This window comes from Streptosporangium sp. CA-115845 (assembly GCF_050943795.1).
GTDB lineage: Bacteria > Actinomycetota > Actinomycetes > Streptosporangiales > Streptosporangiaceae > Streptosporangium.
This window is the reverse complement of sequence record NZ_CP191988.1, coordinates 5,762,048-5,817,898: the sequence shown is the minus strand read 5'-3', so window position 1 is coordinate 5,817,898 and position 55,851 is coordinate 5,762,048. Positions and strand designations below refer to the sequence as shown.

The 55,851-nt window shown below is 70.0% G+C and carries 56 protein-coding genes (2 of these 56 only partly in view); 25 read left to right on the top strand and 31 right to left on the bottom strand.

The features are described from left to right. Positions 1-1,161, bottom strand: partial view of an isocitrate lyase gene (gene aceA / locus ACQP0P_RS28465; RefSeq protein WP_433359927.1) — the 5' portion only. It extends 132 nt beyond the left edge of the window; the window shows 1,161 of its 1,293 coding nt (coding positions 1-1,161); it begins with the start codon at positions 1,159-1,161; its stop codon lies off the left edge, out of view. Between the two features lie 459 nt (positions 1,162-1,620). Here aceA and ACQP0P_RS28460 point away from each other — a divergent pair, with 459 nt between their 5' ends. After that, entirely contained in the window at positions 1,621-3,090 is a 1,470-nt protein-coding gene (locus ACQP0P_RS28460) for a helix-turn-helix domain-containing protein (protein ID WP_433359925.1), read from the top strand. 20 nt (positions 3,091-3,110) lie between these two features. Here the strand turns inward: ACQP0P_RS28460 and ACQP0P_RS28455 are convergent, their stop codons facing one another. Then, complete coding sequence (locus ACQP0P_RS28455) at positions 3,111-4,904, bottom strand: hypothetical protein (protein WP_433359922.1); 1,794 nt, start codon at positions 4,902-4,904, stop codon at positions 3,111-3,113. Between the two features lie 131 nt (positions 4,905-5,035). On the opposite strand from ACQP0P_RS28455, the gene ACQP0P_RS28450 reads away from it, so the two are divergent. The 3 genes from ACQP0P_RS28450 (at position 5,036) to ACQP0P_RS28440 (ending at position 7,151) form a co-directional block, all read left to right on the top strand. Beyond that, positions 5,036-5,986 (top strand): glucosyl-3-phosphoglycerate synthase, encoded by a 951-nt coding sequence (locus ACQP0P_RS28450; RefSeq protein ID WP_433359920.1) that lies wholly within the window; start codon positions 5,036-5,038, stop codon positions 5,984-5,986. Positions 5,987-6,217: 231 nt separating this feature from the next. Continuing rightward, positions 6,218-6,661 carry a hypothetical protein gene (locus ACQP0P_RS28445; RefSeq protein WP_433359917.1) on the top strand — a complete coding sequence of 148 codons (444 nt, stop codon included), beginning with the start codon at positions 6,218-6,220 and terminating at the stop codon, positions 6,659-6,661. Next, positions 6,621-7,151 (top strand): helix-turn-helix transcriptional regulator, encoded by a 531-nt coding sequence (locus ACQP0P_RS28440; protein WP_433359914.1) that lies wholly within the window; start codon positions 6,621-6,623, stop codon positions 7,149-7,151. Before ACQP0P_RS28445 ends, ACQP0P_RS28440 begins: the two co-directional genes overlap by 41 nt. Before the next feature lie 83 nt (positions 7,152-7,234). On the opposite strand, the gene ACQP0P_RS28435 is transcribed toward ACQP0P_RS28440, so the two are convergent. From ACQP0P_RS28435 to ACQP0P_RS28415, 5 genes are all read right to left on the bottom strand, one after another. Next, entirely contained in the window at positions 7,235-7,372 is a 138-nt protein-coding gene (locus tag ACQP0P_RS28435; protein WP_433359911.1) for a hypothetical protein, read from the bottom strand. Further along, positions 7,369-7,815 (bottom strand): hypothetical protein, encoded by a 447-nt coding sequence (locus ACQP0P_RS28430; protein ID WP_433359909.1) that lies wholly within the window; start codon positions 7,813-7,815, stop codon positions 7,369-7,371. The genes ACQP0P_RS28435 and ACQP0P_RS28430 overlap by 4 nt, the downstream gene beginning before the upstream one ends. Before the next feature lie 277 nt (positions 7,816-8,092). Beyond that, positions 8,093-8,425 carry a hypothetical protein gene (locus ACQP0P_RS28425; RefSeq protein WP_433359906.1) on the bottom strand — a complete coding sequence of 111 codons (333 nt, stop codon included), beginning with the start codon at positions 8,423-8,425 and terminating at the stop codon, positions 8,093-8,095. 58 nt (positions 8,426-8,483) lie between these two features. After that, on the bottom strand, positions 8,484-8,834 hold the full coding sequence (locus tag ACQP0P_RS28420; protein ID WP_433359904.1) for a hypothetical protein: 351 nt from the start codon (positions 8,832-8,834) through the stop codon (positions 8,484-8,486). Continuing rightward, the gene (locus tag ACQP0P_RS28415) at positions 8,831-9,745 is read right to left on the bottom strand and encodes a hypothetical protein (RefSeq protein WP_433359901.1); all 915 of its coding nucleotides are present in this window, start codon (positions 9,743-9,745) and stop codon (positions 8,831-8,833) included. Before ACQP0P_RS28415 ends, ACQP0P_RS28420 begins: the two co-directional genes overlap by 4 nt. 289 nt (positions 9,746-10,034) lie before the next feature. Between ACQP0P_RS28415 and ACQP0P_RS28410 the strand changes: the two genes are divergently transcribed. Continuing rightward, positions 10,035-11,249 (top strand): acyl-CoA dehydrogenase family protein, encoded by a 1,215-nt coding sequence (locus ACQP0P_RS28410; protein ID WP_355618450.1) that lies wholly within the window; start codon positions 10,035-10,037, stop codon positions 11,247-11,249. A 517-nt stretch (positions 11,250-11,766) separates the two neighbouring features. Here the strand turns inward: ACQP0P_RS28410 and ACQP0P_RS28405 are convergent. Next, a complete protein-coding gene (locus tag ACQP0P_RS28405; protein WP_433359898.1) occupies positions 11,767-12,453 on the bottom strand; it encodes a class I SAM-dependent methyltransferase in 687 nt (228 codons plus the stop codon). 294 nt (positions 12,454-12,747) lie between these two features. On the opposite strand from ACQP0P_RS28405, the gene ACQP0P_RS28400 reads away from it, so the two are divergent. Next, positions 12,748-13,380 carry a GntR family transcriptional regulator gene (locus tag ACQP0P_RS28400; protein ID WP_433359895.1) on the top strand — a complete coding sequence of 211 codons (633 nt, stop codon included), beginning with the start codon at positions 12,748-12,750 and terminating at the stop codon, positions 13,378-13,380. Further along, a complete protein-coding gene (locus tag ACQP0P_RS28395; protein WP_433359892.1) occupies positions 13,377-14,573 on the top strand; it encodes a CaiB/BaiF CoA transferase family protein in 1,197 nt (398 codons plus the stop codon). Before ACQP0P_RS28400 ends, ACQP0P_RS28395 begins: the two co-directional genes overlap by 4 nt. On the opposite strand, the gene ACQP0P_RS28390 is transcribed toward ACQP0P_RS28395, so the two are convergent. The 8 genes from ACQP0P_RS28390 to ACQP0P_RS28355 all read right to left on the bottom strand — a co-directional run bounded on the left by ACQP0P_RS28390 (position 14,566) and on the right by ACQP0P_RS28355 (position 20,568). Next, on the bottom strand, positions 14,566-14,922 hold the full coding sequence (locus tag ACQP0P_RS28390) for a hypothetical protein (RefSeq protein ID WP_433359889.1): 357 nt from the start codon (positions 14,920-14,922) through the stop codon (positions 14,566-14,568). The genes ACQP0P_RS28395 and ACQP0P_RS28390 overlap by 8 nt on opposite strands. A gap of 3 nt (positions 14,923-14,925) precedes the next feature. Beyond that, positions 14,926-15,159 (bottom strand): hypothetical protein, encoded by a 234-nt coding sequence (locus ACQP0P_RS28385; protein ID WP_433359886.1) that lies wholly within the window; start codon positions 15,157-15,159, stop codon positions 14,926-14,928. Positions 15,160-15,236: 77 nt separating this feature from the next. Beyond that, positions 15,237-16,325 carry an LLM class F420-dependent oxidoreductase gene (locus ACQP0P_RS28380; protein ID WP_433359883.1) on the bottom strand — a complete coding sequence of 363 codons (1,089 nt, stop codon included), beginning with the start codon at positions 16,323-16,325 and terminating at the stop codon, positions 15,237-15,239. 1 nt (position 16,326) lies between these two features. Continuing rightward, a complete protein-coding gene (locus tag ACQP0P_RS28375) occupies positions 16,327-17,517 on the bottom strand; it encodes a flavin reductase (protein WP_433359880.1) in 1,191 nt (396 codons plus the stop codon). Then, the gene (locus tag ACQP0P_RS28370) at positions 17,514-17,840 is read right to left on the bottom strand and encodes a hypothetical protein (protein ID WP_433359877.1); all 327 of its coding nucleotides are present in this window, start codon (positions 17,838-17,840) and stop codon (positions 17,514-17,516) included. Before ACQP0P_RS28370 ends, ACQP0P_RS28375 begins: the two co-directional genes overlap by 4 nt. Before the next feature lie 18 nt (positions 17,841-17,858). After that, a complete protein-coding gene (locus ACQP0P_RS28365; protein WP_433359874.1) occupies positions 17,859-18,311 on the bottom strand; it encodes a MaoC family dehydratase in 453 nt (150 codons plus the stop codon). Beyond that, complete coding sequence (locus ACQP0P_RS28360; RefSeq protein ID WP_433359871.1) at positions 18,308-19,459, bottom strand: thiolase family protein; 1,152 nt, start codon at positions 19,457-19,459, stop codon at positions 18,308-18,310. Before ACQP0P_RS28360 ends, ACQP0P_RS28365 begins: the two co-directional genes overlap by 4 nt. A 71-nt stretch (positions 19,460-19,530) precedes the next feature. Then, positions 19,531-20,568, bottom strand: coding sequence for an LLM class flavin-dependent oxidoreductase (locus ACQP0P_RS28355; RefSeq protein WP_433359869.1), 1,038 nt, complete (start codon positions 20,566-20,568; stop codon positions 19,531-19,533). 286 nt (positions 20,569-20,854) lie between these two features. Here ACQP0P_RS28355 and ACQP0P_RS28350 point away from each other — a divergent pair, with 286 nt between their 5' ends. Next, a complete protein-coding gene (locus ACQP0P_RS28350; RefSeq protein ID WP_433382156.1) occupies positions 20,855-21,763 on the top strand; it encodes a hydroxymethylglutaryl-CoA lyase in 909 nt (302 codons plus the stop codon). Between the two features lie 23 nt (positions 21,764-21,786). Here the strand turns inward: ACQP0P_RS28350 and ACQP0P_RS28345 are convergent, their stop codons facing one another. The 5 genes from ACQP0P_RS28345 to ACQP0P_RS28325 form a co-directional block, all read right to left on the bottom strand. Further along, a complete protein-coding gene (locus tag ACQP0P_RS28345; RefSeq protein ID WP_433359866.1) occupies positions 21,787-22,482 on the bottom strand; it encodes a TetR/AcrR family transcriptional regulator in 696 nt (231 codons plus the stop codon). 68 nt (positions 22,483-22,550) lie between these two features. Beyond that, positions 22,551-23,297: an enoyl-CoA hydratase-related protein gene (locus ACQP0P_RS28340; RefSeq protein WP_433359863.1), complete on the bottom strand. Its 747-nt coding sequence runs from the start codon at positions 23,295-23,297 to the stop codon at positions 22,551-22,553. Then, a complete protein-coding gene (locus ACQP0P_RS28335; protein ID WP_433359860.1) occupies positions 23,294-24,052 on the bottom strand; it encodes an SDR family NAD(P)-dependent oxidoreductase in 759 nt (252 codons plus the stop codon). The genes ACQP0P_RS28340 and ACQP0P_RS28335 overlap by 4 nt, the downstream gene beginning before the upstream one ends. Beyond that, positions 24,049-24,789: an SDR family oxidoreductase gene (locus ACQP0P_RS28330; protein ID WP_433359857.1), complete on the bottom strand. Its 741-nt coding sequence runs from the start codon at positions 24,787-24,789 to the stop codon at positions 24,049-24,051. Before ACQP0P_RS28330 ends, ACQP0P_RS28335 begins: the two co-directional genes overlap by 4 nt. Continuing rightward, entirely contained in the window at positions 24,786-27,143 is a 2,358-nt protein-coding gene (locus ACQP0P_RS28325; RefSeq protein WP_433359854.1) for an acyl-CoA dehydrogenase, read from the bottom strand. The genes ACQP0P_RS28330 and ACQP0P_RS28325 overlap by 4 nt, the downstream gene beginning before the upstream one ends. Positions 27,144-27,247: 104 nt before the next feature. Between ACQP0P_RS28325 and ACQP0P_RS28320 the strand changes: the two genes are divergently transcribed. Both ACQP0P_RS28320 and ACQP0P_RS28315 read left to right on the top strand, forming a co-directional pair. Further along, positions 27,248-28,027 (top strand): SDR family NAD(P)-dependent oxidoreductase, encoded by a 780-nt coding sequence (locus tag ACQP0P_RS28320; RefSeq protein WP_433359851.1) that lies wholly within the window; start codon positions 27,248-27,250, stop codon positions 28,025-28,027. 59 nt (positions 28,028-28,086) lie between these two features. Continuing rightward, positions 28,087-28,278 carry a ferredoxin gene (locus ACQP0P_RS28315; protein WP_433359848.1) on the top strand — a complete coding sequence of 64 codons (192 nt, stop codon included), beginning with the start codon at positions 28,087-28,089 and terminating at the stop codon, positions 28,276-28,278. Positions 28,279-28,347: 69 nt separating this feature from the next. Here the strand turns inward: ACQP0P_RS28315 and ACQP0P_RS28310 are convergent, their stop codons facing one another. From ACQP0P_RS28310 to ACQP0P_RS28285, 6 genes are all read right to left on the bottom strand, one after another. Continuing rightward, positions 28,348-30,303, bottom strand: coding sequence for an FAD-dependent oxidoreductase (locus ACQP0P_RS28310; RefSeq protein WP_433359846.1), 1,956 nt, complete (start codon positions 30,301-30,303; stop codon positions 28,348-28,350). A 26-nt stretch (positions 30,304-30,329) separates the two neighbouring features. Then, a complete protein-coding gene (locus tag ACQP0P_RS28305) occupies positions 30,330-31,244 on the bottom strand; it encodes an LLM class F420-dependent oxidoreductase (RefSeq protein ID WP_433359843.1) in 915 nt (304 codons plus the stop codon). 80 nt (positions 31,245-31,324) lie between these two features. Next, the gene (locus ACQP0P_RS28300; RefSeq protein WP_433382153.1) at positions 31,325-33,334 is read right to left on the bottom strand and encodes an FAD-dependent oxidoreductase; all 2,010 of its coding nucleotides are present in this window, start codon (positions 33,332-33,334) and stop codon (positions 31,325-31,327) included. Positions 33,335-33,570: 236 nt separating this feature from the next. Further along, positions 33,571-34,344: an enoyl-CoA hydratase-related protein gene (locus tag ACQP0P_RS28295; RefSeq protein ID WP_433359840.1), complete on the bottom strand. Its 774-nt coding sequence runs from the start codon at positions 34,342-34,344 to the stop codon at positions 33,571-33,573. An 88-nt stretch (positions 34,345-34,432) separates the two neighbouring features. Further along, the gene (locus ACQP0P_RS28290; protein ID WP_433359838.1) at positions 34,433-35,971 is read right to left on the bottom strand and encodes an AMP-binding protein; all 1,539 of its coding nucleotides are present in this window, start codon (positions 35,969-35,971) and stop codon (positions 34,433-34,435) included. A gap of 112 nt (positions 35,972-36,083) precedes the next feature. After that, positions 36,084-36,980, bottom strand: coding sequence for an alpha/beta fold hydrolase (locus tag ACQP0P_RS28285; RefSeq protein WP_433359835.1), 897 nt, complete (start codon positions 36,978-36,980; stop codon positions 36,084-36,086). A 173-nt stretch (positions 36,981-37,153) separates the two neighbouring features. On the opposite strand from ACQP0P_RS28285, the gene ACQP0P_RS28280 reads away from it, so the two are divergent. The 3 genes from ACQP0P_RS28280 (at position 37,154) to ACQP0P_RS28270 (ending at position 40,180) form a co-directional block, all read left to right on the top strand. Further along, positions 37,154-37,600, top strand: a complete 447-nt coding sequence (locus ACQP0P_RS28280; protein WP_433359832.1) for a TIGR03618 family F420-dependent PPOX class oxidoreductase — start codon at positions 37,154-37,156, stop codon at positions 37,598-37,600. Positions 37,601-37,732: 132 nt separating this feature from the next. Then, a complete protein-coding gene (locus ACQP0P_RS28275; protein WP_433359829.1) occupies positions 37,733-38,983 on the top strand; it encodes a cytochrome P450 in 1,251 nt (416 codons plus the stop codon). A gap of 3 nt (positions 38,984-38,986) precedes the next feature. Further along, positions 38,987-40,180, top strand: a complete 1,194-nt coding sequence (locus ACQP0P_RS28270) for a CaiB/BaiF CoA transferase family protein (RefSeq protein WP_433359826.1) — start codon at positions 38,987-38,989, stop codon at positions 40,178-40,180. Positions 40,181-40,230: 50 nt separating this feature from the next. Here the strand turns inward: ACQP0P_RS28270 and ACQP0P_RS28265 are convergent, their stop codons facing one another. Further along, complete coding sequence (locus ACQP0P_RS28265; RefSeq protein ID WP_433359823.1) at positions 40,231-41,331, bottom strand: CaiB/BaiF CoA transferase family protein; 1,101 nt, start codon at positions 41,329-41,331, stop codon at positions 40,231-40,233. A 298-nt stretch (positions 41,332-41,629) separates the two neighbouring features. Here ACQP0P_RS28265 and ACQP0P_RS28260 point away from each other — a divergent pair, with 298 nt between their 5' ends. Beyond that, positions 41,630-42,436: an SDR family NAD(P)-dependent oxidoreductase gene (locus ACQP0P_RS28260; RefSeq protein WP_433359820.1), complete on the top strand. Its 807-nt coding sequence runs from the start codon at positions 41,630-41,632 to the stop codon at positions 42,434-42,436. 34 nt (positions 42,437-42,470) lie between these two features. Continuing rightward, positions 42,471-43,118 (top strand): NAD(P)-dependent oxidoreductase, encoded by a 648-nt coding sequence (locus ACQP0P_RS28255; RefSeq protein ID WP_433359818.1) that lies wholly within the window; start codon positions 42,471-42,473, stop codon positions 43,116-43,118. Between the two features lie 150 nt (positions 43,119-43,268). Here the strand turns inward: ACQP0P_RS28255 and ACQP0P_RS28250 are convergent, their stop codons facing one another. Together ACQP0P_RS28250 and ACQP0P_RS28245 are read right to left on the bottom strand one after the other, a co-directional pair. After that, complete coding sequence (locus tag ACQP0P_RS28250) at positions 43,269-43,718, bottom strand: nuclear transport factor 2 family protein (protein ID WP_433359815.1); 450 nt, start codon at positions 43,716-43,718, stop codon at positions 43,269-43,271. 30 nt (positions 43,719-43,748) lie between these two features. Then, complete coding sequence (locus ACQP0P_RS28245; protein ID WP_433359812.1) at positions 43,749-44,198, bottom strand: SRPBCC family protein; 450 nt, start codon at positions 44,196-44,198, stop codon at positions 43,749-43,751. A gap of 162 nt (positions 44,199-44,360) precedes the next feature. Between ACQP0P_RS28245 and ACQP0P_RS28240 the strand changes: the two genes are divergently transcribed. The 7 genes from ACQP0P_RS28240 (at position 44,361) to ACQP0P_RS28210 (ending at position 52,733) form a co-directional block, all read left to right on the top strand. After that, on the top strand, positions 44,361-45,551 hold the full coding sequence (locus ACQP0P_RS28240) for an alpha/beta hydrolase (RefSeq protein WP_433359809.1): 1,191 nt from the start codon (positions 44,361-44,363) through the stop codon (positions 45,549-45,551). A 352-nt stretch (positions 45,552-45,903) separates the two neighbouring features. Beyond that, a complete protein-coding gene (locus ACQP0P_RS28235) occupies positions 45,904-47,091 on the top strand; it encodes a cytochrome P450 (RefSeq protein WP_433359806.1) in 1,188 nt (395 codons plus the stop codon). Between the two features lie 213 nt (positions 47,092-47,304). Then, positions 47,305-48,390 carry an ABC transporter substrate-binding protein gene (locus tag ACQP0P_RS28230; protein ID WP_433359803.1) on the top strand — a complete coding sequence of 362 codons (1,086 nt, stop codon included), beginning with the start codon at positions 47,305-47,307 and terminating at the stop codon, positions 48,388-48,390. Further along, positions 48,387-49,364: an acyl-CoA thioesterase gene (locus ACQP0P_RS28225; protein ID WP_433359800.1), complete on the top strand. Its 978-nt coding sequence runs from the start codon at positions 48,387-48,389 to the stop codon at positions 49,362-49,364. The genes ACQP0P_RS28230 and ACQP0P_RS28225 overlap by 4 nt, the downstream gene beginning before the upstream one ends. Beyond that, positions 49,361-50,905 carry an AMP-binding protein gene (locus tag ACQP0P_RS28220; protein WP_433359797.1) on the top strand — a complete coding sequence of 515 codons (1,545 nt, stop codon included), beginning with the start codon at positions 49,361-49,363 and terminating at the stop codon, positions 50,903-50,905. The genes ACQP0P_RS28225 and ACQP0P_RS28220 overlap by 4 nt, the downstream gene beginning before the upstream one ends. Continuing rightward, positions 50,902-52,086, top strand: a complete 1,185-nt coding sequence (locus ACQP0P_RS28215; RefSeq protein WP_433359794.1) for a CaiB/BaiF CoA transferase family protein — start codon at positions 50,902-50,904, stop codon at positions 52,084-52,086. The genes ACQP0P_RS28220 and ACQP0P_RS28215 overlap by 4 nt, the downstream gene beginning before the upstream one ends. Then, positions 52,083-52,733 (top strand): PaaI family thioesterase, encoded by a 651-nt coding sequence (locus ACQP0P_RS28210; RefSeq protein WP_433359791.1) that lies wholly within the window; start codon positions 52,083-52,085, stop codon positions 52,731-52,733. Before ACQP0P_RS28215 ends, ACQP0P_RS28210 begins: the two co-directional genes overlap by 4 nt. A 76-nt stretch (positions 52,734-52,809) precedes the next feature. On the opposite strand, the gene ACQP0P_RS28205 is transcribed toward ACQP0P_RS28210, so the two are convergent. Continuing rightward, the gene (locus ACQP0P_RS28205; protein WP_433359788.1) at positions 52,810-54,003 is read right to left on the bottom strand and encodes an ABC transporter substrate-binding protein; all 1,194 of its coding nucleotides are present in this window, start codon (positions 54,001-54,003) and stop codon (positions 52,810-52,812) included. Positions 54,004-54,424: 421 nt separating this feature from the next. On the opposite strand from ACQP0P_RS28205, the gene ACQP0P_RS28200 reads away from it, so the two are divergent. From ACQP0P_RS28200 to ACQP0P_RS28190, 3 genes are all read left to right on the top strand, one after another. After that, positions 54,425-54,565: an SDR family oxidoreductase gene (locus ACQP0P_RS28200; RefSeq protein ID WP_433359785.1), complete on the top strand. Its 141-nt coding sequence runs from the start codon at positions 54,425-54,427 to the stop codon at positions 54,563-54,565. A gap of 84 nt (positions 54,566-54,649) precedes the next feature. Next, a complete protein-coding gene (locus ACQP0P_RS28195) occupies positions 54,650-55,381 on the top strand; it encodes an ABC transporter ATP-binding protein (RefSeq protein WP_433359782.1) in 732 nt (243 codons plus the stop codon). Between the two features lie 103 nt (positions 55,382-55,484). Beyond that, positions 55,485-55,851, top strand: partial view of an ABC transporter permease subunit gene (locus tag ACQP0P_RS28190; protein WP_433359779.1) — the start only. 2,411 nt of this gene lie beyond the right edge of the window; only the first 367 of its 2,778 coding nucleotides appear in the window; the start codon lies at positions 55,485-55,487; the stop codon falls past the right edge of the window.

The window sequence follows — 55,851 nt, the reverse complement described above, 5'->3', positions numbered from 1 at the left end:
GTAGCCGCGTGCCTCGGCGGCGAACTCGGCCTCCTGGAGCTGGACGTAGGAGGTCATGCCGTCCTCGGCGTAGCCCCTGGCGAGGTCGAACATCGAGTGGTTCAGCGAGTGGAAGCCCGCCAGCGTGATGAACTGGAACTTGTAGCCCATGTGGCCGAGCTCGCGCTGGAACTTGGCGATGGTGGAGTCGTCCAGGTGCTTCTTCCAGTTGAACGAGGGCGAGCAGTTGTAGGACAGCATCTGGTCGGGGTATTCGGCCTTGATGGCCTCGGCGAACTCGCGGGCCACGTCCAGGTCCGGGGTGGAGGTCTCCATCCAGAGCAGGTCGGAGTGGGGCGCGTAGGCCAGGCCGCGGGCGATGCAGGCGTCCACGCCGTTGCGGACCCGGTAGAAGCCCTCCGCGGTGCGGTCGCCGGTGGTGAACGCCTGGTCACGGGGGTCGACGTCGGTGGTCAGGAGCGTCGCGGCCTGGGCGTCGGTCCGCGCGATGACCAGGGTCGGCACACCCAGCACGTCCGCGGCCAGGCGGGCGGCGCTGAGGGTCTTGATGTGCTGGCCGGTGGGGATGAGCACCTTGCCGCCCAGGTGGCCGCACTTCTTCTCCGAGGCGAGCTGGTCCTCCCAGTGCACGCCTGCGGCACCCGCGGCGATCATGCCCTTCATCAGCTCGAAGGCGTTCAGCACGCCGCCGAAGCCGGCCTCCGCGTCGGCCACGATCGGCGCCAGCCAGTGCGGCGCGTCCTGGTCGCCCTCCGACCAGGTGATCTGGTCGGCGCGGAGCAGCGCGTTGTTGATCCGGCGAACCACGGCCGGAACCGAGTTGGCCGGGTAGAGGCTCTGGTCGGGGTAGGTCTGCGCGCCGAGGTTGGCGTCGGCGGCGACCTGCCAGCCTGACAGGTAGATCGCCCTCAGGCCGGCCTTGACCTGCTGCACGGCCTGGTTGCCGGTCAGTGCGCCAAGGGCGTGCACGTAGTCCCCGGTGTTCAGCAGGTCCCACAGCCGCTCGGCGCCGAGCCGGGCGAGAGTGTGCTCCTCCTGGACGGACCCCCTGAGTCGAACCACGTCCTCGGCCGTGTACGTCCGCTCGGTGCCCTTCCAGCGAGGGTTGGTCTCCCACTCGCGCCGCAGCTCGTCTGCGGCTCCCTTGAGGCGATCACTCATGGTGTAACTCCTTTTCGTCCCCTGGGTGCCTTACCTCGAGTGTGTGCCTCGACAAAACGGGCGAACAAGGCCGATTCCAACGAAAGAATGAAGATTCTTCCCCTGTCGTCAATACTCATCGGTATTCAGATGGGAAGAACTTCATAGTTTTCGCTATGGACTAGACCAATTCCGGTAGCGCGCTTTGCGGCTTGCCGGTCATGGGTCGTCGGAGGCCATCGCCCGGGGATTTCGCCCCGCGGTCACCGCCACACCGTCGCCACCGCCACCGCCACCGCCACCGCCACCGCCACCGCCGGCACCGCGGTGCCACTCTCCGCGGTGCCCTGGAGGTCGCGGCACCCCGCCCCCTCCGTCCCGCAGGGCCGGCCGGAATTTCCGGCGCGGGTGTGGTGGCGTTCTCCCGGGTGGCGTGCGTGGCTGTGAAATTTCCTAGGAAATTTCGTTTAGCATCGTGCTATGGCATCTTTGGTGGGTGAAGAACCGCTTTCCTTGACACAGGAGCTCGATCTCATCGCGTTCGGCCAGCGTCTCCGGCACCTGCGCAAGCAGCGTGGCCTCACCCTGTCCGACCTGGGGGAACGTGTGAACCGCGCGCCCAGCCAGCTCTCCCTGCTGGAGAACGGCAAGCGCGAGCCGAAGTTGTCGCTGCTGAAGTCCCTGGCCGCCGCGCTCGGCGTGCCGATCGAGGAACTACTGCGCAGGCAGGCCCCCAACCGGCGGGCGCAGCTGGAGATGGCCCTGGAGGAGGCGCAGCGCGACCCCCTGTACGCCGGGCTCGGCCTGGCCAGGCTGAAGGTCTCCGCGCGCGTCCCCAACGACGTGCTCGAACACATCCTCGGCCTCTACGGGGAGTTGCGCTCACGCCAGGCCAAGGGCACCGCCACCCCCGAGGAGGCCCGTGCGGCGAACGCCGAGCTCCGCCGCAAGCAGCGTGAGCAGGGCAACTACTTCGCGGAGATCGAGCGGGCCGCCGCCGAGGCGCTCGCCGCGGTCGGCTACCGTTCCGGAGCGCTGTCGCAGAGCACGGTGCAGGCGCTGGTCGGCCACTTCGGCTACACCGTGCAGACGGTCCAGGACCTGCCGCGCACCGTGCGCTCCATCTCCGACCTGCGCAACCGGCGCATCTACGTCAAGCACGAGCAGGTCGGCATGCACACCCCCCGCACGATCCTGCTGCAGACCCTCGGCCACCTCTCCCTCGGGCACCACAAGCCCCGCGACTTCGCGGACTTCCTGCGCCAGCGGACCGAGGCCAACTACTTCGCCGCCGCGGTCCTGGTGCCCGAGGCGGCCGCCGTGCCGTACCTGAGGGAGGCCAAGAAGGACCGGGCGCTGAGCGTGGAGGACCTGCGCGACGTGTTCGCCGTCTCCTACGAGATGGCCGCGCACCGCTTCACCAACCTGGCCACCCACTTCCTCGACCTGAGCTGCCACTTCGTCCGCAACAACGCCGGCGGGATCATCTACAAGGCCTACGAGAACGACGGCATCGTCTTCCCCGCCGACGAGCAGGGGGCGATCGAGGGCCAGCGCATGTGCCTGCAGTGGTCCGGGCGCCAGGTCTTCCTGTCGCCCGACCGCTTCTCCGTCTACTACCAGTACTCGGACTCGCCCACCGGCACCTACTTCTGCGTCGCCCACGTCGACCCGTCGCGCGAGCGTGACTTCGCCATCACCCTCGGTGTCCCCTACCGGGAGTCGCGCTGGTTTCGCGGGCGCGAGACCACCAGTCGCACCAAGTCCGACTGCCCCACCGGCGACTGCTGTCGCCGCCCGCCCGCCGAGCTGACCCAGCGCTGGGAGGGATACGCCTGGCCCTCGGCCCGGGGCAACTCCCACATCCTGGCCGCGCTGCCGCCCGGATCCTTCCCCGGCGTCGACGAGGCCGACGTCTACACCTTCCTGGAGCGCCACGCCGTCCGCTGAGCACGCGATCCGGGTACGGGTCACTTCGAGGGCGGGGGCGTCCGGCGCAGCGTCAGGGACGGGTGGCCGTGGAACCGGTAGGCGCCCGCGCCGTCGGGGGCCTGCCCGCGCATGGACCGCAGCACCTCGGCCGGAGGCTCACCGGTGAAGCAGCGCCGGTAGAACTCCCGGGCCAGGCCCCCGCCGACCGGCCAGAGCGGTTCGACGACCCCGCTCGCGCCCGCGAGCAGGAACGCCTGGGCGTCCCCCGGTTCCTCCAGGAAGACGAACGGGGCGCCGGCCAGGTCACGGCCCAGCGCCTCGGCCACGGATCCGCCGGCTGTGAGGTGGACGATGTCCGGCCCCTGGCCGAGCACGCCCAGGACGTCGCCGAGCGCGGAGGAGACCTGCGTGGCGCCGTACTCGGTCACCAGCGGGTGCGCCTGCGCCTCGTCGTACACCACCGCGACGTGATCCGCCCGCGCGCTCACCGGGGGCGGCAGCTCGGGGCGCCGGCCACCGAGGGGCCAGCGGCCGGTCACCGTCTGGCAGTTCAGATAGCGGGGGAGCGACGGATCGTAGGGATGCTCCAGCACGGCCAGCTCCCAGGGCACGTGCGGCTCCTGGGAGAGGATCAGCACGCTCGGGCGGCGCGGTGCCACCCGGCCGGCCACCGCGTTCAGAAGTTCCCAGAAACCCCGGGGCACGCGCGAGCCGACCTTCCGTCCCAGTTCCTCGGAGAGGCGGCCCTGCCCGGTCAGTTGCCGGCCGAACTCCGAGGCTCGCATGCCGAGGTCGCAGAGCTCGGCCCGGTCGGGGGTGACGAAGTGCGGCGACCGGTAGGTCCACCACAGCCGTCCCGGCTCGTCACCGTGGACGATGGCCACCGTGACGTCCGCCGGCTCGCCCACGAGGGCCGGACGGATCCGGGTGCCGGAGACCGGCTCGGGCGGCTCCTCCCGGCCGAGCCTGCCGGGCGAGCCGTGCAGCGTGATCGAGCGCAGGCCGAACCCGACCACCTGGCTGCGCACCGAACAGATCGCCTGGATCTGCCGGGCGACCTCGGGCTCCCGCTGCGCGAGGGCGACAAGGTCGACCACCGCGCGGGGGTAGGGCGACGCCGCGTCGACGCGCAGCCGTACCTGCCACCCGCCCGGTGCGTCGAAGCCCTCGGCGATGAGCTGGATGTCCAGCTCGACCGGCTCGCGCGGTGCCGCGACGCCGTCCTGCCCCTGGGCCGGGGCGACGCCGATCGACACCTCCGTGCCCCAGCCCGAGACCGACTCGGTGGGCGCCTCGATCAGCGGGATCCCCTCCCACTCGGACTCGGGCGCCGGGGCGGGCGCATCCCCGCGCCGCCTGCGAAAGGCCCCGGTCAGCCGGTCGAGCATCGAGGAACCCCGGCCCCCGGCGGGCGGCGTCGGCGGTGCCTGCGGTGACGGCGCCTGCGGTGACGGCGCCTGCGGTGCGGCGGGGCCCGCCTGGTCGGGGCGCATCCAGTCGACGCTCATGGCGCCGGTGGGGGGCAGGTTGTCGTATCCGCCGTCGTACGCGGCCCCGGAATCCTGCGGGCCCGGGTCGGCGAGCATGGGGACCACCTGCTCGGCGGCGAGGCCGTGGTCCAGGTTCAGCAGCGCGGAGAGCCGGTTCCAGGCCGGGCCGTACTGGGCGATCAGCATGATGATCGCGTCGGCCAGTCGCCCCGGAGGCCGGCTGCCGGCCTCGGCCAGCAGCGGATCCAGCCGGTCGCGAAGTTCCGCGGAGGCACCACCCATCAAGCTGTCGAGTTCGTCGCGGACGGCGCGTGCCGCCCGCAGCACGGCTACCGGGTCCATGCCTTCCCTCCTCGTACCGGACTGGACTGATCTTCCCACCTGCGCGGTGAGGACGGGAGCCGGTACTTGTGCGGAATCAGCGCCACATAAGGTGATACCCGTAAGTACCGAGGTGATGGGAAGGGTGGGCTGTGCTGCCTGAGGTCGAGGCATGGCTACGCGAGCGCACCTCATCCTCGGGCGACTGGTCGCTGCCGGAGCTGCTGAGAGCCAAGGGTGAGACGACGATCAGCGTCGTGTTGCCCGCGCGCGATGAGGAGGAGACGGTCGGGGAGATCGTCACCGCGATCCGCCACGACCTGATGGAGGCCGTGCCGCTCGTCGACGAACTCGTGGTCATCGACTCCCGCTCCGTCGACGACACCGCGGTACGCGCCGCGCGCGCGGGGGCGACGGTGATCGCGCAGGACGAGGTCCTGCCCGACCTCAAACCGCTGGACGGCAAGGGCGAGGCGCTCTGGAAGTCCCTCGCCGCGACCTCCGGCGACCTGCTCGTGTTCATCGACGCCGACCTGCGCGAGTTCCGCACCTCCTTCGTGACCGGGCTGCTCGGCCCGCTGCTCGCCGACGAGGCGGTGGTCTACGTCAAGGGCTGCTACGACCGGCCCCTGCAGAACGTGCAGAGCGGTGGCGGCCGGGTCACCGAGCTCGTCGCGCGCCCCCTGCTCAACCTGCACTGGCCGCTGCTGGCCGGATTCGTGCAACCTCTCGCCGGGGAGTACGCCGGGCGCAGGTCCGTGCTGGAGAGCGTGCCCTTCGTCACCGGTTACGGTGTGGAGCTCGGCCTGTTGATCGACCTGCTCGACCTCGCCGGGCTCGACGCCCTGGCCCAGGTGGACCTGGGCCGCCGGGTCCACTCCCACCAGTCGACGGAGGCGCTCGGCGGGATGGCCGCCCAGATCCTGCAGACCTCCTGGTCGCGCCTGGAGCGCCAGAACATGATGGTCTCCCTGCACAGCCCCTCTCCCCGCCTGGCCCAGTTCCGCCGGGGCGAGAGCGGTCACCAGGTGAGCGTCCGGGACGTCGCCGTCGCCGAACGCCCGCCGATGATCACTGTTCCCGGCTACCGCTCCGCTCGCTGACGCTCTTTGTCGCGGCATAGGCCGTGTCTCGTTGGCGAAGTGTCCAGGTTGGGCAGGTTGCTGCATCAATTCGGTGGCATCCAGCGCCGCAGGATCTTGTACCGATTCCGGCCCCCTTTGCGTGATGCATATCACCAGGCCAAAGCGGTAGCCAGTCAAGATCGCCTGAGAGTGTACGCGCTATGCAAGGGCCTTCGAGTCAATGTGCACGGTGAGCTTGTCCAGGAACCGATGGAAGCCGGGGTCGAATCTGCCGTCAGCGAAGGCGTTGACGCCGTCGGTCTCGGCCAGCGGATGGTGCGTACGTTTCTGACCAACTGTGACACCGTGGGCGGAGGTGTGTTCGTCGCATTGCTGCGTAGCGTTACCGGCCACGAGCAGGCCGGCCGCGGGCTGCACGACTTCATGATCAAGCACATCGTGGTACGGGTGTTGCGTTCGGTTGAGGTGGATCAGCCGGAGTTTCGGGCGACGCTGGTGGCCGCGCAAATGGCCGGGCTGGGCGTGATCCGTTACGTCACCCGGTATGAACCGATGGTGTCGGCTGAGATCGACAAGATCGCAGCGCTACCTCACCGGCGACATCGCCTGAGCTTCGGGCAGGCAGAAGGAGGCAGCCGCACTCCTGGAGCGGGTGCTGGACCAGATGGGCTTCACCCCCGGCCCCCGGCTTGAGCAACTCGCGGCCCGGGCGCGTGGCCTGCTCGCCGACCCCGCCGACGCCGAGGTCCACTTCGTCGCCGGGTTGTCGGACCCAGCGGGGGTTCGCTGGCCTTTCGAGCGGGCCCGGTTCCAGCTCGACTACGGGGAGTGGTTACGGCGGCAGCGGCGGATCAACGACGCCAAGCCGTTCTTCGTGGCGGCGCTCGACACCCTCGTCCTGCTGGGCGCGGCTCCTTGGGTACGGCGGGCCGAGGGCGAACTACGTGCGTGCGGTGTCAGCGTCCACACCCCGTCCGCCGCGCCCGGGGTTCTCGCCCGGCTCACCGCCCAGCAGCGTGAGATCGTCACCCTCGCCGCCCGCGGCCTGACCAACGCGGAGATCGCCGACCGCCTGTTCCTGTCGCCCCGCACGGTCACCGCCCACCTCTACCGCTCCTTTCCGAAGCTCGGCATCTCCAACCGCAACCAACTCCGTGACCTGATCGACGACTCCCCGCCCTAACGACATCATCCGCGGCCCACCCCCGCCTGACCACTCCGGGCCCCGGGACGCGACGTCCGCTAGGCACATCCGGCCGGATGCGCCTAGCGGACGTCGGCCTCCGCCGCCAGCGCCTTGACGTCGTATCGCCGGCCAGGCGGCGGGTCGCCGGAGAGCAGCCGGTCCATGGCGGCACGGATCCACGCCTCGGTGATCCGGCGCTGTGCGTCGCTGAGCCTCATCCGTGGGAGCCTTCTGAGGAGTCGATCTGGGCCAGGACCTTGAGCGTCCGCTCGTGCTCGGGACGCAGCCGCTTCTTCTCGCCCGCAGGCACGCGGGGATTGCCGAGGAAGGCCTCGAAGGTTGTGGCGCGCTCTTGCCAGACCGGCTGGTGGCAGGGGTGATGGGTGGCCTGCGGGCAGCGGCTGGAGTCACAGTGCCCGGCCAAGGGTGTGGTGCGTTCGGCCGTGCCGGCCATGCGCAGGCAGAGGGCTTGGGCGGGATCGCGGAACCAGCAGTAGTCGGCTGCCCCGAGGTGGAGGGTGCCTGCCGTGGTCCGCAGCATGTTCTCGATGCGCCGCTCGGTGTCCAGGATGACCGGCGCGGCTTGGCCAGCCTCCTTCAGTGTGGTGTCGATGTGGTCGAAGGCGTCGATGAGATGCCGGGCGCCGGGCCCGGAGGGCATGATGCCGTATGGTGCGGGGCTCTCAGAGCGAGCAGGTGCTCTCGGACCAGGATCTGCCACCGCCGATTGCGGATGATCGTGAAGTCCCAGCGCTTCTCGGCCCGGGCCATGGACGCCGGGGCGTCGGCCAGCCCGTCCAGGAGCCAGATCTTCTCCTCGAATCGAGGCCGGAGGCTGCCCGGCCGCAGCGTCAGACCCGCCGTCTCACACACGTCGACGCCGGCGAAAACCGACTGACCGGGAGCCGGTGGAGTTCCCTTCGCGATCGCCTGGCTCTTCACCGGGTGCTCTCCTCAGGGCGCAGCGGGATCTCCTGGTCGTCGTCGGCTACCTCGGCGGCGGCCTCCAGCAGCGTGTGCTCGCCGAAGCGGGGCAGGATCTCCGCGTCCAGGTGGTCGGCGTACGGGCCGAACACCCGCATGAACTGATCGGAGGGCATCTGCCGGAACTGGCGTCGGAAGAACGCCCGCAGCCGCAGCAGATTGGGCGCGTCACGCGGCAGGAACACCGCCAGCGGGCACATCAGGCAGACCCACGGCCTGGCCGGGCAGGGCTGACCGGCCGGTCCGTGCGGGCTCGCGAGCTGGTCGGCGCACGCCGCGGTGAACACATCACGTTCCCGGCCACCGGTTCGGTGACCGTGGCGTCGTCGAGCCCGAGGGAGGCGATCAGGTCCGGGAATCGCTGGACCAGCTCGACGGTCTGCTCGCTCGTGAGCACGGCCGGCGGCAGGGACTTACGCAGGAGATCGCTCTGCCCCTGCTCGATGAGTGTCGCGACCGCGTCGACCTGGGCGGGGTCGTGGCCACCAGATAGTGGTCGTCTTCCACAGCCGCGCTGTGGTTGGGGTCGATCGTCGTGCGCCCGGTCCAGCCCCGCCGCGCCAGCATGTTCGCATGCGTCGGCCGGAATCGGCCCTTGTGCAGGCGCAGCGGCGATCCGCCATCGGCGAGGATTCCGCCCGTGCGCTCGGCCCAGATCGCCAGGCTTCCGGTGTGCTTGTCGAGCTTCATGATCATCGGGGGGGGGGTGATCGGCCGGGGCCGTAGGTGTAGATCCACAACTGTGAACGCAGCGGCTCCGGCGCGAAGCGGCGCAGCGGGGCCGAGGAGGCGAGCCAGCGTTCCAGCAGGCGGACGGCGCGCCGGGGAAGGTGAAGCCCTTCGGGGCCGGTCCTGCCCTTGATGTAGCTGAGCAGGATGTCGCTGTCGCCGGCCCACACGATGTCGTCCAGCCCGAGCGAGGAGATCCCGTCGGGGACGATCCCGGTGTAGGCCGCGAACAGCACCTTGTAGGCGTTGGCCACCTCCCGGGTGGGGAACAATGCCCCTCTCATCTGGCCGAGCAGGTCGGCCGAACGCGCGGCCCTGGCGACGGCCGCCTGGTAGCGCAGCCCCAGACGGTCGCAGAGCTCGCGGTGACCCAGCGGGCCGGCGGCCACCAGCACACGCGCGATGTCCCTGGCCGTGAAGCGGGCGCGGATGCGCCTGGACGCCCGGGCGAACACGGTCGCCCGGTCGACGAACGGCGCCCCGCGGGACTGCAGGGCGAGCAGGCTCGATCCGCCGCCGGGCTCCACCAGCCGAAGGCGCTCCCGCACTGTCGGCACCCGCCAAGACCGGCGTCGTCCGTTGATGGTCGCGCCCTCCCAGTCGGGGCGTTCGACCAGTAGCGGCTCGCCGGTGGCGGGCCACCAGGTCGACCCGATGGCAGCGACCGCCCGCTCCATCGCCATGTAGTCGTGCACTTTGACCAGCGCGTCGTAGCTGATCCAGGTAGTGCGCTGCTTGCCGCCTTTGCCGAGGCTGTGGGAGACCAGGAACGGCACCGGGACCTCCGTCCGGCGGCTGGGCAGGGGCGGGATCTCGTGCACCAGGAGGTGACCGAACTCCTTGCGGCGCAGCCCGCTGGCCAGCACGAGTTCACCCATCGCGGCATTGCGTCCGAGCTGCCGTCCCCGATAGGAGTCATCCGGCCGCCCGTCAGGCCGTAGCCCGGGCGGCGTACGGAGCCCGCGATGCCGGGGAGCGCGTGGCCCGACGGCATTCCCGCACGGCGGTGGACGGAACCCGCGGCGGCGGTGAACGAGACCTCCGGGAGCGGGGCCGCTCGCCGGTCGGTGCCGGGGAAGGGGCGCTCCTCCGGTTGCGCGGAGCGGTCCGTCCGCCGGTAAAGTTTGGGTGTTACCGTTGGTAACGCACCCTGAGGAGGCGTGGATGATGAGCGAGAGCGGCTTCTGCCCGGAGCTGAGTGACGACGTGCGCGAGGTGCGGGACTGGGTGCACGACTTCGCCCGCTCGGTGGTCCGCCCGGCCGGTGCCGAATGGGACGAGCGCGAGGAGACCCCCTGGCCGATCATCCAGGAGGCCGCCAAGATCGGGCTCTACTCCCTCGACTTCTTCGCCCAGCAGTGGTTCGAGCCGAGCGGGCTCGGCCTGACCGTGGCCTTCGAGGAGCTCTTCTGGGGGGATGCGGGCATCGGCCTGTCCATCGTCGGCACCGGCCTGGCCGCCGCGGCCCTCTCGGCCAGTGGCACCCCCGAGCAGCTGGGCGAGTGGCTCCCGCAGATGTTCGGCACCCCCTCGGAGGTCAGGCTCGGAGCGTTCTGCGCCTCCGAGCCCGAGGCCGGCTCCGATGTGGGCGCCATCCGCACCCGCGCCGTCCCCTCGGGCGACGACTGGATCCTCAACGGTGTGAAGACCTGGGCCACCAACGGCGGCATCGCCGACGTCCACGTCGTCGTCGCCTCCGTCGATCCGTCCCTGGGCACCCGAGGCCAGGCGTCCTTCGTCGTCCCGGCCGGCACCCCCGGCCTGTCGATGGGCCAGAAGTTCAGGAAACACGGCATCCGTGCCTCCCACACCGCCGAGGTCGTCCTCGACAACGTGCGTGTGCCGGGCTCCTGCCTGCTCGGCGGCAGGGAGAAGCTCGACGCCAGGCTCGCCCGCGTCCGCTCCGGCGAGCGGGCCGGAGAGCAGGGCGCGATGCGCACCTTCGAGACCACCCGCCCCTCGGTGGCGGCCATGGCCGTCGGCATCGCCCGCGCCGGATACGAGTACGCCCGCGACTACGCCCGCGAGCGCGAGCAGTTCGGCCGCAGGATCGGCGAGAACCAGGCCGTCGCCTTCCTACTGGCCGACATGGCCACCCGCGTCGACATCGCCCGCCTGATGACCTGGCGTGCCGCCTGGATGGCCCGCAACAACCGCACCTTCGGCCAGGCCGAGGGCTCCATGTCCAAGCTGGTCGCCGGCGAGACCGCGGTCTGGGTCACCGACCAGGCCATCCAGATCCTCGGCGGGGCCGGCTACACCCGCGACCACCCGGTCGAGCGCTTCCACCGCGACGCCAAGATCTACACCATCTTCGAGGGGACGTCGGAGATCCAGCGCCTGATCATCGGCCGTGCCGTCACCGGCCTGCCCGTTCGCTGAAAACATGCCGTCGAGGGTTCTCCCGTCCGCCGCTGATGGACCGCAGGCGCCACCTGTCCACGCGCCGGTGGTCGCCGCCGTGTTCGGGGGCGCGGTGTCCAGGTCATCGGGATGCGGCGTGCTGTGCGGCGCGGTAGCCGAAGACGGTGGCGGGGGCGATGGTCGAGCCGGGGCGGGGTAGGTGCGGCCCATGACCGAGGCGGTGGTGTTGTCGTGGTGATCGTGTCGCGGTGAATCGCGGCGGCCGAGCCTGCCCGCCGAACGGGTGTGGACACTGCTCCGCCACGGGATCGAGCCCTGACCGGGATCACCCGGCCGAGCCGGTCGGCGCCGAGCGCCTGACCGGCTCGGCCGGGTGAGCACCGCACGACTCGCGGACGGGCCGGGGCGGAGGTGAGCTGGGGTCTCTCCCCTGACAGGCTCGCGACGACCGCTCCGGCGAGGTGGCGGCCTGGTGCCCGGTGTCACCGGTGGGTCGATGCCGGCTCTGCTTCGATCGTTCGGAAAGGGGCGGGCGTCACCGGGGTGTGGCGCGTACCCACCCGCGGTCGTCGTTCAGGAATCCGGAGATGGTCAGGCCCACCTGGTTGAGTTCGTGCTCCAGTTGGTGGTCGGGGAGGCGGCGGCTGACGAAGGTCTGGGTCCAGCGCCGCTCGCCGATGGTGTACTCCATGGTGGCGTCGAGCAGGTCGGGGGCGGGGCGGCTGACCCGCGTCATGCGGACGGTGCGACCGGGGCCGGCGTCGCGTTCGAACGGCTGGACGGTGTCGTACCACTCGGGGGGCTGGCGCTGCAGGATGACGCAGCCGTCGGCGGAGACGTGTGCGGCGCAGGTGCGCAGGAACGCGGCGCGCAGGTCGTCGTCGGCGGTTTCGATGACGAACGACATCAGCAGCACGAGGTCGAAGGTTCTGGGCAGGGCCAGGGTCTGGATGGGGGAGCACACAGTCTCGGTGCCGCGGATGTGGGTGAGCATCTCGGGTGACTCGTCGACCGCGACGACCTCGTGCCCGAGTTCCAGCAGGCGGTGAGTGATCCGGCCCACGCCCGCACCGAGTTCGAGGATGCTGGCCCCGGCCGGGATCGAGTCGTGGATGAGTTCGGGTTCGCCCCTGGGGGTGAGGGTGGTGTAGTAGTCGACCGAGCAGCCGTCCGGGGTGATCGAGCCGGGGCCTGTGCCGTGGTAGATCCGTCGTGGAGTCATGATCTCCATTCTGTGCGGCGGCGCGCCGGGATGCGCGCGGGCGGAGCAAACGGGGTGACGGCCTTCGGGTGATGGTCGCTCCCGGGCACCGGCCGGGCCGTCCGTCGTCGACGACATCACCTGGCGAAGCTCATCCGACGGCGGGGAGCGCGGAGACGATCTCCGGTTCGGCCCGCAGGGGAAGCCGTTGAAGATTCCTGCTTACCGCACCCACTCACCGCTAGTTGTATACAAAAACTTGTCATTTTTCGCTCTGAGTGCCATTGTGGAGAAAAATTTGATAAGGGTGTATACATGTCGACAATCGATAGCCTACGTGGCCTGATCCTCAGCGGTCACTACGAGCCGGGTGACCACCTCGGTGAGGTCGAGCTGGCCGAGGCGCTGGGCGTCAGCCGGACTCCGGTTCGCGACGCGCTGCGGCGGCTGCAGGCCGAGGGGCTGGTCGAGATCACGGCCAACAAGGGCGCCAGAGTCGTGGTGTATCCCCGTGCCGATCTGGAGACGATCTTCGAGCTGCGTGCCAGGATCGAAGGGCTGGCCGTCCGGCAGGCGGTGGCCGTCGCGACGGAGCAGGACATCGCGCGGCTGCACGAGCTGGCGACGACCCTCGCCGAGCACGCCGGCCGCCGTGACGTTGAGGCGGTCTACCGCCTCAACGCCGACTTCCATCAGGAACTGGTCAGGCTCGGCGGCAGTCAGGTGCTCGCCCAGTCGATCAGCTCGCTGGTCCACTCGCCGGTGTTGCTGCGTACCTACGGAGCCTTCGACGAAGAGGCCATGCGCCGCAGCGTCAACCATCACATCGAGATCGTGGCGGCCGTGCGCGCCGGAGACCCCGAATGGGCGGAGGCCGTGATGCGCGCCCACCTGTTCTCCGCCCGCGCGTCCCTGCTCGGTCCCCGCCGTCAGGAGAACAACAGGTGAGAGGCCTTCCGCTCGGAGACATCCGAGTCGTCGAGCTCGGCCAGCTGCTCGCCGGGCCGTTCTGCGGCCAGCTGCTCGGTGACTTCGGCGCTGAGGTCATCAAGGTGGAGGACCCCGGCCGGGGCGACCCCATGCGCCAGTGGGGCAGGGAGAAGCCGTACGGCCAGTCGCTCTGGTGGCCGGTCGTGGCCCGCAACAAGAAGTCGGTCACCTGCGACCTGCGCACCCCCGAGGGGCAGGACCTGGTCATCAGGCTGGTGGAGCGGGCGGACGTGCTGCTGGAGAACTTCCGGCCCGGCACGCTGGAGCGCTGGGGCATGTCCCCGGCCCGGTTGCACGAGATCAACCCCCGCCTGGTCATCACCCGGGTGACCGGGTTCGGCCAGAGCGGCCCCTACGCCCCCCGAGCCGGATACGGCTCGATCGGCGAGGCCATGGGCGGCATCCGCCACGTCACCGGCGACCCCGACCGGCCGCCGGCGCGCGCCGGCATCTCGCTGGGCGACTCCCTGGCCGCCACCCACGCCTGTGTCGGCACGCTCGTCGCGCTGCACGAGCGCGAGCGCAGCGGCAGGGGCCAGGTCGTCGACTCGGCGATCTACGAGGCGGTGCTCGCCATGATGGAGTCGATGCTGCCCGAATGGCAGCAGGCCGGCTACCGGCGCGAGCGCACCGGCACCGTGCTGCCCAACGTCTCGCCCAGCAACGTCTACCCGACCAAGGACGGCGACACCATCCTCATCGCCGCCAACCAGGACAGCGTCTTCACCCGCCTGGCGACCCTGATGGGCAGGTCCGAGCTGGCCGCCGACGAGCGTTACGCCACGCACGGCGCGCGCGGTGCGAACATGGCCGAGCTTGACGAGATCATCGCCGCCTGGACCGCGGGGATCCCCGCGGATGAGCTGCTTTCGTCGCTGCACGAGGGCGGTGTCCCCGCCGGGCGGGTCTACACGGCCAAGGACATGTTCGCCGATCCGCACTTCGCCGCCCGCGAGGCCATCGTCCGCGTCCCGCACCCGGACTTCGGCGAGCTGGCCATGCAGAACGTGGTCCCCAAGCTCTCCGACACCCCCGGAAGCGTGCGCAGCGCCGGGCCCGCGCTCGGGCAGCACAACGAAGAGGTCTACCGCGGGCTCCTCGGCCTGACGCAGGCGGAGTTCACCGGCCTGTCGGCTGCCGGAGTCATCTGACACAGCGGGAGCCCTCCATGTCCTGGCGCCCGGGGAACCTCTCGCGCGCCAGGACATGGAGGGTGCCCGTCATCCCCGGAGCCGCGCGTGACCAGGGACCACAACGAGGTGTACGGGCGTTCCCTGCCGTTCGGGGAGCGTCCGCGCGGTCCTCGGCGAAGGACTCGGTTATGTGCGCGACCGTCGTCAGTCTCGCCCGCCGGGCGGCCTCCACGGTCGGGGCCGCGCTCTCCGGAGCCGGCGGACCGGCGCCCGCACGCGCGGAGGTGGCGTGCTCCTCCGCCGAGACGGCCAGCTCGACCACCCCGGCACCCGCGCGGACGGCGGAGTGGACCTGGGCGGGTTCCACGATTCACGCGGAGGCCGCGACCGGGTCGAGGTTCGCGGCGGGGAGCGGCTCGCCGTACGGGTCGAACAGCCGGACCCTGGTACCCGCGGTGCGCAGCGCGCGGGAGATCCTGGCCGGCCGCGCCTCCTCGTAACCGCGGGTGCGCAGGATCGACAGCAGGCCGGTGTCGGCGACGGCGACCTCGTCAGAAAGCGGGTCGGCGAGCGGGTTGAGCCGCACCCGGTTGGCGTGGTGCACGATCGCCGTCGAGAGTCAGAGCACCCACTGCTCCACCACGCTCAGCACGTCGGTCCTCGGCTCGATCGAGGTACTCGTCATCGCTGCTCTACTTCCGTTGAGTGGTCGCGCGGCCGCGATGGTGGTGGCCCCGTGATGTCGCGGAGTTCCTCCATGGCGGCGAGCCGCTCGGCGTGCGTGGCTCCAAGCAGTTGCACCTTAACTGTGGTGACGCCTGCTTCTCGCAGCGCGGCGACCCGTTCGGCGACGATCGAGCGTGGCCCGATGAGCGAGGTGGCGCGTACGAGGTCGTCGGGCACGGCGGCGGCCGCCTCATCCTTTTTCCCGTCCAGGTAGAGATCCTGGATGGCGATGGCGGCCGCCTCGTAGCCGTAGCGGCGGGCGAGGTCGTTGTAGAAGTTGCGCCCGGGGGCGCCCATGCCGCCGATGTAGAGGGCGAGTTGGGGACGGACGGTGTCGAGCACCGGTACGGGGTTCTCGGTGAAGGCGAGCGGGACCCCGACGGCGATGTCGAGCTCACCGAGTGCGGGGTCGCGCCTGGCCCGTCCTTCGGCCAGCGCGTCGCCCCAGGCGGCCGAGGCTTTCTCGGGGTGAAAGAAGATCGGTTCCCAACCCTCGGCGATCTCGGCGGCGAGTGCCACGTTGCGCGGCCCGATGGCCGCGATGCTGATCGGGATACACTCCCGGACCGGATGATCGATGATCTTGAGCGGCTTGCCAAGCCCGGTGCCCTGGTCGGGCGGCGCCGGGATGTGGTAGTACGTGCCGGTGTACTGGATCTTCTCCCGGCGCCAGACCTGCCGGCAGATCTCGACCAGTTCCCGGGTGCGCCCGAGCGGGGCGTCGTAGCGCACCCCGTGGAAGCCCTCGACGACCTGCGGGTTGGAGGCGCCGATGCCGAGGGTGAAGCGGCCGTCGGAGACGTGGTCCAGTCCGGCGGCGGTCATCGCCGTCAGGGTCGGCGTCCGGGAGTAGATCTGCATGATCCCGGAGGTGATCTCCAAACGCTCGGTGCGTGCGGCGAGGTAACCCAGCTGCGACACCGCGTCGAAGGAGTACGCCTCGGCCACGCTGACCATGTCCAGGCCGGCCTTCTCGAAATCCACGAGCCGGTTGACGGCTTCCTTGAAGGGGCCGCCGTAACCCAACTGCATCGCGATGCGCATCTCAGGTCGCTTTCCGTGTCTCGATGACGGTGCTGACGGCTCGGGCTGCGGCGCGCAGGCGCGTGGTGTACGACTCGATCTGCTCGGTGCTCAGTGGGGAGGGCAGCCCCCACAGCGTCAGCAGCAGGATGACCCCACCGTCGGCGCCGATGACCGGTGCGCTGATCAACCGCACCGGGTGGTCGGCGCCAGGAGGAAGGTCGGAGGGTTCGAATCGGTTGGCGGCCGAAGCCGCCAACCGCCGGATCCGGGTGAGGTGCTCGGGGGAGTGGTCGGCCGTGGAGTAGCGGTCGAGCGCGTGTTCGAGTTCGGCGTGGTCGTCGGCGGCGATGCTCAGTGACCAGCCGCGCTCGCGCACCCGTTCCACCATCGCGCGGTAGGCGGTGCGCTGTTCGTCGCTCACCTCGGCGCCGGCTCGGGCGAGCCACACCTGCGTCTCCGGGCTCTCCGTCTCGTCACTCCCGGCCAGGAACAGTGTGCCGAGCGGTGGCAGGAACGGTGAGCGCTGCCCGACACGGGTGCGCGGAAGATCCCGGGCCGGTGCGCCCGCCCCGGCCACGACGACGAGCTCGTCGGCGACCGCCGCCACAGCCACGCACTCGGCGTGGACCTCCGCAGCGACCCGCTCCATCTCACCACGGGCCAGATCGGCGTTACGTAGATGTTCGATCAGGTCTGGCTCCGGTACTGTCACCAGTGAGGAGGGGGAGAACCTGCCGTATCCCCCCTGGAAGAACACCAACGGCAGGCCGGCGTCGGTGGCGTCTAGGTCGCGGACGCGGCCCATCACGAGGTGGTGATCGCCTGCGTCGGTGATGCTCTCGAAGTCGCAGTCGATCCACGCCGTGACCCCCCGGAGCAGGGGAGCCCCCGACGGCGCGGGGGACCAGGCCACCCCGGCGAACTTGTCGTCGCCCCGGGTGGCGAAGGCCCGGCAGACCTCCTCCTGGTCGGCGGCCAGGACGTTGACGCAGAACGAGGACGCGGTGCGGATCCTCGGGAAGCTGGACGAGCTCTTGTCGGGCAGGAACGCCACCAGTGGCGGATCGAGCGACACCGAGGTGAATGTGCCGACCGCCATGCCCACGGGGCGGCCATCGGAGTCGATGGCAGTGATGACCGTGACACCGGTGGGGTAGTTGCCGAGGACTTGGCGGAAACGTCGGGGATCGATCGCCAGGGAATTGCTCACGGCTCCTCCCGGACGATGTGCGCGGCGACGAGCGTTCCGCTGCCGTTCAGCCATCCCCTGCCACGGGCGTGGTCCAGCATCGCGTTGAACCGGTCGTCCCAGTCCGTGACGCGCACACCGGCCCGAGCCCGGGCGTGCAGCGCCGTCACGTCCAGCCACACGCGCCCCGGCTCGCCGGGCAGGCCCAGTTCGTCGCTCCGCAGCACTTCGCCGATCACCGTGTCGTCGAGCCCGTCCGCGCTCACATGCAGGCGGGTGCAGTCGTCGGCTTCCTCGACGCTGACCCGCGCTGCCGGGTCAGCGTTTGTGATCAACACGAACATCGCAGTCTCCCGCTCTCGTCATCGTAGGTAACGGATGCGAACGTCGGCTACGCAGACCGGCCGTTCGGCGCTCTCGGCCTCGGCGGTGACGCGGGCCGTGACCTGGAGGCCGTTCGGGACCTCGATCACCTCGGTGATCGTGGCATGGGTGCGGATACGGGAACCGGACGGAACGGGTGCGGGAAATCGAACCCGGTCCAGACCGTAGTTGATGATGCTCGACGCGCCGTCGACCCGGAGCAACTCGCTGACGCGGGTGCCGGCCGCCGCCAGCGTGAGATAGCCGTGCGCGATGGTTCCGCCGAACGGGGTGTGCTTCGCACGGGCGGGGTCGACGTGGATCCACTGGTGATCCTCGATCGCGTCGGCGAAGAGATCGATGCGGGGCTGGTCGATGACCATCCAGTCGCCGTACCCGAGGTCGCGGCCGGTCGCGTCACGCAGTTCGTCGAAGCTGATCGCGGCGGTCACGCGATCAACTCCAGGATCGTCGCGTTGGCCTGGCCCCCGCCCTCGCACATGGTCTGCAGGCCGTAGCGGACGCCGTTGTCGCGCATGTGGTGCACGAGGGTGGTGGCCAGCCGAGCCCCGGAGGCACCCAGCGGGTGCCCCAGTGCGATCGCGCCGCCGTTGGGGTTGAGCAGCTTCTCGTCCGCGCCTATGTCGGCCAGCCAGGCCAGTGTGACGGTGGCGAACGCCTCGTTGACCTCGAACGCCCCGATGTCGGCCAGTGCGAGACCACTGCGCCGCAATGCCTTCTGGGTGGCCGGGATCGGCCCGGTCAACATGATCGTCGGCTCGGACCCGACCACGACGGAGGTGTGCACCCGGGCGATCGGGGTCAGCCCGAGTTCGCGTGCCCGCTGCGAGGTCGTGACCAGCAGTGCCGCTGCGCCGTCGCTGATCTGCGAGCTGTTTCCGGCTGTCACGACGCCGTCGGGCCGGAACGCCGGCTTGAGCCCGCCGAGCGTCTCGGGTGTGCCCCCCCGGCGGATCCCCTCGTCGGCGCCGACCGTCGTGCCGTCGGGAGTCGCGACCGGGACGATCTGGCCGGTGAACAGGCCGCCGTCGGCCGCGGCGGCGGCGCGTTCGTGGGACCGTAGCGCGTAGGTGTCGACGGCCTCCCGGGTGATCGACCAGCGCCTGGCGATCTCCTCCGCGCCCAGCCCTTGGTTCGGGAAGTCCGCCCCGTAGCGGGCGATGTAGCCCAGTCCCAGTGGCGACTGGTCACCGCTGCTGGCCGAACCCATCGGGACCCGCGACATCGATTCCACGCCGCCGGCGACGGCGACGTCGTAGTGTCCCGCGATCACCGAGGCCGCCGCGAAGCTCAGCGCCTGCTGGGATGAGCCGCACTGCCGGTCGACGGTCGTGCCGGGCACCGACTCGGGCCAGCCCGCGCTGAGCACCGCGGTCCGCGCGATGTCGAAGGTCTGCTCGCCGATCTGGCTGACGCAACCCCACACCACGTCGTCGACGAGAGCGGGGTCGATGCCCGTGCGGTCGGCGAGCGCGCGGAGCACGGTGGCGGACAGGTCGGCCGGATGCACGTCGGACAGGCCACCGTTGCGCTTACCGACAGGTGTACGGACGGCTTCGACGATGACGGCGTCACGCATGAGGGTTTCCTCTCGGAGGGAAATGGGGCGTCGGTCATGGATGAGAGGGGAGCCGTTCTCGAAGGTTCGGCTCAGTGCAGTTGTGGGATGACCCGCGAGCCGATCAGTTCGACCATGTCGCGGTACTCCGCGGCGGGCTGGCCGCCCATGTCGATGTAGATCAGATTGGTGTCGGCGGAGAGCATCTGCGCCGAGGTGTTCAACCGGTCCGCGACCTCGTCCGGGCTGCCTACCAGGGCCGGTCCGTGTGTGGTGAGGAACTCGAAGTCGAACGGCTTCCTGATGAAGGCGGGCGGATCGGGGTTGACCCGCGGGATGATCTCCTTCATCAGCTCGAAGTAGGCGCGGTAGCGCGGTTCCCAGCGCTCGCGTGCTCCCTGGCTGGTCTCCCCGACGTTCACGTGCCAGCAGGCACCCACCCGCGGCTCGTGCGCGTGTCCGTAGGAGGCGAATTTCTCCCGGTATGCCGCTACGACGGGCTTGAACGCCTCGGGGTTGCCGAAGGCACTGGGCAGCATGAGGTCCAGGCCGAGCCGTGCGGCGAGCTCCGCGGTGGCTTCCGAGGCCCCTCCCCCTATCCACAGCGGAAGGGCGCCGACGGGGGGCGGCTGCAGGACGAACTCCTCGATCGGTGCGCGGTGTCTCGACCCCGGCCAGTTGACCTCCTTGCCGCTCCAGAGCCGTACGAGCAGCTCGACCGCGTCCTGGAACAGCTCGTGGGAGTCCTCGATCCGCTGACCGAACAGGGTGTAGGTGGAGACGAAGAAGTTGCCGCGGCCGACGACGACCTCGCACCGTCCGCCGGAGAGCGCGTCGACGGTGGAGTAGTCCTCCGCGACACGGACCGGGTCGAGGTTCGCCGCCAGCGTGACTGCGGTGGACAGGCGCAGGTCCCGGGTGCGTTCCCCGATCGCGGCGAGGATGACCGGTGGGGCGGAGGTGGTGTACTCCAGCCCGTGGTGCTCGCCGATGTGCACACCGTGAAACCCCGCTTGGTCCGCGGCGACCGATGCCTCGACGATGGCGCGATGGCGTTCGGCGGCGGTCTCGGTCGTACCGGTGACCGGGTCCGGGACCTGATCCCCCAGGGTCATCAGGCTCAACTTCATGGTGCTGCCTCCAGGGTGTTCTCTATGTCGATGGAAACGCTATCAAACATTGTTTGGTTTAGGCTAGCTGTTCCTCGCCGCTGAAGGAGGCACGTGTATCCGTGACCGGCGGAGCCATTCGTCTCGGGACTTCCGCGGACTGGTTCGCCGCACGCGGCGGTGCCGCGGCGGCCGGGGAGTGGCGTGTCATGGGTGGCGGTCCGCGCACGAGATCGGGAATCCCGTGCGCACATTACCGGTCAACGTTTGGTATTGTCGCCTACCGCTACAGCCGGAGGATGTCGTGATCGAGATCATCGAGGTAAGTCCCCGTGACGGACTGCAGAACGAGGCGGTGCTGTTGCCGACAAAGACGAAGGTTGAGCTGATCGGGCGGGCCGTCGACGCGGGCGCGCGGCGCATCGAGGCCGTCTCCTTCGTGCGGCCCGATGCCGTGCCCGCCATGGCGGATGCCGAGGCCGTGATGGCCCGGGTGCGGCGCCGTCCGGACGTCAGCTACATCGGGCTGGTACTCAACCGCAGGGGCTTCGACCGGGCACGTGAATCCGCCGTCGATGAGATCAACGTCGTTGTCCCGGTCAGCGAGACCTTCAGCCGCCGAAACCAGAACGCCGGTGCGGAATCCCTGATGACGATGGCGGAAGAGGTCGCCGAACGGGCGGCCGGCATCGGCCTGCCCTGCTCGATCACGCTCGCCGTCGCGTTCGGGTGTCCGTTCGAGGGGGAGGTCGACCCGGAGCGGGTCGTCGAGTTCAGCATGCGGGCGGCCCGTGCCGGCGCTCGCGAGGTCGCCCTGGCCGACACGATCGGAGTCGCCGTGCCCGCTCAGGTCCGCTCGACGCTGACAGCGCTGCGCGCGGAGTTTGCCGGCCGTCCCGGCCCGCTGTTGCGGACGCACTTCCACAACACCCGCAACACCGGCTACGCGAACGCGATCGCGGCGGTGGACCTGGGAGTGACCAGGCTCGACGCGAGCATCGGAGGGGTCGGCGGCTGCCCGTTCGCGCCGCAGGCGACAGGGAACATCGCCACCGAGGATCTCGTCTACCTGCTGGAGCGCAGCGGCTTCGAGACCGGACTGGACCTGGATCGGCTCATCGAGACCGCACGATTCCTGGGGGAGGCGCTCGGCCGGCTGGTGCCGGCGCTACTGCCTCGCGCCGGCGGCTTCCCCGCCCCGGCAGCCGGCGTCTGACCTGCGGCCCTCAAGGACGCGGTTCAGGTGGATGTCTTGTTGGACCGCGTCCGTCGCGTGGGCTTCCGGCTCGGTGCCGGAGCGGCGGCCTTGGCCGGGGCACTGCCGCGTTCGATCGTCGCCACGATCACGGTGTCGACGATCTTCTCGCAGACCATGTCGAAGATCTCGTCCGCAGACAGGGCCCGCTGTTCCAACGCCCGGGTGAGGTGCGGAGCCGTCTCAGGGTCGGGCTCCTGGCCGACGCCCGCGCCACCGCTCTGTGCTTCGTGCAGCGCGCTGCCGATGGCGTAGAGCTCAAGGGCCTCCAGCATCGGGATGATGGCGCCGGTCGGGACGTTCTCCTGCTCAAGCAGCGCCACGGTCGCGTCCACCTGCGCGGCACCGATCTGCAGAGGCTGGCGGCGCAGCATCACCGGGACCAGGTCCGGGTGCTCCCGGAAGGCCTGACGCAGCCGGCGCGCGTTGCGCAGGATCCACACCCGCCACGGATCGTCGTGCGTCTGCGGGGTGCGGATCTCCGCGAGCGCGAGCTGCGCCGCCCCGACGACGATCTCCTCCTTGTTCTCGAAGTGGTGGTACAGCGAGGCGCCGTTGACGTTCAACCGCTCTGCGAGACGACGGATGCTGAGCGCGTCGACCCCCTCGTTGTCGATGATGTCGAGCGCGACCTCCAGCGCCTTGCGCTTGGAGATCAACGGAACCTTGGGACGAGCCACCGCATCACCTTTCGTCATGGACGTTGACCACACCGAACGTCAAGCGTTGCAGAGGATATCAAGCATCGCTAGTTTAGGTGTGTTCCAGGAGTGGGAGGCGAACCGAGCAGGTCCTGGAGCATCCGGCGATCCAGTTCCAGCCGGCCCGCCACCGTCGGCGTGGACTCGTCGTGCAGCAGCGCCTTCGTCGCGTGCAGCGCCTTCCGGGGCTTGCCGGCAAGCCGGGCGGTGCGCTCGGCGACGAGCCGCGCGAGGGCGTCCGCGTCGTCGACGACGGCGGTGACGATCCCCAGCCGGCGCGCCTCTGCGGCGTCGAACGACTCGCCGAAGAGCGTCAGCTCAGCTGCCCGCTGCCGCCCCACGAGCCGAGGCAGCAGCAGCGTCGACGCCGCCTCCGGCACCAGGCCGAGATCGACGAACGGAAACCTGAAGGTGCTGCGTACCGTCGCGTAGACCAGGTCGCAGTGGAGCAGGGCGGTGCTGCCCACGCCGATCGCCGGGCCGTCGACCGCGGCGACCAGCACGGCCCGCAGCCCGGCCAACGCGGACAGGAACCGGACCGGAGGCGGATCGTCGCCGAGCGGGGGGTTCTCGGCCATGTCCCGCAGGTCGTTGCCCGCGGTGAACGCGCCCCCCGCGCCGGTCAGGACGACGACCGCAGCCCCGTCACGGTCGGCCGCGGTCAGCGCGTCGGCGAGTGTCGCGTACATCGCGCCGGTGATCGCGTTGCGCTTCTCCGGCCGGTTGAGCCGGATGGTCACGACGTCGCCGTCGGTCTCGACCTCGGCCGGCTTCCCGCCGGTGGGCGCCGTCACCGCGGTGCCATTCTGATCGCGCCGTCCAGTCGCAGCGTCTCACCGTTGATCATGGGGTTGCCGACGATAAAGGAGACGCAGTCGGCGAACTCGGCCGGTCGTCCCATCCGAGGGGGATGCGGCACTTGCGCGGCCAGTGAGCGTTGGGCATTCTCCGGAAGTCCGAGGAAGAGCGGGGTCTCGAACATGCCGGGTGCGATCGAGACGACCCGGATCGCGTGTTCGGCGAACTCCCGGGCGATCGGCAGCGTCATGCCCGCCACGGCGGCCTTCGACGCGGCGTAGGCGGCCTGGCCCACGGTGCCGTCGAAGGCCGCCACCGACGAGGTGCAGACCACGACGCCCCTGTCGCCGTCGACGGGTTCGTTGCCGATCATGGCTTCGGCGGCGAGCCGGATCACGTTGAAGGTGCCGACCAGGTTCACCGACACCGTTCGCCGGAACCGTTCGAGGTCGGAGGCCTGCCCGGAGCGGTCCAGGACCTTGAGCGCCTCCGGGATGCCCGCGCAGTTCACCACGGCGCGCAGCGGGCCGAGTCCGGTCGCGGCGGCGATCGTCGCGCGCACGTCGGCCTCGGAGGTGACGTCGGTGGGGGCGAACACGGCGCCGATCCTCGCCGCGGCCGCCGCGCCGTCGGAGGTGGGCAGGTCGGCGATGACCACCCGGGCGCCGTCGTCGAGCAGACGCCGGGCGGTGGCCAGGCCGAGGCCGGAGGCGCCGCCGGTGACCAGGGCGGTGGAATCGGTGATCCTCACATCGACATCCCGCCGTCGACCGCCAGGACGGTCCCGGTGATGTACCCGGCCTGTGCCGAGGCCAGGAAACCGACCGCGGGTGCGATCTCCGCGGGATCGGCGAAGCGCCCAAGCGGGATCGCGGCGGTGAGCTCGGCGAGCTTGCCCGCCGGGATCCCGGCGACCATCGCGGTGGCGGAGTTGGGGGAGATCGCGTTTACGGTGATGCCGAACCGGGCGACCTCCTTGGCGACGGTTTTGGTGAACCCGATGATTCCGGCCTTGGCGGCCGCGTAGTTGGACTGGCCGATGTTGCCGTGCAGGCCGGTGTAGGAGGTGACGTTGACGATCCGGCCGAAGGAGGCGGCGCGCATGTGTCCCACGACCGCCCGGGTGATGTGGAAGGTGCCGCCCAGATGCACGTCGAGAACCTGCCGCCACTGTGTGGACGACAGCTTCCAGACCACGGTGTCGCGGGTGATGCCGGCGTTGTTCACGGCGATGTCGATGCCGCCCGCCCAGGCCGCGACATCCTCGACGGCGGTCGCGACCGCGTCCTCGTCCGCCACGTCGACGGCGAGCGGGGCGATGGTGTCACTGCGCTCGCCCCAGACCGCCTTCAGCGCGTCGAAGTCGAGGTCGAACGGCGCGACGCGCGCGCCGGCGTCGGCGAACAGGGTGGCGATGCCCCGTCCGATGCCTTGGGCGGCACCGGTGACGATCACGGTGCGGCCGGTGAAGTCGAAGGAGATGGTCACGAGCGTCGGGTGTCCTTCCAAGGGATGTCACGATCGGTTCGGGGCTCGCCGGGCAGGCCCAGTAGCCTCTCGCCGAGGATGTTGCGCAGTACCTCCGAGGTGCCGCCTTCGATCGAGTTGGCCAGCGAACGCAGATAGGCCTTGCGCACGTCGGAGCCGCCGTGCACGGCGGTGGTGTCGGGGGTGATCTCGGTGTAGTCGTCGATCAGCAGACCGGCGTCCCCGGAAAGGTCGACGCACAGCTCGTAGATCGCTTTGTTCAGCTCGGCCATCTGCAGCTTGGCGATCGCCCCCTCGGGCCCCGGCGCGCGACCGATCCGTGCCGCGGCCCGGACGTTGGTGAGCCGGGCGGCCTCGGCCTGGGTCCACAGCAGCATGAACCGCTCGGTGGTGGCGGCGTCGACGCGGCCCTCGGCGAGCGCGGCTCGGTAGACCTCGACGGCCTGGGCGATTGGGCCCCCGCCGCGCTCGGCCGCACGGCCGCCCAGCGACACCCGCTCGTTGGCGAGGGTCGTCATCGCGACCTGCCAGCCCTGCCCGACCTCGCCGAGTACGTTCGCCGCGGGGATCCGTACGTCGGTCAAGTAGACCTCGTTGAACTCGGCCTCGCCGGTCAGCTGGCGCAGCGGGCGTACCTCGACGCCGGGAGAGCGCATGTCGAGCAGGAAGTAGGTCAGACCTCTGTGCTTGGGCACGTCGGGATCGGTGCGGGCCACCAGGATGCCCCAGTCGGCGATGTGCCCGAGCGAGGTCCAGATCTTCTGCCCGTTGACCACGAAGTCGTCGCCGTCGCGTACCGCCCGGGTGGCCAGCGCGGCGAGGTCTGAACCCGCGCCGGGTTCGGAGAACAACTGGCACCAGATGTGCTCGCCGGAGAAGCCGGGGCGCAGATGGCGTCGTTTCTGCTCGTCGGTGCCGTGGGCGTGGATCGTGGGCAGCGCCATGCCGAGCCCGATGACGTTGCGCCCGGTGTGGTCGGTGGCGCCGGCGCGGCTGAATCGCTCGTCGACCGCCGGCTGCAGGGACGGGTCGAGCCCACGCCCCCCGAAATCCTCGGCGAAGTTCACCACCGCGAGCCCGGTGTCGAAACGCGCCTCGCGAAACGCGCGGTCGGCGGCGCGGTCGGCCGGATCGGGGACCGGATATGCCCGGAGGAACTCCGAGACGGCCTCGTCCATCGCGACCGCCTGGGGTGTGGACGCGGGAGCGGGTCCCGCCGCGGCGGGCGTCGCGCGGGCCTCCCTGGCGCCGGCGATGTCGACGAGTTCGGCGAGCCGGGCGCGGTGGCGGGCAGGGGAGCCGAGCAGCAACTGGCTGCTCTTGGCTCGTTTGAGGTACAGGTGCGCGGAGTGCTCCCAGGTGAATCCGATGCCGCCGTGGATCTGCACGTTGTGCGCGGCGACGCGCTGGTAGGCGTCGGAGGCGATCGCGCGGGCCAGCATCGCGGCGGCCGGCAGGCCGGCAGGGTCGTGCACCGCGCTCCACAGGCCGTGATAGACCACCGAACGCGCCGACTCCACGTCGATCAGCATGTCCGCGCAGCGGTGCTTGATGGCCTGGAACGAGCCGATCGGCCGGCCGAACTGGACGCGGGTGCCCGCGTGGTCGACTGCGGCCGCGAGTACCCGGGCGGCACCACCGAGCTGCTCGGCGGCCAGATACAGCGCCGCGAGATCGCCGGTGCGTTCCAGCGCCGGACCCGCGGCGCCGTCGGTTCCGATCAGCTGGGCGGTCGTGCCGTCGAAGCGCAGCTCGGTGAGCTTACGGGTCTGGTCGAGCGTCGCCAGCGGAACGCGGTCGAGGTTTTCGGCGTCCCCGCACACGGCGAACAGGCTGCTTCCCTTGTCGGTGCGGGCGGCGACCAGCACCAGGTTCGCCGTCGTGCCGTCCAGGACGATGCCTGCGGTGCCGTGGATCCTCCAGGCGCCCTCGGCCGGCGCCGCGCGCAGCGTGCTCTCGGCGGGTCCACGGCCCGCCCAGGCCAGTGTCGCGATCGTGGTCCCGGCGACGATCCCCGGCAGGTGTTCGGCGGACGCGGACTCGTCGTCGAGCTCCTGCAGCGCGGTCGCGGCCAGCCCCACCGTGGCCAGGTACGGGGCCCCGTAGAGTACGGCGCCCATCTCCTCGAACACCACACCCAGCTCGACGACCGTGGCCCCGGCTCCGCCGTATTGCTCGGCGAGGGTGAGGCCCGGTAGACCGATCTCCCTGGCCGCCTGGATCCAGACCGCCGGGTCATACCCGGTGCTGGTCTCCATGAGCCGGCGCACCTCGTCCTCGGCCGACCGCTTCTCCAGGAAGCCTCGAACCACAGTGCGCAGGCTCTCCGCGTCTTCTCCGGGGATGAAACTCACCTGTTCCTCGTCTCCTCGCCGGTCTGTCTGTGCCTTGGATGATAACCATATGGTGTTAGATTGAGAAAGTCGCGAACGGCTACCGCTTATCCGAGGAGCAGTAAATGGGTGGCAACGACGGCGTGTCGCTGGCCGGGCGCCGGGCCCTGGTGACCGGGGCGAGCAGGGGAATCGGGGCGGCGATCGCTCGCCGGTTTGCCGAGCAGGGCGCTGACGTCGTGCTCGCCGCGCGCAGCAAGCGTGCCATCGAGACGCTCGCCACGGAGCTCGGGGAGCTGGGTGGCCGGGTGGTGGCGATCCCCGCGGACATGGCCGACCGGGACTCCCTGCGTGAGCTGATGGACGAGGTGGACAGGGAGTTCGGCGGGCTCGACATCCTGGTCAACAACGCCGGGGTGCTGCCTCCGGCGACGCGTGCGGAACGGATGGACTGGGCGGACTGGGACGCCACCCTGGGGCTGAACCTCTCGGCGCCGTGGTACCTGGCCTGCCGGGCGAAGGGGATGATGGGGGCGGGCGGCGTGATCGTGAACAACGCCAGCACGGCCGCCTACTTCCCGTCCCGCGGGTTGGTGGGATACAACGTCAGCAAGTCCGCGCTGATCATGCTGACCCGGGTGCTCGCCCTGGAGTGGGCGGCCGACGGTGTGCGGGTCGTCGGCGTGGCCCCCGGGAAGATCGAGACCGATCTGGTGCAGCCGATCCTGCGCTGGACCGAGAAGCACGACATGCCGCTCAACCCGCTGCGCCGGATAGGCGTCGACCGCGAGGTCGCCGACCTGGTGTCCTTCCTGGTCTCCCCGCAGGCCGGATACATCACCGGGGTGACGATCCCGATCGACGGCGGCGAGTTGCTGACCGCGGGCTCGGAGCCGGGGCGGTAGCCGGGGGTGTCTCGTCAAAATATCGTACAGTGTTTGTTTAATTGCGCGAAGGAGGCGTCGTGAGATTGCGGGCGGACAACGAGGTGTGCGAGGCACACGGTCAGTGCGCGATGGTGGACGACGAGCTGTTCACGCTGGACGAGGACGGCTACATCGCCCTGGGTGACGGCATCGAGGTGACTCCCGAGCGGGAGCAGGCCGCCCGGCTCGGAGCCGCGGCCTGCCCGATGGGCGCGCTGCGGGTCGAATGAGAGCGAGCGGGGCCGGTCAGGGAGATCTCCCTGACCGGCCCCGCTCGCTCTCGGCCGCTCAGTATCTGATCACAGGGCCAGGGCGGCTTCCTGCCCCTCCTTGAAAGCGTGCATGGCGGTGCGCGGGGCCAGCGCGTCACCGATGACGCGATAACGCGACCCGAGCCGTTCGAGTACGGGCACCAGGTCCAGATCCGCGCGCGGAGCGGTGACCGCCACGACGTTGTCGACATCGAACTCGGCCAGCGTCTCGCCGTCGGGGTGGACGACGATCACATGCTTGCCGTCGAGGTCGCCGATCAGCCCGCCGGTGACGACCCGCTCACACCTGCGCCGCAGGATTCCCGGTACCTCGGCCCGGTGCAGTTGCCCACCCCACGGCATGACGGTCTCGCAACTGGTCACGAAGATCACTGAAGCTCCGCGCCTGGCCAGTTCCTCGGCCACCAACGGCCCCTCGTTCGCCCCGACTGTGTCGTACACCAGAACCCTGCCGCTCAGCTGATCGGCCAGCGCCTCGGCGCTGCTGACCACGACCCCGTCCGCGGCGTCGGGGAACGCTTCGGCGGTGACCGGTCGAGCGCCGGTCGCGAGCACGACCTCGTCGGGGTTCAGCTCCCGCAGCAGTGCCTCGTCGACGACGGTTCCGGTGCGCACAGGGACGCCGAGCTCGGTGAGTTCGCCAACCAGATGATCGACCGAGCTCACCAGAGCGAGCGCCGCGGTCTGCCCGGCGGCAAGGAGCCGGCCTCCCGGGCGTGACCCGGCGTCCACGACACTGACCTGGTGCCCGCGCTTCGCGGCGACCTCGGCGGCTTTCAGCCCGGCGGGGCCGGCCCCCACGACCAGCACCCGCCGCGCGCTCTCGGCCGGCCGCACGGCCAGCTCCTTCTCCCGCAGGACCTCCGGGTTGTGGAAGCAGCTGATCTCGGGATAGCCCTGTAGCTTGCGGTTGACGCAGACGTTGGCACCCACGCAGGGGCGGATCCGGTGGGAGCGGCCCTGGCCGACCTTGGTGACGATGTCGGGGTCGGCGATGTGAGCCCGGGTCATGGCGACCATGTCGACCTGCCCGGATGACAGCAGCGACTCCGCGAGACCGGGAGAGAGGATCCGGCCGACCCCGATCACGGGGACATCGATCCGCACCGCGTCACGCAGCCGGGTGAGGGCGGGGATATTGGGCGCCTCGGCATAGCGGTAGTTCGGGATCGCTCGGGCATAGCTCGCGCCACCGTCGCCGATGGTCGTGTTCAGTACGTCGATCGTCCCGGTGCTCAGCAGTTCGCGGAGGATTTCGACGATCCCGGCGAACCCGATTCCGCCGTCCTCGGGGGACCGCAGGTCGTCGCTCGGTGTCCGGTAGCCGACGATACGGTCGGGACCGACCTGTTCACGGGCCGCCTGAAGCAGCCGGCGAACGAAAAGAGTCCGGTCACGGCCCCACTCGTCGGTGCGGGAGTTGTACGCAGGGGTCAGGGACTGCTGCACGAGGTAGCCGTGCGCGCCGTGTATCTCGACCCCGTCGAACCCGGCGGTGGCCGCGAGCTCGGCGGTGCGTCGGTAGCCCTCGATCATCTGCTCGATCTCGGCGTGGGTCATCTTGTGCGCGGTCTCACCGGCGGCGGACTGACTGCTCTCGAAACCCGGCAACGGAGGGCGCCGGACGTCGGCTTCGGAGCGGGCGAACGTACCCAGGTGGGTGAGCTGCAGCAGGAACGTCGCGCCCTCGGCCCGCACCGCCTCGGCGAGCCGCCCGTGGCGGTCGACCGTCTCCGCGGTGATGCCGCCGGCCGGGTCGGCGAGGATCGGCTGCGCGATGATCAGTCCGCCGCCGCCCGCGGCGCGTCGGCGCAGATACTCGATGTAGGAGTCGGGTGCCATCCTCGGATGGCGGAAGGCCTCGCTCGCGCCGTGCGAGGTGATGACGACCCGGTTGCGGACCTCCATGGCGCCGAGCCGGATCGGGGAGAACATGGTCGGAAAGGCGGATGTTCCGGACGAGGGGGCAGCGGACATGGTCATGAGTACCTTTGGTAGTGAATGGGCGATCAGACGGAACGCGCCCGGCGGCGCGCGGTGACGCCCTCCAGAAGTGCTGGAGCCAGCTCTCGCCAGGCTGTCAGCGGCACGTCCCGCCGGTTCGCGGTGAGGACCTGGACGCACACGTGGTCGGCTCCGGCGTCGATGTGTTCCTGGGCTCGCCGCACGATGGTGTCGACGTCACCCCACGCGACGACTCCGTCGACGAGCCGGGCGCTGCCCCCGCCGGTGATGTCGTCCTCGGTGAACCCGCTGCGGAGCAGGTTGCGGGTGTAGTTGGGCAGCCGCAGGTAGGAGTCGAGATGGGCTCGCGCGACCTCGCGGGCCCGGTCCCTATCGGTGTCGAACACGACCTTCAGCTCGGGGGCGAGCACCGCGTCGGGTCCGAGGGCGTGGCGGGCGGTGCGGGTGTGTGCGGTGTCGACCAGGTACGGGTGGGCGCCGATCGAGCGCCGTGTGGCCAACTCCAGCATCTTCGGGCCGAGCGCGGCGAGGATTCGCTGTTCCGCGGGAACCGGAGAAGGGGCCGCGTCAAGCGCGTCGAGATAGTCACGCAGTGCTGACAGCGGCCGGTGGTAGGTCTGGTCGGTGGACTCCACGAGCGCGGCGTGGCTGTTGCCCAGACCGAGCAGCACGCGACCGGGGTGGCGCTCCCTGGTGCCCGCGTGCCAGGTGGCCGTCGAGGCCGCGTCGTGCATCCAGATGTTGAGGACTCCGGTTGCGATCACCGCCCGCGTGGTGGCCGTCAGCGCGGTGTCGACGTCGCCGAAGAGGTCCCCGCCGGAGCCGCCGGGCACCCACAGGGTGCCGTAGCCGAGTTCGTCGAGGGTGCCGGCGATTCTGCGGACGGCGTCGCGGTCACGGCTGCGCAGGTGCGCGGACCACACACCGATGGTGCCAAGGTCCGGGGCTGCTGACGGCATCGTCAGGTCCTCCTGAGGATCGGTGACGGCATGGGCCGAACAGGATGGGAAACCGGTTCATGGTTGGGCGGCCTGGTCATTCAGGTGGCGCTGCCACCCCAGCCGTAGCGGGCGAGGTCTCTGCTCCAGGTCACCGCGAGTTCGTTCACGGATCGGCGTCCTTCGACGAACGCGACCTCGAGACGCCGGGGGGTGCTCGCGTCGCCGATCACCCGTACCACCGGTGCGATGCCGGCCAGCTCATCCGGCAGGGTCCGCTCCGGAACCCCTCCGGACATCAGTACGACGTCGTCGAACTCGATCCACCGCTCCCGGTGCGGAGCCTCGTGCGGGGCGATCTGCGCTCGGCCGGACGCCAGCCGGTGCAGCACCGATCGGGGGTGCAGGGTGAAGTCCCCGCGCAGCAGCCGGGCCATCAGCGGGGCGCCGGCCATCTCCCAGCGCATCTCCAGGTTCGCCGCGACGAGCGCGTAACGGCTGACCTGGTGGACCCGGTGGCCGTCGTCTATGAGGCGCTGCGCGACGTCGACGGACTCGTAGTGGCCGATCTCGTCAAGCAGCAGGACGGTATGACCAAGCTTCGCTCCCCGCAGCACGTCCCATCCGGTGTGCACGGTGACCATGTCGAGCCCCGGCAGCGGAAGGGCGGGTCGCAATGTCTGGAACCCGTCGCGCCGTGGTGTCACACCGGTGGCCACGATCACCGCGTCGGGCCGCAGCTCGCGTACCTTCGTGGCGTCGGCGGGCGTTTCCAGGCGCACGTCGACGCCGCACAGCTCCATCTGGTGGGTGTAGAAGTCGATCAGACGGGCCACCTCACGCCTGGCCGGCGGCACCAACCGCAGCTGGCCGCCCAGCGCGTCGGTGGATTCCAGCAGCGTCACCCGGTGACCGGCCAGTGCCGCCGCCCGGGCGGCCTCCATACCGGCCGGGCCGCCGCCGACGACCACGACCCGCTTCGCTGGGTCAGCCGTCGTGATCAGTTGGTCGCCGAGCACGAGTTCGCGTCCCGCGGCGGGATTGACCGCGCACATCGCCCTGGCACGGGTGTTCAACCCGCCCGCGCAACTCTGCAGGCAGGCGATACACGGGCGGATCTCGACGGTACGTCCTTCGACGGTCTTCGTGACGAGCTCGGGCTCCGCGAGCGTCGCACGCACCATCGAAACCAGGTCGGCCGCACCCGAGGCGATCACCTCGTCGGCCTGCCGCAGGCTGGTGAACCGGCCGGCGACGATGGTGGGCAGTGCCGTCCGGCGGGTGATCGTCTCGCTGGTCGGCAACTGGTAGCCGGGAGGCTCGTGGACACCGCCCATGAGGAGGTCGCGGCCGTAGTGCGAGCCGAGCGACACGTTGACGAAGTCGATGAGACGAGAACGTTCCAGGCCGTCGATGAGTTCGGCGAGATCCGGTGCCGTCGTCTGGTCCTGCGGTCCGTCGGGGGAGACCCGCACGCCGATCGGGTAGTCCGGTCCCAGCGTGTCCCGGAGGGCGGTCAGCACCTCGACGAGGAACCGGCTGCGGTTCTCCGCCGAGCCGCCGTAGGCGTCGGTGCGGTGGTTGGTGGCCGGTGACAGGAAGCTGGAGAAAAGGTATCCGTGGCCGGCGTGCAGCTCGACGCCGTCGATGCCGCCCTCGCGGGCTCGCAGCGTCGCCGCGACGAAGCAGCCGGTCAGCTCGTCGATCATGCCCTGGGTCATCGGCACCGGAAGCATGCCGAGCCCGGGGTCGGGCACGTGTGAGGCCGCCCAGGGCGCGGAGGTGTCCAGGGTCATCTGGGTCGGGCCGCCGTGCCAGATCTGCTGGAACAGCTTCATGCCCTCGGCGTGCACCGCGGTGGTGAGCCGTCGTAGGCCGGGCAGGCAGCGGTCATCGCTCAGGTCGAGCATGCCCGGTGAGCTCCAGTGGATCTGGGCGACGTCGGCGAAGGCCAGCGCGACGCCGCCGCGGGCCCGGGCCGTCAGGAAGGCGATCATCTCGTCGCTGACCTGCTGCCCGGTTGCGAGGCCGGTGCCTTGTGAGGTGCGGACGACGCGGTTGCGCAGCTCGACGGGGCCGATCGAGAAAGGGCGAAGGACGTGGTCGAGCATGGTCAGCACGCCGCGTCGAGAGGGGTGAACGCCACCGCGGACTCGGTGAGCCGGTTGTGGGGTGTCGGGCCGCGGAGGATGTGGGCGTCAGCGGTCATCGATGCGACTCCTGCGGTGAGTGAGGGGGTCATCATAAACTAACGACATTAGATAATGGGGTCAAGGTGTTCACAAGCGAGGTTGGACGGCGGTGCGGCGGTCGCCGCGCCGATGTCCGCCGCCGCTCTCCGAGCTGTTCAGGAGGACACCTGGCCGGTCCGGTACCCGGTTCGGCGGCCCTCGACGAAATCGCTGCGGGCTTCCCGCGCCTCCCCGGAGATGTTCAGCTCAAAGGTGTAGCTGAGTTCCTGGCGGTAGGCGCCCCGGATGTCACGGCCGATGCTGCCGGCCATGGCGGCCTTCAGGCCGCGGATCACGTTCGTGCGTTTCGCCGCGATAGTGCTCGCCAGGGCGTGCGCGGCGGCCGGAAGCTCGTCCGCGGGGACCAGTCGCAGCACGCTGCCAAAGGCGTGCAACTCCGATGCGTCGACGGGTTCGCAGGTGAACATGGCCGCCCGCAGCCGTTTCTCCGGCATCAGCCCGATGGCCTGGACGATGCCGCTGGTGGCCCCGTTGTCCGCCTCGGCGAGGACGAAGGGGGTGGCCGGGGCGGCGAGCAGGATGTCACAGACTCCGGCGACGAGAACCCCGAGGCCGATGCAGTAGCCGTGGATCGCGCCGATGACGGGAACCGGGCATTCAGCGATGGCCAGCGTCAGCTCCAGCGAACCCCGGGTCTGGCCCAGGATGCCCTCGAAACCGGGGAGGTTCTGGACCTCCTTGACATCGCCGCCGCCGCAGAACCCCCGCCCCTCGCCGCGCAACACCACGGCGCGGACCTCCTCGTCGCCCGCGTATCCCCGCAGATGGTCGACCAGCATGCTGATGTCGGCGCGGTTGTAGGCGTTGACTGGCGGGTTGTCGACGACGAGTTCGGCCACACCGTTCCCGTGCACGTGCTCACGTATCATGAGGTTCCTTCCTGGACGCCGAGGTGCCGAGAGGACGAAGGTACGGATCCGTGGCCCGGGGGCCACGGATCGCGCGGGGTCGGATGGCTCAGGGATGGCTGTAGCGCTCCCGAAGGACGGCCCGGGAGACCTTGCCGGTGACGTTGCGCGGCAGTTCGTCGACGAGCACCAGCTTCTTGGGAAGCTTGAACCGGGCGAGCCTGTCCCCGGCGAACTCGTGCAGCTCCTCAAGGGTGAGCGTCCGGCCCTCGACGGGCACCACGACGGCCGCGCCGACCTCGGTCCACTGGGCATCGGGGATGCCCACGACGGTGATGTCGGCGACCGCCGGATGCAGCGACAGCACGTTCTCGACCTCGGCGGGATAGACGTTCTCACCGCCGGATTTGTACATCTCCTTGGTCCGTCCCGCCAGGTAGTAAAACCCGTCGCTGTCCCGGCGCGCAGCGTCGCCGGTGCGGAACCAGTCGCCGGTGAAGAAGCTGGACCTGTCCTTGCGCCAGTACCCGACGGTGACGCTGGGACCCCGCAGCCAGATCTCGCCGGTCTCGCCGTCCGCGACGTCGTTGCCCTCCGCGTCGACCAGCCGGATGTCGGTGTGGAAAGCCCTGCGTCCGGTGGATCCCTGCTTCGCCTTGTCCAGCGTGGCGGCCTGGCCGTCCAGCGCGGTGGCCATCGGGCCCATCTCGGTGCCCCCGTACTGGGGCTGCAACGGGATGCCGCGGTCGGCCCACAGATGCAGCAGGTCCGGCGTGGCGATAGCCCCGGCGACGACGAAATGCCTGGCATGGGAGAGGTCGGCCTCGGGGAACCCCGGCTGCGCGGCGATTTGCTGGTACATCAGAGGGATGGCGGCGAAATGAGTGATTGGCGGGGTCGCGCCCGAGAGGTACGACAGGACGAGATCGGGCACGAAGCGGGTCATCGTCGTGACGGCGCCGCCGAAGTAGAAGACGGGGTTGGCCATCACGTTCAGCCCGCCGGCGTGGAACAGTGGCATCGGGTTGAGCTGGTGGCAGCCCCGCTCGGAGACGCCGGTCGTGTGCGCGATGTTCAGGGCCTGCCACAGCAGGGTGCCGTGGGTCGAGAGCGCGCCCTTCGGCTTGCCGGTCGTCCCCGACGTGTACAGGATGTGGGTCGGGTCGTCGAGGGTGAGGTCCGAGCGTGGGGCGGCGTACTCGGCAGAGGTCAGGGCGGCCTCGTAGTCGATGACCCCGGCCGGGACGTTCGCACCCCAGGCGAGCCGCCGCCCGATGCCGGACTTCTCGGCGACCTCGGCCGCGGCCTGCGCCCAGGTGCCGTCGTGGACGATCACCGAGGGTTCTGCGTCCAGGCAGATCTCGGCCATCTCGTGCACCGTGAGCCGCCAGTTCAACGGCACGAAGAGAGCGCCGAGGCGCATTGCGGCGAACTGGACCTCGAACACGCGAGGGTCGTTCTCCGACACCAGCGCGATCCGGCTGCCCTTGCCGACACCCAGCTCCCGAAGGACTCCGGAGAGGTGGCCGACCCGATGGTCGAGTTCATGCCAGGTGATGACGCGGCCATCCTCGGCACAGCCGAGGGCCATCGCCTCAGGTCGGTGGGCAGCATGGTGAGCGACCCAGTCGTGAGCCACAGATCCCATCTCTCTACTCCGATCGTTCCTGTGGTGCTTCTCGTCTGCGCCGTTTTATCAAACGAGGTTCGATAAATATCGCCATGCGGGCGCGCGCCGTCAAGGGTCTCGGCGTATCGGATTAATCCGACATATTGGGTTTCGGTTCTAGCGATCGAACGAAAGTGGCTAGGCCATCCGTGAAGACGCCGTTGTCGTCGCTGGTGACCATGTGCCCGACGCCGGTGACGTCGAGCCGCTCCGCGTGCGGCAGCAACGCGCCCAGCGCGGCCAGATCATCCGCGCTCACCACATCGGACCGCTGGCCGCGGACCAGCAGGGCCGGTACAGTCACCGCGCGGGCGGCGGCGATCAGGCGGTCGCGGGAGCCGAGAAAGTCCGGCATGTTGTCGATGAACGTTGGATCCCAGTGCCAGTACCAGCGGCCGTCTGTACCTCGGCGGGTGTGGCGGCGCATCCGCTCCGCCGGTGCCGGGGGCGTGCCGGTGTATCGCGAGACGGCGTGGGCGAACTCGTCGAGGGTGTCGAAGCCCGATCGGCCGTCTGTCATGAACGTCCGGACCCGTTCCACTCCGGAGGGCTGGATGTCGATGGCGATGTCGACCATAACCAGAGCGCGCGCGCAGCCGGGGTGCTCACCCACGGCGAGCAGGGCGATGAGCCCGCCGAGCGAGGCGCCGACGACGACCGGCGGCTCCTTCAGGGCGGCGCAGACCGCCAGCAGGTCACCGACCAGGGTGTCGATGCCGTAGTCGGCGTCCGGGGCCTGGTCGCTGTCACCGTGTCCGCGCAGGTCGACGGTGAGCGCGCCGAGGCCCGAGGTGGCAAGCGAGTGTGCGGTCCGTCCCCACGAGGCGCGGGTCTGACCACCGCCGGGGATCAGGAGCACGCTGGGTGTCCCCGGGGGCGGGGGCAGGACGTCGCCTCTGATGATGACGGGGCCGCGCCGCACCGCGAAGGGCCGGGGGCGATCGGGAGGGATACCGGCCTCACGCTGGCCGGTGGTCGTTCGTGGCATCGCGGTTGCTCCTCAATCGGGACGGGTCAGACCAGATTGGAACGGGTCATAACGGACCGGCCGTGGATTGCCGTACGTCGTCTGGTGGCGGGCCGGCCTGGATAACCATTTGCCGTTAGGTTAATGTCGGATCGCTCGAGGGGAAAGACCTCGGGCATTCGAAGGAGGCGGGGATGGTCACAGACCGCGGGGTGTCGATGACGGAGGCCGAGGCGGGTACGTTCCTGGACGCGCACCACACCGTCACGCTCGCGACCCTTGGGCCGGGCGGGCGGCCGCACCTGGCGTCCATGTGGTTCGCCCGCGATGGGTGGGACCTGCTGATGTGGACCTACGGGTCGAGCCAGAAGGCGCGCAACGTCGAGCGGGATCCACGGGTGGGAGTGCTGGCGGAGGCGGGGGAGGATTACACGGAACTGCGCGGGGTGAGCCTGGACTGCGCCGCGGAGATCGTCCGGGATCCGGCCGAGGTGCTCGCGCTCGGCCAGGTGCTGCGACTGCGCAACCTTGCCGTGGTGCCCGGAGACGAGACCGGGTTGCGGGCGCAGGCGGCCAAGCGGATCGGACTGCGGCTCCGTGTCGAGCGGATGCGTAGCTGGGACCACCGCAAACTCCGGTAGCAGTCCGGGGGGACGGCGGTTTGTTTTACCAAACGACGTTAGATATTGTCGGCGCCAGCGCGGCTCGGTGCGGGCTCTCCCCGTGCGCGCGCCGGTGCCGACCATGCCCAGCCGCTCGATCCGGGAGTCGCCGTGGAACAGTTCGATCATCACTCAGAGCACTTCGCCCAGCACTGGCGGGAGACCTACGCGGAGCTGCGCCGGACCTGCCCGGTCGCGCACAGTGCGAAGCACGGAGGCTTCTCCGTGGTCACCCGGTACGACGACGTCAAGCGGGTGCTGCAGGACCCGCAGACCTTCGCCTGCGGCCGGGACCTTGAGTTCGACGGGCACGTCACCGGTGGTGTGACGGTGCCGGTGAACCCCGTCCGGATGGGCATGATGGAGATGGATCCGCCGGATTCGCAGGCCTTCCGGCGGGTGCTCGCCCCGCGGTTCTCGGCGAAGGCGATCAGGGAGTACCGTCCGAGGTTGGTCGAGATCGTCTCCTGGACGGTCGACCGGGTGATCGAGTCTGGCCGGATCGACTTCGTCGACGATCTGGCCAACCCGTTGCCGGCGCTGGTGTCACTGGACTACTTCGGGCTGCCGCTGGACAAGTGGCAGCTGTACGCGACCGCGCTGCACAAGGCCGCCTACCGGGAGAAGGGGTCGGCACGCGCGGTCGGGGAACTGCTGGCCGACCTGCGTGGGGTCGTCGAGCGGCGGCGAAGCAGCGCCGGTACTCGCGGTGACATCGTCGATCGGCTGCTCACCGAGGAGGTCAACGGTGCGCCGCTGGACGAGGAGACCGTGACCGAGATGCTGTTCATGCTGCTCAACGGCGGGATAGACACCTCGACGGCGCTCATCGCCGGCATGTTCGGCTACCTGGGTGAGCACCCGGAACGACGCACGGAACTGGCCGCCGACCCGAGTCTGATCCCGGGAGCGGTCGACGAGATGCTGCGCTACTTCACTCCGGGAACCGGTGTCGCGCGCACGGTGCTGGCGCCAGTGGAACTGGGCGGCGTCGAGCTGCGACCCGGTGACCGGGTCCTGCTGGCCCTCGGGTCGGCGAACAACGACCCGGGGATGTTCCCCGAGCCCGACGAGATCCGGTTCCACCGTGAGAACAACGGCAGGCACCTCGCGTTCGGCTACGGTGTCCACCGGTGCCTTGGTGCCTTCCTGGCGCCCGCCGAGATGATCGTGCTGCTGGAGGAGGTGCTGCGCCGGATGCCGGACTACACGATCAGCGCGGCACAGGTCACCTCCTATCCGACGATTCCGCTGGTGAACGGCTACATCTCGATGCCCGCGCGGTTCACCCCCGGGGCGCGGGTGCTCACCGGTTTCGACGAGCAGCTGCCGATCCGGCTTGAGCCGGCGGAGGTGAACTGAGCCATGGCGGGAGCACTGGAGGGCCTGCGCGTCCTTGAGGTTGGGCACATCATCGGCGGCCCGTTCTGCGGTCATCTCTTTGCCGACCACGGTGCCGAGGTCATCAAGATCGAGCCGCCCGGCGTCGGGGATCCGATGCGGGGCTGGGGCGGTCTGTACAAGGGGGTCGGGCTCTACTGGTCGATCATCGGCAGGGGCAAGAAGTCGGTCACCCTGGATCTGCGGCACGCCTCCGGACAGCGGATCTTCCGTGAGCTGGCCGCCACGGCCGACGTCGTCGTGGAGAACTTCCGGCCGGGCACGATGGAGCGCTGGAACCTGGGGCCGGACGACCTCGCCGAGATCAACCCGGGTCTGGTTATGGTCAGGATCACTGGATTCGGGCAGACCGGCCCCTACCGCGACCGGGCCGGTTTCGGCTCGGTGGCCGAGGCGATGAGCGGGTTCCGGCACCTGTCCGGGGAGCCGGACCGGCCACCGGTGCGGGTCGGGATCTCGATCGGCGACGCGCTCGGTGGAACCCAAGGGCTGGTCGGGGCGCTGATGGCGCTCTGGTCCCGGGACCGGCCGGGCGGCACAGGGCGCGGCCAGGTCATCGACGTCGCGCTGTATGAGGCCATGTGGATGTACATGGAGTCGATCGTCGCGGAACTCGACAAGCTGGACCGGGTCCGCCGGCCCACCGGCCCGCTGTTGCCGGGGATCGCGCCGTCGAGTGTCTATCCGACCCGCGACGGTGAATGGCTGATCATCGGTGCGAACCAGGACTCGGTGTTTCGTCGGCTGGCCGGGGTCATGGGCCGTGACGACTGGCTGGCCGAGGAGTCGCCGTACCGCACCCACGAGCTGCGCGGGGCCGCGCAGCAGGAGCTCGACGAGACGATCGGGGTGTGGACCCGAGACCACGGTGCCGATGAGTTGCTCAGGCTGCTGGCAGAGGCGGGTGTGCCGTCCGGACGGATCTACACCGCCAGGGATATCGCGGGTGACCCGCACTACGCGGCCCGTGCCATGATCGTTAACGTGCCCGAGCCCGGCCTCGGTGGGGAGACGGTTCCGATGCCCGGCGTGGTTCCCAAGCTCGGGATGACCCCGGGTGTACTGACCCGCGGCGCACCACTGCTCGGTGAGCACAACGCTGAGATCCTCGGCCCGCTGCTCGGTACGGCCGAGCCGCGTAGCTACGAGGTCGTCTGAGCCGAGTGGCCAAGAGGGTGGACTCCGGTGAGCGCCGGAGCCCACCCTCTTCAGTTCGCGAGTACGACGGTTCCCTCGGCGGCGAGCTCATGGACCTCGTCGGGGGCGAAGCCGGCGTCGAGCAGCACCGCCCGGGTGTCGGCACCGCGACCGGCCGGAGGCGCGCCGCGGCTGCCGGGACTGCGCGACAGCCGGGGGGCCGGGGCGGCCGCCAGCCCGTGCTCGTCGAGGACGACGGTGCCCCGCTCCCGCAGGTGTGGGTCGGTGGCCAGCTCGTCCAGGTCGAGCATCGGCGTGCCGCAGCCGTCGATGTCCGCGAACACCTCGGTCCAGTGCGCGCGTGGTCTGGACCGGAAGGCCTCGGCCACCCGCGCCCGCAGCCCGGCCCAGGTCGACAGGTCCAGCTGACGGTCCCGCGCCACGTCGTCGAGCCCCAGCACGTCGAGGAACCGGGCGTAGAACTTCGGCTCGATCGCGCCCACCGTGAAGTAACCGCCGTCGGCGCACGGGTAGACGCCGTAGAACGGGGCCGCACCGGCCAGAATGTGCTGTCCCCTGCCGTTCCACATCCCGGCGTTCCACTCACCTAGCTGCGGGGTGTTGAGCAGGGCGGAACCGTCGACGATGGCTGTGTCGACGACCTGCCCGCGCCCGGTCGCGGCACGCGCGAACAGGGCCAGCATGATGCCGAGCGCGGCGAACATCGATCCGCCCGCGATATCCCCGACGAGGGCAAGCGGGGGGACAGGTGCCCCGTCGGGGGCGCCGATGACGCCGAGGGCACCGGACACGCCGATGTAGTTGATGTCGTGGCCGGCCCGATCGCGGTACGGCCCGTCCTGTCCCCAGCCGGTGAGCCTGGTGTACACCAGCCGCGGGTTGCGGGCGCACAGCACGTCGGGGCCGAGTCCGTGGCGTTCCATCGTGCCCGGTCGGTTGCTCTCCAGGAGCACGTCGGCATGGTCGGCCAACCGCGCGATGACCTCGCTGCCCCGCGGCGCGCGCAGGTCGACCACGGCCGACCGCTTGCCCCTGGCGAAGAACGTCGAGGGGTCGAAGGGCGGTGGGTCGGGCCGCTCGACGGCGATTACCTCGGCGCCGAAGTCGGCCAGCAGCATCGAGCAGAACGGCCCGGGCCCCAGCGCGCTCATGTCGAGCACGCGGATCCCGTGCAACGGTCCGCGTGCGGGTTCAATACCTTGATCGGGCGTTGACGTGGTCACCATGGCCCCAGTAGAGAGTTCTCCCGCTCGACAAATATCCAGCGAGGTTTGGTTCGGATCGAGGTCGGCCGACATGTGAGGGGTGAGCCGGACTCCATGACATTAATCTACCATTAATTGGTTATAGGGTCCGGTTCGATGGCATGATTCAAACACAATTAGTTTTATCGGGCAGGGCGGGCGGATCCCGTCGCGCGCCGATCTGTGACTGTGACGAGGGAGAACCATGGGCGGACGACTGGACGGACGGGTGGCGCTGGTGACCGGCGCCGGATCCGGGATCGGTGCGGCGAGTGCCGGCGCGCTCGCCGCCGAGGGAGCCGCGGTCGCCGTCACCGACATCGACGCCGAGGCGGCCCACGCGGTCGCGACCGGCATCGTCGAGGCCGGTGGGCGGGCGCTCGGGCTACGACTGGATGTCTCCGCCGAGGCGGACTGGATCGGCGCGGTCTCGGCGGTAGAGGCCGAGTTCGGGCCGGTGACCGTGCTGCACGGCAACGCCGCGCTAACCTCCCCCGAGGCGTACGCCGCCGACCTCGGGGTCATCGACCTCGAGATGGCGGTCCTCGACCGGGTTCTCGCGGTGAACCTGCGCGGCGGGGTGCTGGCGTGCAAACACGTCCTGCCGGGCATGCTGGCGGCCGGTGGCGGGTCGATCGTGCTGACCTCCTCGGTGAAGGCACTCACCGGCAGTGCGCACCGCACCGCCTACTCGGTGTCCAAGGGTGGACTCGACGCTCTGACCAGGGTGGTCGCCACCGGATACGGCAAGGGCGGGGTGCGCTGCAACGCGATCGCGCCCGGCATCGTCGCGACCGAGGCCACCGCCTCGATCCCGGCGGTGCAACTCAGGGCGCTGGAGGCCGCCCACCTGACACCGTCGCTGGGCAGCCCGGCCGACATCGCGCACACCGTGGTGTTCCTCGCCTCCGACGAGGCCGCGTTCATCACCGGTCAGGTGCTGTGCGTGGACGGCGGCCTCATCGCGCACACCGCGGCGCTCTCGCCGCCCGGGAGCAGGGGCGAGGAATGACCTCCGGACACGAGGGCCCGACGGAGGGAGACTCATGAAAGTGGTGCTGCTGGGTGCGACGGGCAAGGTCGGAGCACCGGTCAGGGAGGAGTTACTCGCTCGCGGCCACGACGTGACGGCCGTGGTACGGGACGCGACCCGGCTGCCGGCCGAGACCGCGGCCTTCCGCCACCGGCCGGGCGACGTGTTCGACGACGCCTTCCTCACCGACGCGTTGGCGGGAGCTCAGGTCGTCGTGTGTTCGGTCGCGCTCAGGGACGCGGCCCAGCGTGGCCGAATCCCGGTGGAACTGATCCGGGGGGTCGCGCGGGTGTCGGCGGCGATCGGTGCGCGACTGGTCGCGCTGGGCGGGGCGGGGAGCCTGCGGACCGCCACGGGCGAGGACCTGGTCGATACGGCGGGGTTCCCGGCGGCGGCGAGGCCCGAGTCACTCGGTTTCCGGGAGGCACTGCATGGGCTGATCGACGACGCGCCGCCGGAACTGGTCTGGACGGTGGTCTCGCCGCCGATGTCGATCGAGGTCGACGGCCCGCGCACCGGTTCCTATCGCGTCGCCGACGACACTCTGATCACCGACGACCGGGGCGACTCGCGGATCTCCGCGGCGGACCTCGCGGTGGCCGTCGTCGACGAGGTGGAGAGTCCGCGACATCCGCGGCGCCGGTTCACTGTCGGATACTGAGAACCGGTCCCGGCCGTTCCCACGGACGGCCGGGTGTGCGCGCTGGTGAACAACCTCCCGGCCTGGACCAGGGCGGACCCTGAGGAGACACCACGGTCACTCAGGGCATGGCCGGCCCTCGCCGGGAGGCGCTCACCCGCGTCCTCACCGTCAGTGCAACGTGAGGATGCCCGGGTCGCCGGCCCGGGTGAGCAGCCGCAGCCGCCGGTAGCCGATCCGCCAGCCGTCGTCGGTGCGCTGGAAGCGGTCGGTGTATGTGCCGGTGACGGTGTACGTCGACTCTGCGGCGGCCGGTGTCGCGACCCCGGCGGCGATGTGATGAGCGGTGACGTGGGTGAGGCCCTCCGCGGTGTGGGCACCGGTGGACCATACCCACGACGTGTGCATCAGGTGCTGGGTGGCGGCCACCGAGCCGGCCGAGGCACGGAAGAACTCGACGATCGCCTCGGTGCCGGTGTGCCGGCGGGTGCCGGCGTAGTCGATCACCGCGTCGGAGGCGAAGACCGAACGCAGTCCGGCCCAGTCGCGCAGGTCGAGCGCGAATCCGTAGCGGGCGAGCAGGTCATCGATCTCGGCGCGTTCCCGCGGGGCAAGGGACATGTGGTTCTCCCTGGTCAGAGGGGGTGAGGATCAGTGGGGGGCCGGGTCCAGGTGTGCGCGCAGGTCGCCGAGGAACTCGCGATACAGGCCGGTGAACCTGGTGCACAGGCTCTCGACGAGCGCGGCATCGGCGTCGAACTCGCCGTACCACTCGACGAAGGTGCCGGTGAACTCGGTGATCGGTAGCAGATGAACCGTCCCGCGGTAGAACCGCACGGGAAACGGGTTCTCGCCGGCGAACTCGTAGGAGTAGCGGTGCCCGGGGGCGTCGTAACTCACGAGGCGCTCCTGGACCTGGCGGCCGTCAGGTTCAAGGGTGAGTCGGCGGACGGAGCCGACGGCGGCGGGGCCGTGGCCGTCCTCGGCGACGGACTCACGGATGCGTCCGACCCAGGACGGCATGCCGTGGAAGTCCCGTACCACCGACCACACGGTCTCGATGGGGGCGTCGATCGTTGTGCTCACGTACGCGAGGCTCATGCGGTCACTCCTGAATCTGTCAAACGTTGTTTGAATACTGTCGTACGGCACGGTCGCGCACCAGTCCTGCCTGGAAACCAATCAGTGAACGGTATAGCCTGGCTCGGCGACAGGCCTCGCACCGGCCCGCGCCGGTGGCCCCCGATATCCGAGGAAGCAATCATGAGCACTCACACCAGCGCCGACGTCGTCCGAGTCCGGTACACGCGTACCCCCTACCTGGTCGTCTCCACCGAGCAGCATCAGCGCAAGGACGTGTACGGATCGATCGACGACTCGGTGGTACGGCAGGCACAACTGCTGCGAGGTGAGGAGCCGTCAGACACCGCGATCGTGGCGATGCACCCCATCGGCTCGCCCGGTTACCTGCCGGCGTTCTCGCAACTCGCGCGGAGTGGGTTCCACGTCGTCGCGTGCGGGACCCGCTACACCACCGGGGACGCGAGTCTGCAGATGGAGAACGCGCTGCTCGACCTCGCGGCGTGCGTGCGCGACGCGAAGGAGCGGCTGGGCTACCGGCGTGTCGTCCTCGCCGGGTGGAGCGGAGGCGGCTCGCTGATGGCCGGTTACCAGGCGGAGGCGGAGCAGCGAACGATCACGAAGACGGCCGCCGGCGAGCCGACCCCGCTGGCGGACACCGAGCTGATCCCAGCCGACGGGCTGATGCTGATGGCCGCGCACCGTAGCCGGCACCACCTGCTCACCGACTTCCTCGACCCCTCGATCACCGACGAGGACCGGCCGAAGGACCGGGACCCGGAGCTCAACCTCTACGACCCGGAGAACCCGAACAAAGCGCCCTACTCGGCAGAGTACGTCGCCCGCTACCGGGCCGCGCAGCGCGAGCGCAACGCGCGGATCACCGAGCGCGCGCTGACGGAGCTGGACGGGATGCGTCGCTCCGGGCGTGGCCACGACGAGAGCTGCTTCGTCGTGCACGGCACGATGGCCGACCCGCGCTGGGTGGACCCGGCCATAGATCCGAACGACCGCCGACCCGGCTGGTCGTACCTGGGTGACCCGCAGGTGGCGAACGACGGTCCGGCAGGGCTGGCCCGGTTCTGCACCACTCGGGGCTGGCTGTCTCAGTGGAGCCTTGAGTACGCGCAGGTCGACGCAGTCGACGCCGCCCCACGGATCACGGTGCCCACGCTGGTGGTGGCCAACAGCGCCGACGACGCCGTCCCCGCCGCGCACCAGCGGGACTTCTTCGCCGCCCTGCCCGATGGCGACAGGGAGTTTCACGAGATCATCGGGGCGAACCACTACTTCAGCGGCAAGCGCGACCAGCTGTCCCACCTGGACGCGGCATCGGTCATCGTCCGGGATTGGATGTGCCGGCACGACTTCTGACGGTGGGCGTCGGCGCGTGAGTCGCCACGGCCGTAGGGGGAGGGGACGGCGGCGCGCCGGCGCGCGGAATCGCCCGGCGGCTCCGCTTGGAGGGGGCCGGGGGCTGGACGCAAGGGCCGGGCGGCAAGCGGCGGACGGCTGTGCTCGCGGTGACGGGACGGCTGCGTACTCCGGCCGTTGCCAATCAACCAAACAGTAATCGATTTAAGTCGATCACCTCCTAGTGATTTCAAACAACGTTTGATAATCTTCGGTCAGAGTCCAGCGCACCACTGCTGCCCTGGATGAATCCCCTAGATGTCCTGTCTCGGACGAATCCCTCAGGTTGCGCGTAGATCCTCCAGGAGATGACATGACCAAGCCCGGCGAACGTCCGATCTTCGATCTCGACAACACCGATCCCGAACTGCTGCAGAGACTCCCGGAGACGCTCGGGGAGATGCAGAGTCGGTGCCCGGTCGCCTGGAGCCCGTCATCGGGCGGGTTCTGGGCCCTGAGCAAGTACGACGACGTCGTCGAGGCCTCCAGCGACTGGGAGACCTACACGGTGACCCAGGGCATCATGATCCCGCCGACCGGGGCGAGCATGCCGGTGATTCCGGCGGAGCTGGATCCGCCAAGGCACACCAAGCTGCGCAAGCTGGTGCTACCGAACTTCACCGACAGGGCCCTGCAGGAATGGCGACCGGGGCTGGAGGAGATCGTCCGGGCGGCCTTCAAGCCGGTCCTGCCTCGGGGCCGCGCCGACCTGATCTCCGATATCGCCCATCCTGTCCCGGTACTGGCGATCTGCCTGGTCCTTGGCATCGACTCGGACTGGCGGCGGATCCGGGAGCTCGCGGAGAACTTCCTCGCCGCCACGGGCCAGCCCGTGCTGGCCAGGCAGCGAGCCCAGGAGTTGGAGGCGTTCCTGGAGGAGGAGATCGACGCCCGGCGGGGCAAGCCCGTGGGCGACCTGCTCGGCCAGTACGTCAACGCCACGATCGACGACGAGCCGGTGCCGGCCTCGGAGATGCTCGGGCTCGTCCAGTTGATGGTGGTCGCCGGCCACGAGACCACGGTCAACGGGATAGGCACGATGATCTATCGGCTGATCACCGAGCCGGGCCTGCGAGATCGGGTGCTCGCCGACCGGTCGTTGATCGGAGCGGTGATCGACGAGACGCTGCGGCTGCACCCGCCGGTGTGGAACATGGCCAGGACCGTGGCGAAGCCGACCGAGGTCCGCGACGCGAGCCTGTGCCCCGGAGAGAAGGTGATGCTCGTCTACGGCGCGGCGAACCGCGATCCGGAGAAGTTCGCCGAGCCGGACCGGTTCGACATCGACAGATCCGGTCTGAGCCGGCATCTCGCCTTCGGCATCGGCCGGCACCGTTGCATCGGCGAGCCGCTGGCGAAGCTGGAGTTGCGGCTGGCTCTGGAGTATGTGCTCGACCACCTGCCCGACGTCGAACTGGACGGCGAGCCGCGCTGGGGCGGCGGAACCAACCAGCACGGGTTGCGCTCGCTGCCGGTCAGGTTCACCCCGACCGAGGGCTGAACCGGCGGCGGGCCGTGGTGACACGCCTTCCACCCGTCTCGCCTGGTGACCCCGACCCCTTCGCACCATGTCGACGACGAGCCGGAGAGATTCCCAGTGAAGAAATGCAGCCGTTGGTCGGTGATGTCGCTCCTGGTGGCGGTCACCGCGGCAGGGCTGACCGCATGCGGTGGGTCCTCGGCCCCGGAGCGGAACACGAACCCGGTCCGGATCATGACCATCACCGTCGAGCAGAACGCGGCCTTCTCCGTTCCGCAGGTCGCGGTGGCGGCCCGGGCGCAGGTCGACGCCATCAACGCCGCCGGCGGCATAGGCGGGCGGCAGGTCGAACTGCGGATGTGTGACAGCAAGCTGGATCCGAACGAGGAGGCGGCCTGCTTCCGCCAGGCGGTCGACGACGGTCTCGACGCCGTCGTCGGCGCGCTGAGCTTTTTCGGTGCCGGTCTGGAGAACCTGCAGGAGGCCGGGATCCCCTATGTCGGGGGACAGGGACTGATCGTCTCGGAACTGGTCAACCCGATCTCCTTCCCGGCGGATGGCGGCGTACCCGGCCTGTACCTGGGGATGGCCGCGACACTGCACGAGGCCGGAGCGACCAAGCCGGTTGTCCTGGCCGGCGACACCGACTCCTCACAGACCGCGGCCGCCGTCCTGACCGACGGTTTCAAGCGGGTCGGAATCTCCGTGCAGACGGTGACCGTACCGCTGGGCCAGCCCGACTACTCGGCGCAGGCGCAGACCATCGTCGACAACGGAACCGACGGCGTGGGCCTCGCCGTCAGCAGCCTGGCCGTGCCACAGGTCGTGAAGGCGTTGCGTCAGGCCGGATACACCGGCCCGATCGCCACCCAGGCCTCCGGTCTCAACGACACCAACATCGCGGCGCTGGGCGACTTCGCCGAGGGACTCCTCGCCGTCAGTACGGTGAGTCTGCCGACCAGCACCGATATCAGCGGCGTCGCCGACTTCGTGACACGGATGCGCGCCCTTCAGGCGGACGTGCGGATCGACGAGATCGGGGCGCACACCTGGAATGGTTTCGACCTGTTCCGTGCCGTCGTGGCCCGGATGGAGGGGGACTTCAGCTCCAAGGGGCTGCTGGACACGCTGAACGGCATCGCCGACCCGATCGAACTGCCGATGGCCGGCGGCTACCGCACGGTCGGGGTCACCCCGCCGATCCCGGACTATCCGCGGGTGTTCAATCTCACGGCGGTCTCCGGGCGGGTGACCGAAGGGAAGCTGGTCGCCACGTCGGTGGTGGGCGACCCCCTGAGCCGACTGAAGGGAACGCGGTGAGCCTTTCGCGAGATCCCCGGCCGGACCTCGGCGAGACCGGGCTGCTGCTGCGCAGGCTGGTCGAGGAGGTGCTTGTCATCGAGCGGCGAGGAGCCGACGAGTTCGTGAGCGGCCATTCGATCGCCGGCTTCGACAGGCTCTACGGCGGTCAGATCGCGGCGCAGGCGCTTCGCGCTGCCGGCCATACCGTGGCTGAGGACCTGCGGGTGCACTCGGTGCACGTCAGCTACCTCCGTCTCGGTGACCCCACCGCCGAGCTGACGCTGGTCGTCGAGCGGGTCCGTGACACCAGACGGGCGGCGACCCGATTGGTACGGACGACGCAGGCCGGTGGGCTCATCGCGCTGGTCACGGCATCGTTCCAGCGGGACACGGCTGGTGTCGAGCACGGCCGGACACCGGCACCGGCACGTATACCGGCCCCCGACACCCTTCCGACCAGACCGGAATCCCTGCGTGCCACGTTCGGTGAGGCCGTCCCCGAGAACGCCCGGACCCCGTGGCCGATCGACGTGCGTCACGTCGACCGGGCGCCCTGGTCGGTCGGGGCGACGCCGGAGCCGCGAAACCGGATGTGGCTGCGTGTCCCGGACCGGGTGGGCGACGATTCCCTGCTGCATGCCTGCTTGCTCACCTACGCCAGCGACCTCACGATGTTCGAGCCGGTGCTCTACCCGCACGAGGACGGGCCGGATCCGCTGCTGTGGGAACGGCTGACCCGCGGTGAGATCCGCGGCGGCAGCCTCGATCACACCATCTGGTTTCACCGGCCGTTCCGGATCGACGACTGGCTCCTGCACGAGCACGCCTCGCCGGTCGCGGCCGAGGGCCGGGGACTGTCCCTCGGCCACTACTTCACCGCGGAGGGGACACTCGTCGCCTCCGTGGCGCAGGAGGTCGCGATCCTGCACACACCAAGGCGCCCGGTGCTGTCCGAGGTGTCCGTCACCGCCCAACCAGAGGAGTTGACGTGAGCGAGGTACTTACCGACTGGGTCGCCCACCACGCCCGGCACCGGCCGGAGTCGGTGGCGCTGGCACTGGCCGAGACCGGAGCGACCGTGACCTGGGGTGAGCTGGACGAACGGGTCACCAGGCTCGCGGGAGTGCTGCGGCACGAGTGGGGTGTCGAATCCGGTGCGCGTGTCGTGCTGGTCGCCGAGAACGACCCGAGGATCCTGGAGACGCAGTTCGCCTGCATGCGGATCGGCGCCGTGCTGATGCCGCTGAACTGGCGGCTGACCGCCGCCGAACTGGCCGAGCAGCTGGTTGACGCCGAGCCGTCGGCGGTGGTGCACGACGGTGTCTGGAGCGGGCTCGTCGACGAACTCGCCGCCCAGGTGGCGCTTCCGCGTCGGATGGGCTGGGATGCGCCCGAGGAGATCGCCGACTACGAACAGGTCATCGCGAGCACACCTGAACGGGTGGCCGGCGGCGACCTCGACCCCGGCGCCGTGACGCAGTTGCTCTACACATCGGGCACCACGGGTCGTCCGAAGGGCGTCCTGTGCACCAACCGCACGCTGGTCACCCAGGCGCAGAACCTGGCGCACACCAGCCGGATGGCGGAGCGCGGCGGGCATCACCTCAACATCGTGCCGCTGTTCCACGCCGGTGGGCTCAACGTGTTCACCAACCCGATGCTGTATTGGGGCGGCCGGGTGACCACCGTCCGCCGCTTCGACCCGGAGACGACGCTCGACCTGCTCACCGATCCCGAGTTGCGGATCACGCACCTGTGCGGCGTGCTCCAGATGCACGAGTGGCTGACCAGGCTGCCGGCTTTCGCCGCGGCCCGGTTTCCGGCGCTCGAAACCGTTCTGTACGGAGGTTGGGGGCCCTCCGCCCTGGAGACCTACCGGGCCTACCGGGAGCGCGGGGTGCACGTGCAACTGTCCTATGGGGCCAGCGAGATCGGACCGAACGTCACGATCCTGTCCCGCCCCGACGACACGGTCGCCGAGGCCGGGTCGTCGGGCACCGTCGCGCCGCACACGCGCATCCGGCTGACCGGCCCGGACGGCGCCGAGGTCGCGCCGGGTGCAGCCGGTGAACTGTGGATCCGCGGAGGCGGAGTCACCCCCGGTTACTGGCGGCAGCCCCGCTCGGAGTTCTTCGACGGGGACTGGTTCCGCACCGGCGACGTCGCCCGGCTGGACGCCGCCGGGCACCTCTACATCGTCGGCCGGGTGAAGGAGATGTATCGCTCCGGCGGGGAGAACGTCTATCCGGCTGAGGTGGAGAACGTGCTCGCGGGGATGCCGGGGATCGCGGAGATAGCCGTGGTCGGGGTGCCGGACGACAGGTGGGGCGAGACCGGGCTGCTCGCGGTGGTGCCGGAGGACGGTGCGAAGGTCACCCTGGCCGACGTGCACGCCTACGGCGCGGGCCGGCTGGCCCGGTTCAAGCTGCCGGCGCATCTGCTGGTGCTCGACGAGATGCCGCGCAGCGCCACGGACAAGATCTCGCGGGCTCGGATCCGCGAGTGGTTCCTGGCCGGCGAGGGCTTGGCATGAGCGGCGGGCGGGTGGGTCCGCTCGCCGGTGTGCGGGTGATCGAGCTGGGCGGTATCGGCCCAGGGCCGTTCGCCGGGCTGCAACTGGCCGACATGGGCGCCGACGTGATCCGGATCGAGCGGATCGACGACGTCGGCGGCCCTGACGCCGCCCCGGTGTCAATGGGCAGGGGCAAGCGTTCGGTGGCGGTTGACCTGCGTTCCCCGGCCGGAGCCAAGCTCGTGCTCGATCTCGCTGCCGAGGCCGCGATCCTGATCGAGGGATTTCGCCCCGGGGTCGCCGAGCGGCTCGGCGTGGGTCCCGAGCAGTGCCTGGTCCGCAACCCCGCGCTGGTGTACGGCCGGATGACCGGGTGGGGACAGAGCGGACCGTGGGCGCGCGTCGCCGGCCACGACGTCAACTACATCGGCCTGACCGGAGCCCTGCACGCGATAGGCCCGGCCGGCGGGCCGCCGACGATTCCCCTGTGCCTGGTCGGTGATCTCGGCGGGGGCGCGATGTTCCTTCTCACCGGCATCCTGGCGGCGCTGCATGAGGCCGGCAGGACCGGTCACGGGCAGGTGGTTGACGCCGCGATCGTCGACGGCGTCTCGTCGCTGATGCTGCCGATCTACGAGATGGCCGCCGCCGGCCAGTGGCACGACGAGCGCGGCACGAACCTGCTCGACTCTGGCAGGCCCTGGTACGCCGTGTACGAGACCAGGGAAGGGCGTCACATGGCGGTCGGCGCCATCGAAGACCGGTTCTACGCGATCTTCACCGAGCTGCTCGGGCTGTCCCCGGCCGAGGCGGACCGGTCCGACCCCCTGGAGTGGGCGGGGTTGCGGGAGCGCATCGCCGGCCGGTTCGTCGAGCACGACCGTGCGCACTGGGAGAAGGTCTTCGACGGTACCGACGCGTGTGTGACACCGGTGTTGAGCATGGCGGAGGCGGCGTCACACCCGCACCTGGCCGAGCGGGGCAGCCTGCGCGCCGACGGCGCCGCTGCGCCGCCGTCCGCGGCCGCCGCGCCCCGGTTCGGCCGGCACCCTCACGGCGGCACCCGCGCGTTCCCCCTGCCAGGGGAACACACCCGCGAGGTGCTGGCGAGCTGGAGCCCCGGCGCGCCCCTCGACCGGCTGCTCGAACAGGGCGTCGTCGCGGACTGGGCGGCGCCGGACACCGAGAGGGGGAACCGATGACGTCGGCGCCGCCGGGGCCGGCCGGTTCCGCCTCCAGGCTCCGCGCCGCGGCGACGCTGCGCCGGTTGACCGAACGCTTCTTGTGTCACGACGTCGATGACGAGGCACTCGACGAGCTCGCCGCCACGCTTGACGGCCTCACCGGGCAGCTCGCGGCCGGGGCGCCGCGGCGTCGGTCGTTCGCCGAGATCGTGACCGAGCCGGACGCCCCGGAGATCGCCGACGGCGGCGTGGTTGACCATTACGACCAGTGCTTCGTCACCGGCGCGGCGCATCCTGCGGGCCTGGCCGCGACCGTCCGGCGCCGTGGCGGCGCCATCGAGTTGCGTACCCGGATACCTGTGACCTTCGAGGGGATGCCCGGTTACGCCCACGGTGGCGTGCTGGCCGCGGTTTTCGACGACCTCATCGGCTTGATGACGGGCCGCGTCGAGCGGGTTCCGGCGCCGACGGTGCAGCTGGAGGTGACGTTCCGGCGGCCGGTTCCGCTCGACACACCGGTGTGCTTCCGGGCCGAGCTGACCGGCGCTGACGGGCGTAAGCGCACCGTGACGGTCTCGGCCTGGGTGGGAGAGACGCTGCACGCGACGGCGACGGGGATACTCGTCGTGCTCACCGCGGAGCAGTTGGCGAACATGTCGGGATGAGCACTCACCGGAAAGGGACATGAGAAAGGGGGCCCGCCGACCTGATCAGGTCGGCGGGCCCCCTTTCTCATGGAGGTCAGCCGTTGGCCGCCAGCGGGTCGAAGAAGTCGCCCTGCTGCACGAGCTTGCCGTCGACGACCTTGCTCTCCATTGTCTTGAACACCGCGACCCTGGGGAAATCGGGTACGGGCGGCGGGTTCTGCACGCCGGGATAGGCCGGGACGGTGCCCAGTTCGATCGGCGTCTTGATATCGGCGAGCGCGTCGATGACGCTCTTTGGTCCGTCCACGGTCCTGCCCTGGAGAAGCTTGCCGAACAGGCGCACCCCGGTCCAGGCGTTCAGACCGAGGTCCTCGATCCGGACCTGGGGATCGGCGGCCGTCATCTGGTCGACGAACTCCTTGATCTCCGGGATGTCCGTGGACGTCGTCGGCGCCAGCCGGGAGAGGACGGTGATCCCGGTTGCGGAGGCGCCGAGGGCCTGCAGGCTGCTGGGTGGGAACAGCGAGGAGGGGCCGGTGATGACGCCGCTGTAGCCCGTCTGGCGCAGCGCCTGCACGATCTTCGCGGTGTCCTCCGGGGTCGACCCGATGGAGATGCCATCGGGTTTCCTGGCCAGGGCCGCCGCCGCGGAGGCCGCGTAGTCGGCCGCGTTGAGCGGCACCGTGATCATGGTCGATGTGCCGCCGGCCGCCTTCACTCCACGAGCGGACTGCTCACTGTTGATCTGCGCGTTCTCGTTCTCACCGGCCATGATCACGACGTTCTTGCCGCCGAGGGCGACCGCCTTGGCTCCGGCCCCGATCGTCATCCCCGGTGCTCCGGCGTTGATCGGGTAGGACACGGGGCTGGTCAGTTCGATCGGTCCGGACGTGCCGCTGCCGGCCAGCCAGGCGACACCCGCCTCCTCAAGGATCGGCAGGATCGCGCCGGCGTTGGGGGTGGTGCCGCCCACGACCGCGACCGCGCCCTCGGACACGGCCTCCCTGGCGCACGAGGCCGCCTCGTTGGGGTCGAACTTGTCGTTGCAGAACGAGGCCTCGATCTTCCGCCCGTCTATGCCGCCGGCGTCGTTGATCTGTTTGACGGCGACCTCGACAGCGGTCCGTACCTGCGGGACCGAGAACTGCTGGCTCTCGAACGACGCGATCGTGAGGATCTTGATGGAGTCCTCGGCCGAACTGGAGGGCGTGTCGCTGCCGCAGGCCGAGGTCGACAGCCCTACGGCGACCAGGGCGGCGGCCGTAGAACGGAGTCGTCGTGTGCTCATGGTGTTTCCTTCACGTTGGGTTACAGCGCCGATCGCACGAGCCGTTAATCTAACGACATTTGGCATTTGAAACAAGACTCCCGCCTGCTGATCGGCCTTTGTAGCGTTCCGTAGCGTGTGAGATGGGTTGTCATTCGCCCTTGCTGGGCTGGTTTAACCAGGTAGATCAGAGGGTGTGGGTCGCAGGGCTGGAGGTCCCTCTGGTCGAGTCGGCCACCCCCCTTGACCCACTTAGCCAAGCGCTGTTGGATTGATATCCAAACAACGTTCATTCTCTGGAGAGGAGCAAGCATCGTATGGGACGGCTCGGTGGCGAGGTCGCCACCATCACGGGCGGCGCCGGTGGCATCGGCACCGCGGTCGCGCGGCTGATCGCAAGCCCGACGCCGGTGCCGCCTACGCGGTACTCTCGCTGCCCCGGATGGGGTGTCCGGACGAGGTGGCGCCGCTCGCGCTGTTCCTGGCCTCGGACGAGAGCTCCTACTGCACGGGAGCCGAATTCGTGGCGGACGGTGGCATGGCGGCCGGTTTCCGGCTCGCCTCGATGGGATCGGCCGGCTGAGCGACGCGCTCGCGGTTCGCGGAATTGGGCCGGTCCTCGAAGCACACAGCAGTTTTCAGTCGAGTTTTCTCCGAGGAGATACATGTGAACGCTCCAGCCGCTTCCCGGACGCCACCGACGGTGGACGTACCGTTGCGAGCGACCGGGTTGGTCGCCGGCTACGGCGACCTCGCCGTGGTACACGGCGTCGACATCGAGGTCGGCGCCGGCGAGATCGTCGCGCTGCTGGGACCGAACGGTGCCGGCAAGTCCACCACCCTGCTCACGCTCGCCGGTGAACTGGCGCCGTTGGGCGGAGAGGTCGAATGGCTGGGCGCGCCGGCCCGCGGTGGCCTGCACAGCCGGGCGAGGGAGGGCCTCGGATTCGTCCCCGAGGAGCGGTCGGTGTTCATGTCGATGTCGGTCCGGGACAACCTGCTGCTCGGTGCCGGTGGCGTCGATCCGGCCGTCGAGCTCTTCCCGGAGCTGGAGAAGTTGCTGAACCGCCGGGCGGGGCTGCTGTCCGGCGGTGAGCAGCAGATGCTCACCCTGGCGCGTACGCTGGCCCGCGCCCCACGGGTGGTGCTGGCCGACGAGCTCTCCCTCGGGCTGGCGCCGATCGTGGTGGACCGCCTGATGGCGGCGATCGAGCACGCCGCCCGGACCCGGAACGTCGGGGTGATCCTGGTGGAGCAGCAGGCGCGGCGTGCTCTGCGGGTCGCCGACCGCTGGTACCTGATGCGTCGCGGAAGGGTCGTCGCCAACGGCGTCGCCGCCGACGGCGCCGCCGAGCTCGAAGCCGCCTACCTGGCCGACGAGGCGCCGTCTCCCGCGTAATCGTGCGCAGCGGTCGTCACATCGACCCACGGATCCGGCACCACAGCAGTGCCGCCGCTGGCCCATTCCGGACCTGAGTTACCGATGTTAAAGGTTTGTGTAGATGGATATCATCCGGTTCGTTCTTATCGGCCTGGGGGCGGGGGCGCTGTACGCGCTCGTCGCGCAGGGCCTGGTCCTCGTGTACCGCGGATCCGGCGTGTTGAACTTCGCCCAGGGCGCGTTCGTCATGGTGGGCGCCTACGTCTACTACGCCGTCAGCGTCCAGCGGGGACTCCCGCTGGTCGTCGGCCTGATCGCGGCGACCGCGGCCGGGGTCCTGGTCGGGGCGCTGGTCTATTTGGTGATCTTGCGCAACATGAGACATTCGTCGGGACTGCTGCGGGTGGTGGCCACCCTCGCCGTGCTGATGGTGTTGCAGGCCGCCGCGGTCCTGATCTTCGGTGTGGACATCCTGTCGGTGCCGTCGC

Coding starts and splice junctions, on each gene's coding strand:
- ACQP0P_RS28460 (WP_433359925.1), top strand. CDS start 1,621: ATGGCATCTTTGGTGGGTGAAGAACCGCTTTCCTTGACACAGGAGCTC.
- ACQP0P_RS28455 (WP_433359922.1), bottom strand. CDS start 4,904: ATGGACCCGGTAGCCGTGCTGCGGGCGGCACGCGCCGTCCGCGACGAA.
- ACQP0P_RS28445 (WP_433359917.1), top strand. CDS start 6,218: ATGGAAGCCGGGGTCGAATCTGCCGTCAGCGAAGGCGTTGACGCCGTC.
- ACQP0P_RS28435 (WP_433359911.1), bottom strand. CDS start 7,372: ATGAGGCTCAGCGACGCACAGCGCCGGATCACCGAGGCGTGGATCCGT.
- ACQP0P_RS28430 (WP_433359909.1), bottom strand. CDS start 7,815: ATGCCCTCCGGGCCCGGCGCCCGGCATCTCATCGACGCCTTCGACCAC.
- ACQP0P_RS28420 (WP_433359904.1), bottom strand. CDS start 8,834: ATGATCATGAAGCTCGACAAGCACACCGGAAGCCTGGCGATCTGGGCC.
- ACQP0P_RS28415 (WP_433359901.1), bottom strand. CDS start 9,745: ATGGGTGAACTCGTGCTGGCCAGCGGGCTGCGCCGCAAGGAGTTCGGT.
- ACQP0P_RS28410 (WP_355618450.1), top strand. CDS start 10,035: ATGAGCGAGAGCGGCTTCTGCCCGGAGCTGAGTGACGACGTGCGCGAG.
- ACQP0P_RS28405 (WP_433359898.1), bottom strand. CDS start 12,453: ATGACTCCACGACGGATCTACCACGGCACAGGCCCCGGCTCGATCACC.
- ACQP0P_RS28400 (WP_433359895.1), top strand. CDS start 12,748: ATGTCGACAATCGATAGCCTACGTGGCCTGATCCTCAGCGGTCACTAC.
- ACQP0P_RS28380 (WP_433359883.1), bottom strand. CDS start 16,325: ATGCGCATCGCGATGCAGTTGGGTTACGGCGGCCCCTTCAAGGAAGCC.
- ACQP0P_RS28370 (WP_433359877.1), bottom strand. CDS start 17,840: ATGTTCGTGTTGATCACAAACGCTGACCCGGCAGCGCGGGTCAGCGTC.
- ACQP0P_RS28360 (WP_433359871.1), bottom strand. CDS start 19,459: ATGCGTGACGCCGTCATCGTCGAAGCCGTCCGTACACCTGTCGGTAAG.
- ACQP0P_RS28355 (WP_433359869.1), bottom strand. CDS start 20,568: ATGAAGTTGAGCCTGATGACCCTGGGGGATCAGGTCCCGGACCCGGTC.
- ACQP0P_RS28320 (WP_433359851.1), top strand. CDS start 27,248: ATGGGTGGCAACGACGGCGTGTCGCTGGCCGGGCGCCGGGCCCTGGTG.
- ACQP0P_RS28310 (WP_433359846.1), bottom strand. CDS start 30,303: ATGACCATGTCCGCTGCCCCCTCGTCCGGAACATCCGCCTTTCCGACC.
- ACQP0P_RS28305 (WP_433359843.1), bottom strand. CDS start 31,244: ATGCCGTCAGCAGCCCCGGACCTTGGCACCATCGGTGTGTGGTCCGCG.
- ACQP0P_RS28300 (WP_433382153.1), bottom strand. CDS start 33,334: ATGCTCGACCACGTCCTTCGCCCTTTCTCGATCGGCCCCGTCGAGCTG.
- ACQP0P_RS28295 (WP_433359840.1), bottom strand. CDS start 34,344: ATGATACGTGAGCACGTGCACGGGAACGGTGTGGCCGAACTCGTCGTC.
- ACQP0P_RS28290 (WP_433359838.1), bottom strand. CDS start 35,971: ATGGGATCTGTGGCTCACGACTGGGTCGCTCACCATGCTGCCCACCGA.
- ACQP0P_RS28285 (WP_433359835.1), bottom strand. CDS start 36,980: ATGCCACGAACGACCACCGGCCAGCGTGAGGCCGGTATCCCTCCCGAT.
- ACQP0P_RS28280 (WP_433359832.1), top strand. CDS start 37,154: ATGGTCACAGACCGCGGGGTGTCGATGACGGAGGCCGAGGCGGGTACG.
- ACQP0P_RS28270 (WP_433359826.1), top strand. CDS start 38,987: ATGGCGGGAGCACTGGAGGGCCTGCGCGTCCTTGAGGTTGGGCACATC.
- ACQP0P_RS28265 (WP_433359823.1), bottom strand. CDS start 41,331: ATGAGCGCGCTGGGGCCCGGGCCGTTCTGCTCGATGCTGCTGGCCGAC.
- ACQP0P_RS28260 (WP_433359820.1), top strand. CDS start 41,630: ATGGGCGGACGACTGGACGGACGGGTGGCGCTGGTGACCGGCGCCGGA.
- ACQP0P_RS28255 (WP_433359818.1), top strand. CDS start 42,471: ATGAAAGTGGTGCTGCTGGGTGCGACGGGCAAGGTCGGAGCACCGGTC.
- ACQP0P_RS28250 (WP_433359815.1), bottom strand. CDS start 43,718: ATGTCCCTTGCCCCGCGGGAACGCGCCGAGATCGATGACCTGCTCGCC.
- ACQP0P_RS28245 (WP_433359812.1), bottom strand. CDS start 44,198: ATGAGCCTCGCGTACGTGAGCACAACGATCGACGCCCCCATCGAGACC.
- ACQP0P_RS28240 (WP_433359809.1), top strand. CDS start 44,361: ATGAGCACTCACACCAGCGCCGACGTCGTCCGAGTCCGGTACACGCGT.
- ACQP0P_RS28235 (WP_433359806.1), top strand. CDS start 45,904: ATGACCAAGCCCGGCGAACGTCCGATCTTCGATCTCGACAACACCGAT.
- ACQP0P_RS28230 (WP_433359803.1), top strand. CDS start 47,305: ATGACCATCACCGTCGAGCAGAACGCGGCCTTCTCCGTTCCGCAGGTC.
- ACQP0P_RS28215 (WP_433359794.1), top strand. CDS start 50,902: ATGAGCGGCGGGCGGGTGGGTCCGCTCGCCGGTGTGCGGGTGATCGAG.
- ACQP0P_RS28210 (WP_433359791.1), top strand. CDS start 52,083: ATGACGTCGGCGCCGCCGGGGCCGGCCGGTTCCGCCTCCAGGCTCCGC.
- ACQP0P_RS28205 (WP_433359788.1), bottom strand. CDS start 54,003: ATGAGCACACGACGACTCCGTTCTACGGCCGCCGCCCTGGTCGCCGTA.
- ACQP0P_RS28200 (WP_433359785.1), top strand. CDS start 54,425: ATGGGGTGTCCGGACGAGGTGGCGCCGCTCGCGCTGTTCCTGGCCTCG.